Origin of the sequence: Streptomyces hilarionis (assembly GCF_024539675.1) — a bacterium.
GTDB classification, from domain to species: Bacteria; Actinomycetota; Actinomycetes; order Streptomycetales; family Streptomycetaceae; genus Streptomyces; species Streptomyces hilarionis.
Map to the genome: position 1 here is coordinate 1 of NZ_JAHHIT010000045.1, position 43,363 is coordinate 43,363.

Sequence of the window (43,363 nt, forward strand, 5' to 3'; positions counted from 1 at the left end):
CCGCTCCCCCGGCCCCGCCCGCCGCCGCGCCGGGCGCCGGGAAGATCAACCTGGACAAGGGCCGGGTGAGCCTCCAGAAGAACCAGACCGTCTCCCTGATGAAGGGCGGCCGTCCGCTGCTCTCCCAGGTCAAGATGGGGCTCGGCTGGGAGCCCGCGTTCCGCGGCAAGGACATCGACCTGGACGCCTCGGTCATCGCGTTCGGCCCCCAGCGCAACCACATCGACAGCTGCTACTTCGGCAAGCTCTCCATCGTGAACGGCGCGATCAAGCACTCCGGCGACAACCTCACCGGCGAGGGCGGCGGGGACGACGAGGTGATCGTCGTCGACCTCGGCCGGCTCCCGCAGGACGTGACCGGGCTGGTGTTCACCGTGAACTCCTTCTCCGGCCAGAAGTTCACCGAGGTCGCCAAGGCCTACTGCCGGCTGCTGGACGCCGCCACCGGGGAGGAGCTGGTCCGCTTCGACCTGACCGGCGCCGAAGCGCAGACGGGCGTGCTGATGGCCAAGCTGATCCGCCAGTACTCCGGCGAGTGGGAGATGACGGCGATCGGCTCCTTCGTGAAGGCGCGCACGGTGCGCAACATGGTGAAGCCCGGCGCCGAGGCCCTCTAGGGCGTGTTGGTCGCGGGCGCCCGCCGTCACGCCGGGGCGCCCGCGGTCGCCGGCCGGGCTTCGCTCGCCGTCACCGCGCCGGGCGCAGCCCCTCCGTCAGCAGCGTCACGTACCGGTGGATGACCTCGCCGTCGCCCCTGGCCAGCTCCGACGCCGTCGCCACCCCGTGGGCGAGACGCAGCAGGTCGATCGGATCGACGTCCTCGCGCAGGGTCCCCTCGCGCCGCGCCGCCTCCACCAGCCCGGTCGCCGCCGCCTTCATGCGCGTGCCGCATCCGGTGACCGCCTCCGCCGCGCCGTCCGTGACGGCGGAGCCCAGCAGGGCCTTCATGCCGCGGACCTGGAGCGTGCCGACGCACAGCTCCTCGAGCCACGCCGTCACCGCCTCGCCGGGCGGCAGCTCCCCGCCCAGTTCGTCGGCCCGCGCCGCGAGCGCCTCGATCCGGTCGAGGTAGGCCGCCTCCAGCAGCGCCTGCCGGGTCGGGAAATGGCGGTACAGCGTGCCGGAGCCGACCCCCGCCCGCTTGGCGATGTCATCGAGGGACGCGCCCTCCCCGTGCTCGGCGAAGGCTTCCGCCGCCGCCTCCAGCAGGCGCGCGTAGTTGCGGCGGGCGTCCGCGCGCATGGGTCTGGCCTGCGTCATGCACTCACTCCTCGCGCACGGTCTCCGCGCGCCGGCGACGGCCGCCACGGGGACCGTCCCCGCTCGCGCCCCGGGCGGCGCGACCGGGGCGGTCGCGCTGCCCGCACCGGGTCGCCACGGCCGTATGCTCCACCACGGCCCGCACGCTCCGCCACTGCCCGCCCGGCCGTCCGCCGCGTCCCGCCCCCGACGGTGGCGAGGCGGGAGCGGGGCGAGGCGGAAGCGGGGACGGGAACGGGGACCGGCGGTGGACGGGACGCCCGCGCGTTCGTGGCTCCGCGTGCGCGAGGGCGTCAGAACAGCGCGCTGTACGCGTTCAAGGCGGGCTGTCCGCCCAGGTGCGCGTAGAGGACGGTCGCCCCGCGGTCGATCTCGCCGCGGGCGACCAGGTCGACGAGCCCCGCCATGGACTTCCCCTCGTAGACCGGGTCGGTGACCATGCCCTCGGTCCGCGCCGCGAGCCGCATCGCCTCCAGGGTGGTCGCGTCCGGGACGCCGTAGACGCCCGCGTGGTAGCGCTCGTCGAGTTCGACGTCGTCCACGGTCAGCTCACGGCGCACGCCGATCAGGCGGCCCGTGCCCTGGGCGATGCGGGCGATCTGCTCGCGGGTGCGGGCCGGCTCGGCCGAGGCGTCGATCCCGAGGACGCGGCGGGGACGGCCGCCCGCCTCCTCCAGCGCGGCGAACCCGGCGACCATCCCGGCCTGGGTCGAACCCGTCACGGAGCAGACGACCACGGTGTCGAAGAACACGCCCGCCTGCCGTTCCTGCTCGGCGACCTCGTACGCCCATCCGGCGAATCCCAGCCCGCCCAGCGGATGATCGGAGGCCCCGGCCGGGATCGCGTAGGGCTTGCCGCCCGCCTCCTCGACCTCCCTGAGCGCCAGCTCCCAGCTCTCCTTGAAGCCGATCCCGAACCCGGCCCGGACGAGCCGGACGTCGGCCCCGGCCAGCCGGCTGATCAGGATGTTGCCGACCTTGTCGTACACCGCGTCGGGCCAGTCCACCCAGCTCTCCTGCACCAGGACGCACGCGAGTCCGGCGCGGGCGGCGCAGGCGGCGACCTGGCGGGTGTGGTTGGACTGCACCCCGCCGATCGACACCAGGGTGTCGCAGCCCTGGGCGAGCGCGTCGGCGATCAGGTACTCCAGCTTGCGGGTCTTGTTTCCGCCGTAGGCGATCCCCGAGTTGCAGTCCTCGCGCTTGGCCCACAGGGCGGCTCCGCCGAGGCGGGCGGTGAGCCGTTCCAGCGGGTGGACGGGCGAGGGGCCGAAGAGAAGGGGATAGCGCTCGTGGGAGGAGAGGGCGGGGGACGTCGCGGCCATGGGGGCCTCCTGGGATCAGTCGGTGTCCGCCGGGTCGGCCGGGCCCGGCGGGTCCGGCAGGTCGGCCGTGTCGGCCAAGGTGCGCCAGATCTCCGCCGTGACCCGGACGGCCTCGTCCACGTCGGCCACCGCGCAGGCCTCGATCAGGCGTCCGTGCAGTCCGGCCGAGCGGCAGGCGCCGCCCTCGCCGAAGCGCCGTCGCTCCAGACGCCGGATGAGCGGCGTGTAGCGGGCGACGGTGGCGGCGGCCGCGCGGTTGCCCGCGGCGCGGACGAGGACGTCGTGCAGCTCGTCGTCGGCGCGCAGGGCGGCGTCCACGTCGCCCGCGTCCACCGCGGCGGCGAACCGCTCGTTGGCCGCGCGCATCCCCTCGACGTCCGCCGCGAACAGCCTGGGCACCGCCACCCGGGTGACCAGCTCGTGCATCGCGCCGACCACGGCCGCCGCGTCGCGCACCTCGGCCGCCACCACGGGGGTCACCCGCGTGTAACTCTGCGGCTTGCTCTCCAGCAGTCCCTCGTCGACCAGCCGCGCGAACGCCTCGCGCACCGGCGCCCGGGACAGCCCCAGCCGCTCCGCGAGGTCCACGTCGCGCACCACCGCGCCGGGGGCGATGACCCCGGCCACGATGGCGTCACGGATCGACGCGTAGGCACGGTCCCTGAGCAGGGTGCGCGGCACAGGCTCCATGAACTGAAATGTTAGATATCAGTCGGGCGCGAAACAAGGGCGCGGGCCGAGGACTCCGTCGTCCCCGGCCCGCGCCCGTGCGGTGGGCCCCGCTCTGCCCTTCGAGCAGCGGCGGCCCTCAGGCCGCCCGGCCCTCAGGCCGCCCGGTCCTCGGGCAGCCACGGCCACTTGGTGTCGTCGGCCGCCTCCAGCAGCGGCACCATCCGGAAGGCCGCGTCGGACAGGCCGCCGAAGGTGTGCCGGTTCGCCGTGCCGGACGGGCCGTGCGCCGCACGGTGTCCGGCCAGGTTCCAGGTGTAGACCGGCACGTCGGCCGGTACCTGCTCGGTCGGGCCGCCGTGGCGGCTCGGGGCGAACTGCTCGTCGGTGACGATCAGCACCCGGTCGTGCCCGCGGTAGTGCCGGCGCACGGCCTCGGTGGTGTCGGTGCCGCCGAGGTCACCGAAACGCTCCAGAATCTTCAGCACAGACTCCCCCTTACGGAACGTGATCGCATGGCTTGTGGTGCCGAACTCGACGAGGTCCGCGTCCGCCGCCCGCAGTGCGAGCGCCGTCCCGAAGATCGCCGCGGCGTCGGCGCGGTTGAGGTCGGACCGGTCCGACAGCCGCGCGTAGAACATCGAGCCCGAGCGGTCGACGAGCACCAGCGTGCGTCCCGGCAGCGCGGGCACCCGGGCCAGCGAGTGGCCGAGCGCCTGCTCCAGCGGGTAGGCCCAGCGCAGCGAGGGCGCGTGCCGGTACGCGGCGAGGTAGCGGAACGGGAACTGCCGCGAGCGCGCGACCTCCGCGGGGTCGCCGATCCGCGCCGCCACCCGCGCGGCGGTCTCGTCGCCGACGCCGGCCTCGTCGAAGTTGCGCAGGTTGCGCACCAGCGCCATGGTTCCCATGGACGGGACGACCGCCTCCCAGGCGGCCCGGTCCATCGGTCCCTGGAGCCAGCCCGCCAGCGCCTCCCAGGTCATGCCCGCCTCGGCCAGGCGCCGTGCGCCGTCGGCTCCGGTGACGACCGCGCGCCGCTCGGCGGGCGGCAGCGCCATCAGCTCGCGGTGCGCCACGAGCACGGGCAGCGACGCGGGCGGCTCGGCCGTCTCCGGGTGGTGCCGGCGGTCGAGGGCGTACCGGAACAGGTCGCCCTGCCACGGCTTGGCCGGATCCGGCGAGGCGTGCACCAGGTTGAGGATGTCGCCGAAGCGGTACCCCTTGGCCGCGGTGTCGTACTTGAGCAGCGAGCGGGCGGTGTAGAGCCGGCGCACCGCGTCGGCGACGCCCCGCTTGACGGGCTTGGGGAGGGTGCGTCCGTACGTCGCCGTCCAGTATCCGAGCAGCTCGCCGGGCTCGTCGGGCCGCTGAAGGACGCTGTCCACGACCTGCCGGTTGGAGGGGCCGCCGGTGGCGCCCGCCGCCAGACGCGCGTGGACGTACTCGGCGGCGCCGACGATCGCGGCCGTGCGGAGGTTTCCCTCGCCGCGCAGCCAGCCCAGCAGGCCGGCCGTCCAGGTCGGGTCGCCGACGGCGAGCTCGCGCACCAGTGCGGCGAAGCGGTCGTCGCGGGCGGCGCCGGTCTCGTAGAAGGTCTGCTGGGAGACGAAGTTCGCCACCGCCAGCAGGAAGAGCTCGGAGCGGGCGTCCCGCTCGTGTCCGCGGCCGCCCTGGTGGGTGCGCAGCGCGCGGCCCGTGGTCGTCACGGGCGAGACGGGCGGCGCCTTGCGGGCACGGATATTGAAACGCGCCATGGTGAATTCCCCCGAATTCATGAGATGTCGAGTCCGTCGATCGACGAATCGCTTTTTCGGGGAGGCGCGACAAAGGGAGGGTGCCCGAGATCAGGGGTCGGCGACGGACTTTGCCAGATGCTCTACCCGACTGAGCTACATCGACCCGGGGTCGATGACGGGACTCGAACCCGCGACCGTCCGATCCAATGAAGTAACCGTTGCCTGCGCACCGGGCACCCACCTCATGTTGCGCCTCCCGAGATCAGTTCGGCGGCGGCATGGTTTTCTGTGGAAAGAAGGAGCCGCAGCCCGCGCACCGGAAGGTGCTGTGAAGTTGTGGTGTCCAGAGATCGAGGCCGGCGGAACCGACAAGGTGCTCTGCCCCTGAGCTACATCGGCGCGTGGTGCCGATGGCGGGATTCGAACCCGCGGCCGCCCCATTATCAGTGGAAGTAGGTCCTGCCTTCGCACCTGGACAGGCATTACTTTAGGAGGGCGGCCGCGGACGGGGCGAGTGAATTAATCCCGGTCGTCGTTCACCGCTTCTGCCGCTTCCAGGGACCGGTGATCGCCAGCATGATTCCGGGCGTCTGGATGTTGGCGTACAGGGTGTGGCCGTCGGGCGAGAAGGTGACGCCGGTGAACTCGCTGTATTCGGGCTTGTCCGCGGTGCCGATGTTGAGCTCGTTGCGGGCGATGGGGTACGTGCGGCCGCTGTCGGTCGCGCCGAAGAGGTGCTGGACGCCCTCGCCGTCCTCGGCGATGACGAGGCCCCCGTAGGGGGAGACGGTGATGTTGTCGGGGCCGTCGAAGGCACCGTCGGCCGACGGGTCGGGGTTCACCCCGAGCAGCACCTTCAGGGTCAGCGTGCGGCGCTTGGGGTCGTAGAACCAGACGGCGCCGTCGTGCTGGACGGGGCTCTCGTCACGGGCGTAGGAGGAGACGACGTAGGCGCCGCCGTCGCCCCACCACATGCCCTCCAGCTTGCGGGCGCGGGTGACCTGGCCGGCGGCGAACTGCTTGCGCACGGACACGGACTTCGCGTCGCGGTCGGGGACGTCGACCCAGTCGACGCCGTACACGGTGCCGATCTTCGTGGCGCGCGAGAGGTCGTCGACGAACCTGCCCGCGGAGTCGAAGCACTTGAAGGCCTGAAGGACGCCGGCGTCGTCGGCGAGGGTGCGCAGCTTGCCGCGGCCGTGGCGGAAGCCGGCCGGCGGGGTCCACCGGTAGAGCAGGCCGTTGGGGCCCGAGGCGTCCTCGGTGAGGTAGGCGTGGCCGTGCCCGGGGTCGATGACGACGGCCTCGTGGGCGTACCGGCCGAACGCCTTGACGGGCCGCGGGTCGCGGTTGGCGCGGCGGTCGGCGGGGTCGACCTCGAAGATGTAGCCGTGGTCCTTGGTCATGCCGTTCTGGCCGGCCTTGTCCTCGGTCTCCTCACCGGACAGCCAGGTGCCCCACGGGGTGGCGCCGCCCGCGCAGTTGGTGGAGGTGCCGGCGATGCCGACCCACTCGGCGACATGGCCGCCGGGACGCACCTCGACGACCGTGCAGCCGCCGGCGGCGGCCGGGTCGTAGACATGGCCCTCGGTGAGGGGCACCGGGTACTGCCAGCCGGCGCGCGGGCCCTTGAGCTCGTGGTTGTTGACGAGCAGGGTCGCGCCGCGCGGGCCGCAGAAGGCGGCGGTGCCGTCGTGGTTGGACGGGGTGATCTCGCCGGACTCCAGCTTGGTGCGGCCGCTGTAGGTGACGACGCGGTACCTGAAGCCGGCGGGCAGCGCGAGGATGCCGGCCGGGTCGGGCAGCAGCGGGCCGTAGCCGACCCCGTGGTGTCCGGCGGCCGCCGGCTCGCGCGACGCGTCCGCGGTGTCCTCGGCGTCCGTGGCGGCGAGGGCGTTCGGCGCGCTGGCGAGGGCGCCGACGCTGCCCGCCAGCGCGATCCCGGCGCCGGCGGCCGCGGATTGCCGGGTGAAGTCCCTGCGGGTGAGCGACATGGTGTCTCCTGAGACGGTGGAAGTGCCGTGGAGGGTGGCGGACTCCGGTTCGGCGACACCGTCCCGTCCATGCCTGAACGGGAGTTGAACGGGGGGCGGCTTCGGGGGACCTGGTTCCATGAATCCGTACAGATCCCGTCAGCGCGCCCCCAAGGGGCGGCTCCTATCCGCCCTGCTGCGAGCGCGCCTTGAAGGCGGCCTTGCGGGCCTCCTTGGCGATGCGCTTGTCGGGGTGCAGGCGGCCCATCGCCTCCAGGACGTCCGCGGTGGCCGGGTGGTCGACGCGCCAGGCGGCCGCGAAGAAGCCGCCGTGCTGCTGGGCCAGGCCCTCGACGAGGGCCTGGAGCTCCTCGGAGTTGCCCTCGGCGGCAAGCTGGGCGGCGAGGGTGTCGACGGTGAGCCAGAAGACGAGGTCCTCGGAGGGCGCGGGCACGTCGCTCGCGCCGAGTTCGCTCAGCCAGACCCGGGCGAGCCCGCCGAGTTCGGGGTCGTCGAGCACCTCGCGCACGGCGGGTTCGGCCTGCCCGCCGACGAGGGAGAGGGCCTGCTGGCAGCGCAGCCGGCGCAGCGGCGCGCCGGGGTCGGAGCCGCGCGCCGCGGCCAGCAGTTCCTGTGCGGCGGCGAGGGGTTCGCGGCGGGCGAGCCAGAGCTCGGTCTCGGCGAGCGCGGCGCGCGAGCCGTAGCCGGCGCTGCCGTCGAGGAGGGCGTCGGCGCCCTTGTCGGCGAGGTCGCCGACGGCCGGGGCGTCGAAGCCGGCCTCCTGGAGGCGGGCGCGCAGTCCGTACAGGCCGAGCGGGGTGAGGCGGACCATGCCGTAGCGGGAGACGTCGGTGTCGTCGAGGGGGGCGGTGGGCTCCTCGTCGGGGTCGGCCATGAGGGCCTCGTCGACGGGCCGGTAGGCGACGATGCCGATGGGTTCCAGCAGCCGGAACTGGTCGTCGAGGCGCATCATCGCGTCGGAGACCTGCTCCAGGACGTCGTTGGTGGGCTCGTCCATGTCACCGGGGACGATCATGGAGGCGGCGAGCGCGGGGAGCGGGACGGTGCCGTCGCCGGGGCCGTCCTCGCTGGCGGTGAGCAGGTAGAGGTTGCCGAGCACGCCGTCGAGGAACTCGGCCTCGGCCTCGGGGTTCCAGTCCAGCTTGGAGAAGTCGACCTGGCCGCCCTCGTCCATGGCCTCCATCAGGTCGTCCAGGTCGGGGACGGCGGCCTCGGCGAGCACGGCCTCCAGCGCCGCGAGCCAGACGGCGAGGACGTCGTGGGGGGCGCCCGCGGTCAGCAGGGCCAGGTCCTCGCCGGCGGTGACCGTGCCGGCCTCCTCGTCGACGACCTCAACGAGCCCGGCGTCCACGGCGACCCGCCAGGCCTCGCTCGCGTAGGCCGCGGCGTCCTCGCCGGTCAGGCCGAGCGCTTCGGCGGCGGCCGGGAGCTGCTCCTCGACGAGCGCGCCCCCGGCGTCGACGCGGGTGTCGGGGCCGGCCCGGCGGGCGAGCAGGGCGGCCCGGGAGAGCAACGGCGTGGACAGGGCGTCGCGCGCCAGCTCCGCTTCGGGGTGCAGCCGTACGGGCGGCAGGGGGGAGCTGTCTGACATCGGCTGGTTCTCCTAGGCGCGTGGTGCCGCCGGCCCGCTGGGGCCACTTGGGCCACTCAGCCTAGACGGATATGGGCCCATGCCGCCCGGTTCATCTCCCCGTCGGCCCGCGTACATGGCCGAAACCTTGACAAGTGGCCTGAGCAGGCAGGAGATTGACGCGCGTAGAAATTCACTGCACAGCTGTTCACCGTGTTTTCTACGCGCGTCGCGCACCGCTTCGCCGGTCGCGGCCCCTCGTTCCGTGCTCCACCCTCGTCCCGGCGCTCACGTACGTCCCCGGAGGGATTCAGTTGCCGAGCAAGAAGTCCGCGCGTCTCGCCGCGCTCACCGTCGCCGCCGCCTGTTCCGCGGCCTCCACCGTCGCCCTCGGCGCACCCGCGCAGGCGGACACGGTGGCCGTCCACGACATCCAGGGCACGACCCGGATATCGCCCTACGCCGGCAAGGCGGTCACGGGTGTGGCCGGAATCGTCACCGGCGTGCGCACCTACGGCTCGTCCAAGGGGTTCTGGATCCAGGATCCGAACCCGGACGCCGACCCCGCCACCAGTGAGGGCGTCTTCGTCTTCACCAGTTCCGCCCCGAAGGCCGCCGTCGGCGACTCCGTCACGGTCACGGGCACGGTCTCCGAGTACGTGCCCGGCGGCGCGTCGAGCGGCAACCAGTCCGTCACGGAGATCGTCAAGCCCACGGTGACGGTCCTGTCCGGCGGCAACGCGGTCCCGGCCGCGACGGTCGTGGACGCGACGTCGGTGCCGGCCGCGTACACCCCGGCCGGCGACGCCGCCGCCGCGGGCTCCGTCAACGGCCTGACCCTCCAGCCCGGCCGGTACGCCCTGGACTACTACGAGTCCCTCGAGGGCATGAACGTGCGGGTCGCCGACGCCCGCGTGGTGACGGCCACGGACCCGTACAGCGAGCTGTGGGTCACGGTGAAGCCGCGCGAGAACGCCACCCGCCGCGGCGGCGCGCTCTACGGCTCCTACACGTCGCAGAACACCGGCCGGCTCCAGGTCCAGTCGCTGGGCGCGACGGCCGACTTCCCCGTCGCGAACGTCGGCGACACCCTCACCGGCGTCACCGAAGGCCCCCTGGACTACAACCAGTTCGGCGGCTACACCCTCGTCGCCGGCCGGCTCGGCACGCTGAAGAGCGGCGGTCTCGAGCGGGAGACGACGCAGAAGCAGAAGCGCGGCGAGCTCGCGGTCGCCACCTACAACGTCGAGAACCTCGACCCGTCGGACGCCACGTTCGACCGCCACGCCGCCGCGATCGTGAACAACCTGAAGTCGCCCGACATCGTGTCCCTGGAGGAGATCCAGGACGACAACGGCGCCAAGGACGACGGCACGGTCACCGCCGGCGCGACGGTGACCAAGCTGATCGCCGCGATCGTCGCGGCCGGCGGCCCGACGTACGACTGGCGCTCCATCGACCCGGTCAACGACCAGGACGGCGGCGAGCCGGGCGGCAACATCCGCCAGGTGTTCCTGTTCAACCCGCAGCGGGTGTCGTTCACCGACCGCGCGGGCGGCGACTCCACGACCGCGGTCGGCGTCGCCAAGGTGCACGGCAAGGCGCAGCTGACGGCCTCGCCCGGCCGCGTCGCCCCGGGCGACGACGCCTGGAAGTCCAGCCGCAAGCCGCTCGCGGGCGAGTTCGTCTTCCGCGGCCGCACGGTCTTCGTGATCGCCAACCACCTCAACTCCAAGGGCGGCGACCAGGGGCTGACCTCGCAGTTCCAGCCGGTGGCGCGCAGCTCCGAGGTGCAGCGCCACGCCCAGGCGACGCTGGTCAACGCGTTCGTCAAGAGCATCCTGGACGTCCAGAAGAACGCGGACGTCATCGCGCTCGGCGACATGAACGACTTCGAGTTCTCCGGCACCGCCCAGATCCTCGAGGGCGACGGCGAGCTGTGGTCGGCGATCAAGTCGCTGCCGAAGCGGGAGCGTTACACCTACGACTACCAGGGCAACCAGCAGGTCCTTGACCAGATCCTGGTGAGCCCGTCGATCCGGCGCGGCTGCGACCTCGCGTACGACAGCGTGCACATCAACTCGGAGTTCCACGACCAGGTCAGCGACCACGACCCGCAGGTGCTGCGCTTCGAGCCGTGACCTGGAGCGGGGTCCGGGCCCCGGGCGGGTCCGGGCCCCGCGGGATCAGGGCCGGTCGAACAGGCCGTTCAGCCAGCCCTGCCAGGCGGCTTCGCACTCCTTGACGTCCGCGCCCGGCGTGAAGTCGTGCAGGGAGACGCCGACCGGGTGACCCCAGTGGTTGCGCCCGAAGAAGCGGGTGAGGCCCCGGTCCGTGCGCAGTCCGATGAAGTACCGGTCGCGGTGGTCGACGACGGCCTCGAAGGCGTCGGGCCCGCGGACGGTCAGCGTGGCGCCGGGCGTCACGTCCTCGCCGACCCCGAGCGCCCGCCCGACGACCGCGAGGGCGTCGGGCGCCCGGGACGCCTCGGGCCCGTCGAAGGTGGCGAAGGCGACCGGCCGGGGCGCGAAGTGCACCAGGTACTCGCGCAGGGTGTGCAGGTAGAAGTCGGTGTGCTTGGCGGCGCCGTCGTACTGGTTGTCCCAGTCGTCGACGAAGATGCCGCTGTGCACGTAGCGCACCCAGGCCCGCCGTCCGCCGTCACGGGGCTCCACGGTGTAGTCGAGCTGGTTGAGCGTCTGCTCGGAGATGCCCTCGACGTTCTGGACCCGGTTGGTGTAGCGGTGCGGCGGGTCCCAGGCGGTGACCTCGGACCCGAAGGGGCCCGCGCCGCCGACCCGGGGCTCGGGCGGCTCCATCGGCCACAGGTACCCGCCGGTCCCGGTGGTGATCGCCTCCCACACCTGCTCCGGCGTGGCGTCGACCTCGAACTCGCGGGCGATCTCGAATTCCTTGGACATGGTGGGCTCCTGCGTCCTATCGGTTCGGTTCGGGGGGCTGCCGGTCGCCGACGGCGGGATGCACGGCGACGACGATCCGGTGATCGCGGCCGCCCGGCGCGCCGGGCGCGTCGTACTTGCTGATCAGCGCGCCGACTCCGGCCGTCAACTCCTGGATGAAGGCGGCCCGGTCGGCTGCGGAGGCGAAGCGGACCTCGCCGTCCAGCGCGTAGGTCGCGAGCCCCTTGCGGGCCTTCGCGGCGCCGGTGATCAGCGAGCCGACGTCCCTGACCAGCCGGGCCCCGAGCGCGAGCAGCCAGCGCGCGGAGAGCTGGTCGCGGAAGCGGTCCGGGTCGGGCTGCACCGGGGCGAGCGCGAGCGGCGAGATCACGTACGACGCGGCGGTCGCGCGCATCAGCCGTTCGGTGACGTTGCCCTTGCGGCGCTCACCGGCCAGCTCGACCAGGCCGTGCCGTTCCAGTGCCTTGAGGTGGTAGTTCACCTTCTGCCGCGGCAGGCCGACCTTCCCGGCCAGCATCGCGGCGGAGGCGGGTCCGGCCCCGAGCTCGGCGAGCAGCCTGGCCCGCACGGGGTCCAGGGAGACGGCCGCGGCCTCGGGGTCCTCGATCACGGTGACATCCAGCATGCGTCCACCGTCTCACCGAACACTTTTTTTGTCCAGACGAGCAGAGTTTTCGGTGAAGGGGCGGCAAGAAGGCCCGGCGCCCGCGCTGGTCGCGGACGCCGGGCCTGATCCCTGCGCCGATTCACCTGTGGGCCCGCGGCCCCGCCCGACGGGTGCGCTCGGCGGGGCCGCCGACGGCCGTTGCGCGGGGGCGAGCCCGACGACGCGAGGCGGGCGGCGGCTCGCCGACGGCGGACGGCGGGCGCTCCCGCGTCAGCACGTCCGGCGCCGCGCCCCGCCCGCGCCCCGCGACCGGCTCGCGCCCCGCGTCCCGGCCAGCAGGACGGCCGCAGCCGCGGCCCCGGCGATCACCACCAGCCACGGATGGCGCCGTACGAACCCGACCGGCGCCCGCAGCACGCCCGGGACGGAGTCCCCGGTGGCACGACCCGCCCGCGACGTCCTGCCCCGCAGATCGTGGCGGGCCTGCACGGCCCGCTCCTGGACGGTGTGCCCGGCCCGGGTCGCCGTCTCCTGCGTGACATGACCGGCACGGCCGGCCCGCTCCTGGACGGCGTGACCGGTGCGGTTCGCGCGTTCCTGGAGATGGCGTCCCGCCTCGGCGGCCGAGCTGCGCAACTGCACGCCCATCGCGCCCGCGCGGTCCCGGAGGTCGGCGGCACGCGCCCGGGCCCGTCCGCGCACGTCGGCCCTGGCCGCCAACTCCTCGACGGTCTCACCCAGTTGATGCCTGGTCTGCTCGATCTGCCGACGCAGGTCCGCCGCAGCCTCGTTCTTCATCGGTGGGCCCTTTCCTTGATCTCCTCGACGTCGGCCTTCACGCTGCCGAGGGCCTCCTCGGGCGCCGGGGGCGCCGCCCGGCGCAACTGGGCGCGGCCGGCCATGCCCAGCACGGCGGCGATCACGAACAGCACCGCCGTCACCACGAGCGCCGCCGCCCAGACGGGCAGCACCAGCGAGAGCGCGGCCACGGCCGTGCCGGAGAGGGCGAGCAGACCGGCGTAGCCGAACGCGCCCGCGGCGCCGAGCAGACCGCCGCCGCGACCGGCGCGCCGCCCCTTCTCGGCCAGCTCCGCCTTGGCCAGTGCCAGTTCCTGCCGTACGAGTCGGGAGAGCTGCTCGGTGGCCCGGCCGACGAGTTCGCCGACCGGTCGATGCCCGTCCTGCACGGGCCGCAAGTCCGTCGTGCCGGTCACGGCTCCGCCTCCTCTCGGTTCCCGGAGCCGTCCGGGTACCCCGCCCGCCCGGCACTAAGCCGAGCCCCGAGCTCGCAGCAGACCTTACCCATACCTCGTAGAAGAATTAAGTAGAGCTTCACAGTCGTGGGGCCGAGACTGCTCCCATGACGAGAGCCTCCTCCCCCGGCGCCACGACGCCCGGCCCCACGCCCGCCCCGGCCCGCCCGGCGGTCTTCGGCCGGACGCTCTGCGCGATGGTCACGCCCTTCACCGGCTCCGGCGCGCTCGATCACGACGGCGCCCGGCGACTGGCCGACCGGCTGGTGACCGCGGGCTGCGACGGCCTGGTCCTCTCGGGCACCACGGGCGAGTCGCCGACCACGTCGGACGCCGAGAAGGCGGAGCTGGTGGCGGCGGTGCGCGAGGCGGTCGGCGACCGGGCGTCGATCGTCACCGGCGTGGGCACCTCCGACACCCGCCACACCGTCGACCTCGCACGGGACGCCGAGAAGGCGGGGGCGGACGGGGTGCTCGTCGTCACCCCGTACTACAGCAGGCCCCCGCAATCGGCCGTCGAAGCCCACTTCCGGGAGGTCGCGGACGCGTCCGCCCTGCCGGTGATGCTGTACGACATCCCCGGGCGCACCGGCACCCGCATCGAGCCGGACACCCTGCTCAGGCTCGCCGAGCACCCCCGGATCGTCGCGGTGAAGGACTGCTCCCACGACTTCCTCGGGGTCCAGAAGGTGCTCGCGCGCACCGGGCTGGCGTACTACGCGGGCTGCGACGAGCACAACCTCGCCCTGTACGCCGTCGGCGCGGCGGGTTACGTCAGCACGGTCGCGAACGTGGTCCCCGGCCGGCTGCGGGCCGTCCTGGACGCCTTCGACGCCGGGGACACCGCCGCAGCCGCCCGGCTCCAGCAGGAGGTCACCGAACTGGTGGAGGCGATGATGGCGTCCGGCCTGCCCGGAACCGTCACCGCCAAGGCCCTCCTGAGCGACCTCGGTCTCCCCTCCGGCCCGCCGCGCCCACCGCTGCGCCCGGCCCCGCGGGAGACCGTCGACGAGCTGCGCGCGGTCCACGAGCGTCTGACGGCCTGAGCCCGGCGGCCCGGCCGGCCCGGCGGGCCCCGAAAGCGCGGCGGGGCCGGAAGAGCGGGGCGGGGCCGGAGGCGGGGCGGGGCCGGACACCGGGCGAGGGCCAGTCCACGCGGCCTGCGGGGTCAGCGGTCCGCAAAGACCGGCTCCCAGCGTCCGAGGGTGTCGTCCTGGGTGGCCCGGAAGCCGCTGAGCGGGACGACCTCGTCGCTGCCGACGGTGACCAGCACCAGCCGCTGGTGGTACTCGTCGCCGTCCGGACCGATGTCCCAGGCGACGAGCGAGGACTCGTCCGCCCAGGAGAGCAGTTGCTGGCCGCGCGTCTCGACGCGCTCGCGCCCGGTGCGGGGGTCCAGGATCCAGGAGGACGTCTTGTGCTTCTCGCCCGCGAAGCCGCCGGCGAGGCTGCTGCCGTCGGGGGAGAGTCCCGCCTCGACGTACCAGGTCCAGTGTTCCTCGCCGGCCGGCGCGGCGACCCTGCGCCCCCGCCGGTCGAAGAACTGGTACCCGGGCTCCGCGGGCAGGCCGGACACGACGAGGCTGCCGTCGTGGCTGAAGGCGAAGTCCTGGCGGCTGTTCAGGAAGACGCCGGAGCCCTCGCCCCCGCCGCGCCCGGTCTCGCGCCAGGCCCCCGCCCCCGAGGCGACGTCGATGACGTAGAAGCCCGTGCGGTGCGACTCCCCCATCGGGGGATCCCAGCCCCCGGTGCCGTCCTCGCGCCTGACCCGCAGATCCGGGTTCGCGTCGTACGCGGTCGCGACCAGCTCGCGGCCGTCGCGGGAGAAGGCGAGGCCGCCCACGGTGTGGTCGACGGGGATCCACCGCTTGACCTCGCCGTCGGCCAGGTCGAGCAGACCGATCCGCCCGGCGGGCAGGTTCTGCTCCAGGACGGCCGCGGTCCGCAGCCCCGGAGCGACGGCGACCCAGGACCACCGGGTGGTCTTCGCATAGGTCTTCGTCGCCGGGTCCAGCAGCCAGTAGGTGCGCGTCGAGACACCCCGCCCGGCGGTCCGCGGGACGACCGTCGTCGCGTAGTAGGCGGCCAGCGCCGTGCGTCCGGCGGCGATCAGGTCGCGCGGCGGCGCCTGGTCGGGGTGGGCGGCGACGCGGTGCGGCTCCATGACGTCGGCGGGGCGCACGTCGGTCGGTCCGGCGTCCGCGAGGCGCGGTGCCAGCAGGGCCACGACCGCCACGGCGACGGCCGCGGCCGCCGCCGACACCCACCGCCGGGTGCGTCGGCGTCTGCGCAGGGCGAGGACCCGGTCGGCGAACCCGGTGCCGGCCGGCTGCTGCTCCTCGGCCTGCTCGCGCAGGCAGGCCCGGACGAGTTCGTCGACGTTCACGGACGCACCTCCACGGGCGAGAAGTCGGACGCCGGCTCCTGCTCGGCGTCCGCGGGGCCGAGGGCGGCCAGTTCCGGCGCCAGGGCGCGCAGCCGGGCGAGGGAGCGGTGGGTGGTGGAGCGCACGGTCCCCACCGAGCAGCCGAGGAGTGCGGCCACCTCGGCCTCCGGAAGGTCCTCGAAGTAGCGCAGCACCAGGACGGAGCGCTGGCGCGCGGTGAGCCGGGACAGGGCGGCGCGCATCACCACGCGCAGCTCGGCGGCCGAGGCGGCGTCCGGGCCGACCGTGCGGTCGGGGGGTTCCGCGACGCTGACCTCGCGCCGGGGCCACTTCAGGCGCCAGCGGCCGATCTGTTGCCGGTAGAGGACCTGACGGACGTAGGCCTCGGGTTCGTCGATGTGGCGCCAGCGGCCCGCGGTCCTGGCCAGGGCGTTCTGGAGCAGATCCTCGCCCGCGTGCCGGTCGCCGCCGCTGAGCAGGACGGCCGTCCTCAACAGCGCCGACGATCTGCTCTCCACGAACAGGCGGAAGCTCTCCAGCCCCTCGGCATCCACGCGACACCTTCTCTTCCCCCGGGAGCGGACCCGTCGTCCGGCCCCTGCACCCCTTGGGACGCGCGCGGACCGCCGCCGCTATGCATGCGATCTGAACCGATTCACGACCGGCCCGGGCGGCGGGGACGCCGAGGCGGGGTCCCGGGAGAGACCGCGGAGGGCCGGCAGGGGCCGGGGCGACCGGGGAGGAGCCGGGAAGAGCCCCCGGGAGGAAGAGACCCGGAAGGGCGAAACGACGAAGGCAAGGAGGTCACACGCTCCTTGCCGCTTTCAACGTATAGCGCACAGGGGGGCTTGCGGCAAGGCCCCCGTCGTGACGCAGAATCTCCGACCTGGGCCGATGTGCGCAGGGACGGACCGGCCCGTCGCCGACCGCCGCCCGCGGGCCGGGACGACGGGACGACGAGTCGAGCACGCGTGACCCGCGAGAATGGGCGTACCCGGCGGCACGGACCGACCGCGGTCGCAAGCGATCTCATACCGGAGCTGATGACGTGACCCCCCTGACCACCGGGGCCTTCGACCTTCCCGAGCGCCTGTCCCACAAGGCCGACCCGAAGCTGATCGCCGGCGACGAGCGGCACTTCGCGGCTCTCGCCGAGTGTCTGGAGCAGTCGATCGCGGAGGTGTCGGGCCGCCTCGACGCCGAGCGCCGGGCGCCCGGCGGGCTCGGCCGGGGGGCGATGGACCGCGACACCGAGATCCACCGGCTGACCGCACGGCTGCGCACGCTGCGCCGCTTCGGGCTCGACCTGTGCCTGGGCCACATGGTCGGCGCCGACGACGGCGAGCCCGTGTACGTCGGGCGCCTCGGACTCACCGACGCGACCGGGCGCCGGCTGCTGCTCGACTGGCGCTCCCCCGCGGCCGAGCCGTTCTTCGGGGCCACCCACGCCAACCCGATGGGCCTGGCGAGCCGGCGCCGGTACCGCTGGACCCGCGGCCGGATCAGCGACTACTGGGACGAGGTGTTCTCGCCGGACGGGTTCGCCGGCCACGCGGCGGCGCTCGACGACCAGTCCGCGTTCATCGCCAGCCTGGGCGGCGACCGCTCGGCCCGGATGCGGGACGTCCTCGGCACCATCCAGGCCGACCAGGACGCGGTGATCCGGGCGGGCTCACGCGGCGCCCTGGTGGTCGACGGGGGCCCGGGCACCGGCAAGACCGTCGTCGCGCTGCACCGTTCCGCCTACCTCCTCCACTCCGACCCCCGTCTGGGCCACCGCCGGGGAGGCGTGCTGTTCGTCGGCCCGCACCGGCCGTACCTGGCCTATGTCGCCGACGTGCTGCCGAGCCTCGGCGAGGAGGGGGTGCAGACGTGCACGCTGCGCGACCTCGTCGCCGAGGGCGCCGAAGCGGGGGCCGAGACCGACCCGGAGACGGCCCGTCTGAAGTCGTCCGCGCAACTGGTGCGCGCGATCGAGAGGGCCGTCGCGTTCTACGAGGAACCGCCGGCCACCGGGATGACGGTCACCACGCACTGGTCCGACATCGCCCTCACGGCGGACGACTGGGCCGTCGCCTTCGACGCGGCGGACCCGGGCACGCCCCACAACGAGGCGCGGGAACAGGTCTGGGAGGAACTGCTCACGATCCTCACGGACAAGCACGAGGGCGACGCCCCGCCCGCGCTGCTGCGCAAGTCCCTGCTCCAGAACCGGGAGCTGGCGACGGCCTTCAACCGGGCGTGGCCGCTGCTCGAGGCCGCCGATCTCGTGGGCGACCTGTGGACGGTGCCCGCCTATCTGCGGATGTGCGCCCCCTGGCTGAAGCCCGACGAGGTGAGGCTGCTCCAGCGTCCGCAGGCCCGCGCCCAGGCCTGGACGGTGTCCGACCTGCCGTTGCTGGACGCGGCGCGTCATCGCGTCGGCGATCCGCAGGCGGCCCTGCGCGCCCGCCGGCACAAGGCCGTCCTCGCCGCCCAGCGCGAGCGCATGGACCTCGTCGTGGACAACCTGATCCGGGCCGTGGCCGACTCGGGGGCCGACGGGGACGACGGCGAGGGGCTGGTGAGGATGCTGCGGGGCGAGGACGCGCAGGTCAGCCTGGTCGACGATGCCGAACTGCCGGTCGCCGACCCGGATCTGCTGGCCGGCCCGTTCGCGCACATCGTCGTCGACGAGGCGCAGGAACTGACCGACGCGGAGTGGCAGATGCTGCTGGCGCGCTGCCCCTCGCGCAGTTTCACGATCGTCGGCGACCGCGCCCAGGCCCGGCACGGCTTCACCGAGACGTGGCAGGAGCGGCTGGGCCGGATCGGGTTCGACCGGATCGCCCTGGCCTCCCTGAGCATCAACTACCGCACGCCGCAGGAGATCATGACCGAGGCCGAGCCGGTCATCCGGGCGGTGCTCCCGGACGCCAACGTGCCGACCTCGATCCGCAGCGGCGGCGCCGCGGTCGTCCACGGCTCCGTCACCGAGCTGCACGCGCTCCTCGACGCCTGGCTCGCCGACCACGCGGCCGGGACCGCCTGCGTGATCGGCGACCCCGCGTTCCGCGCCACGCCGCGCGTGCGCTCCCTGACCCCCGAACTGTCCAAGGGTCTCGAGTTCGACCTCGTCGTGCTCGTCGACCCGGAGAAGTACGGGGAGGGCGTCCAGGGAGCGGTGGACCACTACGTCGCGATGACCCGGGCCACCCGACAGCTGGTCGTCCTGACGACCCCCTGACCCGCCGGGCGGCCCGACCGGGTCAGTTGTGGCTGTGCAGGATCTCGTTCAGGCCGCCCCAGACCGCGTTGTTGGGGCGGGCCTCGACGGCGCCGGAGACCGAGTTGCGGCGGAAGAGGATGTTCGAGGCGCCGGAGAGTTCGCGGGCCTTGACGATCTGGCCGTCGGGCATGGTGATCCGGGTGCCCGCGGTGACGTACAGGCCGGCCTCGACGACGCACTCGTCGCCCAGGGCGATGCCGACGCCCGCCTCGGCGCCGACGAGGCAGCGCTCGCCGATGGAGATGACGACGCTGCCGCCGCCGGACAGCGTGCCCATCGTGGAGGCGCCGCCGCCGATGTCCGAGCCGTCGCCGACGACGACGCCCGCGGAGATGCGGCCCTCGACCATCGAGGTGCCCAGCGTGCCGGCGTTGAAGTTGACGAAGCCCTCGTGCATGACCGTCGTGCCCTCGGCGAGGTGCGCGCCGAGGCGGACCCGGTCGGCGTCGGCGATGCGGACGCCCTTGGGGGCGACGTAGTCGGTCATGCGGGGGAACTTGTCGATGGAGGTGACCTGGAGGTGCAGGCCCTCGGCGCGGGCGTTCAGCCGGACCTTCTCGACGTCGTCCACGGCGACCGGGCCGAGCGAGGTCCAGGCGACGTTGGCGAGGTGGCCGAACATGCCGTCCAGGCTCTGGCCGTGCGGCTTGACGAGGCGGTGGGAGAGAAGGTGGAGGCGCAGGTAGACGTCGTGCGCGTCGAGGGGCTTGTCGTCCAGCGAGGCGATGACCGTGCGGACCGCGACGACCTCGACGCCGCGGCGGGCGTCCGGGCCGACGGCCTTGGCCGCGCCCGCGCCGAGCAGTTCGACGGCCCGCTCGGCGGACAGGCGCTCGGTGCCGGAGGGGCCGGGCTCCGCGACCAGCGCGGGCGCGGGGAACCAGGTGTCGAGAACGGTGCCGTCGGCGGCGATCGTGGCGAGGCCGCCGGCCACGGCGCCGGTGGTGCGAGGAGCAGTCGTGTCGGTCATGAGGGCAACCTAACCGGCGGGAGCCCACCGAGGCCAACCCGCGCAGCGGTGTCTCAGGTGGCGGTCCCGCAGGCGGGGAGGGCCTCGCCCGTCACGCCCCCGCGCCCCTGGCCCGGGCCCCTCGCCCGGGCCCGTCGGCGTCCCTCGCGCCGCGGCCGTCGGAAGCCGGGCCGACGCCGTTGCCGGCTGCGGGACTTGCCCCCTCTCGCGTGGCCGCCGTGCCGCCCGCTCCCCCAGGGTTCCGCTCCCCCCGGCAGCGGTACGGCACTCAGCGGCGTCCGGAGCCTCGGCGTGGCGGCCGGGCGGGCGCGCCCGGGCGGGGGCGGGGCATGAGGCGGGAGAGCGCTTCCCTGGCGTACTCCTCGTCGTAGGGCACGCCCGTCAGCAGGACCTGAAGGCAGATGCCGTCCATCAGCGCCACCAGGGCGCGCGCGGTGAGCGGGTCGGTGCGGCGGGCGAGCAGGGCGGCGACGTCCTCGGCCCACTCGGCGGCGACGGGACGCAGGGCCGGGCGGCGCAGGGCGGCGAGGTAGAGCTCGTACTCCAGCTCGACGCCGGTGCGGTCGCCGGCGAGCCACTCGCCGAGCAGTCCGGCCAGTTCGGCGGGCAGGTCGGCGTCCGCGTCGGTCAGTCCGCCGCGCGCGGCGACGACCTTGGCGAAGCCCTCGTTGGCCTGCCGCAGGGCGGCCGTCATCAACTCGTCGAGCGTGGCGAAGTGGTAGGTGGTGGAGCCGAGCGGCACGTCCGCCTCGGCGGCGACGGTGCGATGGCTCAGCCCGGCCAGCCCCCTGGCGCCGACGACGCGGATCGCCGCGTCGATGATCCGCTGTCGCCGTTCGGGGTCGTGACGGCGGGGCATCAGTGCGCGCCCCCCAGGTTCAGCACGACGACTCCCGCGACGATCAGGAGGATGCCGGCGGCCTTGGCGGGGTTCAGGGTCTCCCCGAACAGGGCCGGTCCGATGAGGGCGATGGCGGCGGTGCCGGTCCCGGCCCAGATGGCGTACGCCGTGCCGATGCCGATGGTCCTCAGCGCCTGGGCCAGGAGGAAGAAGGAGACGACGTAGCCGACGACCGTCAGCAGCGAGGGCCACAGCCTGCTGAAGCCGTCGCTGTACTTCATGACCGTGGTCGCGGTCACCTCGGCGGCGATGGCGCCGGCGAGCGTCAGGTATCCCATGTGTACGAGCGTACACAGTGATGCGTACACCCGTACACATCAAGCGCGGATTCAAAAGCGTTATGGAAAGCGCTCGCTCAAACGGATGAACGCGAGCCACCGGTTCCACTACTGTTTCACCGTTCACACACCGGGCCATCGCAGCCGCGGCCGCCGCCATGGGCGCCCCTGGAGGACCAGCGCATGCCAATAAACAAGTCCCGGCCGTCCCAGGAAGAACCCTGGGAGAACGGCTGGGCCCCGGACAGTTCCCGGGCCCCCGGAACACGACGCCTGTGGTTGGCCGGCGGTCTCGCCGTGGCCACCATCGTGGCCTGCGTGACCACCATCGCCCTCAACGACCGTCCTGGGAACGAGAAGACGGCCGCCCGGCAGGGACAGACCCTGTCGGACGACGAGACGGAGGGCGGCGGACTGATCTCCTTCGCCACGCCTTCCGCTAGCACGTCGTCGACGCCCAAGGGGCAGCAGAGCGGGAAGAGTTCGGTCTCGCCGTCGCCCTCGGCGTCGCCGTCCCCCTCGTCCTCGCCCGGGCCGCAGGGCAGTTCGTCGCCGGGCGCGTCCACCGGGCCCGCGCCGAAGCCGACGAAGAAGCCGGCCGACCCCGGGACGGGCGTCGCACGGCGGTCCGTGCAGGCGGTCAACTACCCCGACCGCTACTGGCATGTGAGCCAGGGTCTGGTGAGGCTCGACGCGCCGGGCGGCTCGCAGTCCCGCGCCGACTCCACCTTCGAGGTCGTCAGGGGCCTGTCCAACGGCTCCTGTCTCTCCTTCAGGACGGACGACGGGGCCTATCTGCGCCACCGCAGCTTCGTCCTGCGCGCCGAACGCAACGACGGCTCGGCCCTGTTCTCGCAGGACGCGACCTTCTGCGTGTCGCGCTCCTCGTACGGCGACACGGTGATGTTCCAGTCGGTGAACTACCCCGACCGCATGCTGCGTCACCAGAACTTCGGGCTGCGCCTGGATCCGTACGGCTACAACACGACCAACCGTCAGGACTTCATGTTCCGCCTCGTCGGCGGACTCGGCTGAGGACGGTCGGCGCTGCGTCCGGGCCGCCTCGACGGGCGGCCCGGGCGCGGGGGACGACAGACGGGTGTGGCCCCCGGCAGCTCTGCCGGGGGCCACACCTGTCAGGTCTCGGGGCGTGCGTCAGACGTTGAAGCCGAGCGCGCGCAGCTGCTCGCGACCGTCGTCCGTGATCTTGTCCGGGCCCCACGGCGGCATCCAGACCCAGTTGATGCGCAGCTCGTTGACCAGACCGTCCGTGGCGGACTTCGCCTGGTCCTCGATGACGTCCGTCAGCGGACAGGCCGCCGACGTCAGGGTCATGTCGATCGTCGCGATGTTCGCGTCGTCGATGTGGATGCCGTAGATCAGCCCGAGGTTGACCACGTCGATGCCCAGTTCGGGGTCGACGACGTCGTACAACGCCTCGCGGACCTCCTCCTCCGAGGCGGGCTTCATCTCAAGGGTCTCGCTCATGCCGTGTTCCTTTCGGCGTCGGCTCCGCCCAGGGCCTGGGCCGTCGCGTCCTTCCACGCCATCCAGCTGAGGAGGGCGCACTTGACCCGGGCCGGGTACTTGGAGACGCCGGCGAACGCGATCGCGTCCTCCAGCACCTCCTCCATCGCGTCGTCGGGCTCGATCCGGCCCTTGGACTGCATCAGCTCCAGGAAGGTCTCCTGGATCTTCTGCGCGTCCGCCAGGTCCTTGCCGACCAGCAGGTCGTTCAGGACGGAGGCGCTGGCCTGGCTGATGGAACAGCCCTGGCCCTCGTAACTGACGTCCTCGATCGTCGTGCCGTCGTACTTCACCCGCAGGGTGATCTCGTCGCCGCACGTCGGATTGACGTGGTGCACCTCGGCGTCGCCATCGCGCAGACCACGCCCGTGCGGGTGCTTGTAGTGGTCCAGGATGACTTCCTGGTACATCGAGTCCAGCTTCATCCGCTCGCTCGCCAACCCCTCAGCCGAAGAAGTTCCGTACGTGCTCCAGACCGTCGACCAGGGCGTCGATCTCGGCCGGCGTGGAGTACAGATAGAACGACGCCCGGGTGGTCGCGGGAATTCCGTAGCGCAGGCAGACGGGGCGGGCGCAGTGGTGTCCCACCCGGACCGCGATGCCCTCCTCGTCGAGCACCTGGCCCACGTCGTGCGGGTGGATGTCGCCGAGCGTGAAGGAGATCGCGGCGCCCCGGTCCTCGGCCGTGGTGGGGCCGATGATGCGCAGGTCGGGGACCTCGCCGAGCTTCTTCACCGCGTACTCGGTGAGCGCGTGCTCGTGGGCGAGGATCTTGTCCATGCCGATCGAGGACAGGTAGTCGATCGCCGCGCCGAGGCCCACGGCCTGGGCGATCGGCGGGGTGCCCGCCTCGAACTTGTGGGGAGCCGGGGCGTAGGTCGAGGAGTGCATCGACACGGTCTCGATCATCTCGCCGCCGCCGAGGAACGGCGGCAGGTCCTCGAGCAGCTCCTGGCGGCCCCACAGCACGCCGATGCCGGTCGGGCCGCACATCTTGTGGCCGGTGAAGGCCACGAAGTCGGCCTGAAGCGCCTGCACGTCCAGCGGCATGTGCGGCGCGGCCTGCGAGGCGTCGACGCACACGAGGGCGCCGACCTCCTGCGCGCGGCGCACTATCGCCTCGACGGGGTTGACCGTGCCGAGGATGTTCGACACCAGCACGAAGGAGACGATCTTCGTCTTCTCCGTGATGATCTCGTCGATGTTGGACAGGTCCAGCCGGCCGTCGTCGGTGAGGCCGAACCACTTCAGCTTCGCGCCCGTGCGCTGCGCCAGCAGCTGCCACGGCACGATGTTGGAGTGGTGCTCCATCTCCGTGATGACGATCTCGGTCTCGGAGTCCACGCGGTAGGGCTCGTCGGCCCAGCCCAGCATGTTCGCCACGAGGTTGAGCGACTCCGAGGCGTTCTTGGTGAAGATCACCTCGTCGCGCGAGGGCGCGTTGACGAACTCCGCGACCTTGTCGCGCGCGCCCTCGTACAGCGCCGTGGCCTCTTCGGCGAGCACATGCACACCGCGGTGGACGTTGGCGTTGTAGCGCTCGTAGTACTCGTTGAGGGCGTCCAGCACCTGGCGCGGCTTCTGCGACGTCGCCGCGTTGTCCAGGTACACGAGCTTCTTACCGTCGTGGACCTGACGGTCCAGGATGGGGAAGTCCTTGCGGATCGCCTCGACGTCGAGGAGGCCCGGCAGCTGCGTCACGCGGATACGCCACCCTTCGTGTAAACCTCGTAGCCCTCGTTCTCCAGCTTGTCGGCGAGCTCGGCGCCGCCGGACTCGACGATGCGGCCGCCCGAGAAGACGTGGACGAAGTCGGGCTTGATGTAGCGCAGGATGCGCGTGTAGTGCGTGATCAGCAGGGTGCCGACCTCGCCGGTCTCGCGGACGCGGTTGACGCCCTCGGAGACGATGCGCAGGGCGTCGACGTCGAGGCCGGAGTCGGTCTCGTCGAGGATCGCGACCTTCGGGCGCAGCAGCTCCAGCTGGAGGATCTCGTGGCGCTTCTTCTCGCCGCCGGAGAAGCCCTCGTTGACGTTGCGCTCGGCGAAGGAGGTGTCCATGTTGAGGCGCTCCATGGCCTCCTTGACCTCCTTGACCCAGGTCCGCAGCTTGGGGGCCTCGCCGCGGACGGCGGTGGCGGAGGTGCGCAGGAAGTTCGACACGGAGACGCCGGGGACCTCGACCGGGTACTGCATCGCGAGGAACAGGCCGGCGCGGGCGCGCTCGTCGACGGACATCTCCAGGACGTCCTCGCCGTCGAGGGTGACGGTGCCGCCGGTGACCGTGTACTTCGGGTGACCCGCGAGCGAGTAGGCGAGGGTCGACTTGCCGGAGCCGTTGGGGCCCATGATGGCGTGCGTCTCGCCCTGCTTCACGGTGAGGTCGACGCCCTTGAGGATCTCCTTCGTGGCGTTGTCGGCCTCGACGGTGACGTGCAGGTCTCGGATTTCAAGCGTTGCCATGGGTGCCTCAGGACTCCTGGGAAAGGGAGACGAGCACGTCGTCCCCTTCGATCTTTACGGGGTATACGGGGACGGGGCGCGTCGCGGGAAGGCCGGACGGCTTGCCGGTGCGCAGGTCGAACGAGGAACCGTGCAGCCAGCACTCGATCTGGCAGTCCTCCACCTCGCCCTCCGAGAGGGAGACGTTCGCGTGCGAGCAGATGTCGTTGACGGCGAACACCTCCCCCGCGGTGCGGACGACCGAGACCGGCGTGCCGTCGAGTTCCACCCGCTTGGGGGTGTCCTCCGCCAGCTCGCTCAGCGCGCACGCCCGGACGAATCCAGCACGGTCGTCGGCCATCAGACGGTGGCCTTCAGCTCGGTCTCGATCCGGGCGATGAGGCGCTCCTCGATGTCCTCGACGCCGATCTGCTGGACCAGCTCGGCGAAGAAGCCGCGGACCACCAGGCGACGGGCCTCGTCGGCCGGGATGCCGCGGGCCATCAGGTAGAAGAGCTGCTCGTCGTCGAAGCGGCCGGTGGCGCTGGCGTGGCCGGCGCCGACGATCTCGCCGGTCTCGATCTCCAGGTTCGGCACCGAGTCGACCCGCGCGCCGTCCGTGAGGACGAGGTTGCGGTTCATCTCGTAGGTGTCGGTGCCCTCGGCCTTGGCCTCGATGAGCACGTCGCCGATCCAGACGGCGTGCGCGGCCTCGCCCTGGAGCGCGCCCTTGTAGACGACGTTGGACTTGCAGTGCGGGACGTTGTGGTCGACCAGGAGGCGGTGCTCCTGGTGCTGACCGGCGTCCGTGAAGTACAGGCCGAACAGCTCGGCCTCGGCGCCGGGGCCGGCGTACGCCACGCGCGGGTTCAGCCGGACGAGGTCGCCGCCGAAGGTCACCACGACCGACTTGAAGGTCGCGTCCCGGCCGACGAGCGCGTTGTGCTGCGCCACGTGCACGGCCTTGTCGTCCCAGTCCTGGACGGAGACGACGGTCAGCTTCGCGCCGTCCCCGAGGACGTAGTCGACGTTGGCGGCGAGCACGGCGTCACCGGTGTGGTCGATGACGACGACGGCCTCGGCGAAGGCGCCCAGCTCGACGACCTGGTGGCCGTAGGAGACCCCGCCCTCGCCGTGCACCGTGATGCGGATCGGCTCGGTGAGCACCGTCTCCTTGGGGACGGTGATCACGCCGGCCTTCTCGAACGCCGAGTAGGCCTGGGCGGCGACCCGGTCCACCGGGGTACCCGCCCGGCCGAGGCGCGCGTCGTCGCGGTCGACGAGTTCGACGACGACGCCCTCGGGGGCCTCGACGGCGACCTTGACGCCCTCGCCGGTGGCGACGGCGGTGCCGTCGTGCAGGCCGCGCAGGCGCTCCAGCGGCGTGAACCGCCACTCCTCCTCGCGACCGTGCGGGACCGGGAAGTCCGCGACGTCGAAGGACGGGGGCGCGCTCATGCGCGTGGCGACGGTCGACTCGGCGGCCACCGCGATCTGGCCGGCGGTGGTGGACCCGACCGGGATGTTCTGAGCCTCAGCCATGGCTGTCGGTCTGCTCTCTTCCTACGTCAGAAAATTGCTGCTGCTGTCGGGGGGCGGTACTAGCCGACCGCGCCTTCCATCTGCAGCTCGATCAGCCGGTTGAGCTCCAGGGCGTACTCCATGGGCAGCTCCTTCGCGATGGGCTCGACGAAGCCGCGCACGATCATCGCCATCGCCTCGAACTCGGTCATGCCACGGCTCATCAGGTAGAAGAGCTGGTCGTCGCTGACCTTGGAGACGGTGGCCTCGTGGCCCATGGACACGTCGTCCTCGCGGACGTCCACGTAGGGGTACGTGTCGGAGCGGGAGATGGTGTCGACGAGCAGCGCGTCGCACAGCACGTTGGACTTCGAGCCGTGCGCGCCCTCGCCGATCTCGACCAGACCGCGGTAGGAGGTGCGGCCGCCGCCGCGCGCCACCGACTTGGAGACGATGTTCGACGACGTGTTCGGCGCCATGTGGACCATCTTGGAGCCGGCGTCCTGGTGCTGGCCCTCGCCCGCGAAGGCGATGGAGAGGGTCTCGCCCTTGGCGTGCTCGCCCATCAGGTAGACGGCCGGGTACTTCATCGTCACCTTGGAGCCGATGTTGCCGTCGATCCACTCCATGGTCGCGCCCTCGTACGCCACGGCGCGCTTGGTGACCAGGTTGTAGACGTTGTTCGACCAGTTCTGGATGGTCGTGTAGCGGCAGCGGGCGTTCTTCTTGACGATGATCTCGACCACGGCGCTGTGCAGCGAGTCCGACTTGTAGATCGGCGCGGTGCAGCCCTCGACGTAGTGCACGTAGGCGCCCTCGTCGACGATGATCAGGGTCCGCTCGAACTGGCCCATGTTCTCGGTGTTGATCCGGAAGTAGGCCTGGAGCGGGATCTCGACGTGCACGCCCTTCGGCACGTAGATGAAGGAGCCGCCGGACCACACCGCGGTGTTCAGCGACGCGAACTTGTTGTCGCCGACCGGGATGACGGTGCCGAAGTACTCCTTGAAGAGCTCGGGGTGCTCCTTCAGCGCGGTGTCGGTGTCGAGGAAGATGACGCCCTGCTCCTCCAGGTCCTCGCGGATCTGGTGGTAGACGACCTCGGACTCGTACTGGGCCGCGACACCGGCCACGAGGCGCTGCTTCTCCGCCTCGGGGATGCCGAGCTTGTCGTACGTGTTCTTGATGTCCTCGGGCAGGTCCTCCCAGGACTCCGCCTGCTTCTCGGTGGAGCGCACGAAGTACTTGATGTTGTCGAAGTCGATCCCCGACAGGTCCGAGCCCCAGTTCGGCATGGGCTTCTTCTCGAAGAGCCGGAGGCCCTTGAGACGGAGCTTCGTCATCCACTCCGGCTCGGACTTCTTCGCGGAGATGTCCCGGACGACGTCCTCGTTGATGCCGCGCTTCGCAGAGGCGCCGGCAGTGTCGGAGTCGGCCCAGCCGTATTCGTACTTACCCAGACCCTCGAGTTCGGGGTGGGCAGTCTCCGTGGGGAGAGTCATGCGGGGTTCCTCCCGGCCGTGCTTGCGGATGCGTTGTCGGTGGCTGTGGAAACTCTGGGGATGAACGTCGTGCAGACGCCGTCGCCGTGCGCGATGGTCGCCAGCCGCTGGACGTGCGTTCCGAGCAGCTGGGAGAAGAACTCGGTCTCCGCCTCGCAGAGCTGCGGGAACTTCTCCGCGACATGGGCGACGGGGCAGTGGTGCTGGCACAGCTGCTCGCCGACCGGTGCGCTGCGCGCCGTAGCAGCGTACCCGTCCGCGGTCAGGGCCCTGGCCAGCGCTTCGGTGCGGTCCTCGGGGGCGGCCGCCTCGACGGCCTCGCGGTAGGCGGCGGCCTGCGCGGCGATCCTGGCGCGCGCGAAGGCGACGACGGCCTCGTCCCCGCCGAACCGCTCCTGGATGAAGCGCAGGGCGTCCGCGGCGAGGGTGTCGTAGGACTGGTCGAAGGCGTCGCGGCCGCAGTCGGTGAGCGCGAAGACCTTGGCGGGGCGCCCGCGCGTGCGCGCGCCGTAGACCCGCTGCTCGCGGGCCTGCACGACGTCGTCGGCGACCAGGGCGTCGAGGTGACGGCGCACGGCGGCGGGGGTCAGACCCAGCCGGCCGGCCAGCTCGGTGACGGTCGACGGCCCGTGGTCCAGGATGGATCGCGCGACACGGTTGCGGGTGGACCGCTCCCGGGTCGCGAGCTCCTCCTGGGGGGTCCCCGCGGGGGCCTCCCGAACCTCGCCGACGTTTTTCACAACGCCATTGTTGCGTAATTCCTCGGGCACAGGCAAGCGGGGTCCCGCGGACCGGGCGGTGCCCTGCGTCACTTAGGTCAACCTAATCTGACCTGGGAAAACGGCCCCCGCCGAGCCGGGCGGGCCGGGGCCGGCGGACAAAGCACTGGCCCGTGCGCCGCCGGTCGGGGACACTGCCGGACCATGCCCACACCCCCTCCCACCGGCCCACTCGTCACCCGCGCCTCCCTCGCGACGGAGCTGCGCGCACTCGGCGTCGCACCCGGAGAGATCCTGCTCGTGCACTCCTCGCTGCGCTCGCTCGGCTGGGTGTGCGGAGGCCCCGTGGCGGTCGTGCGGGCGCTGCTGGACGCCCTCGGCCCGGACGGCACCCTCGTGGTCCCGACGCAGACCGGCGACCTGTCCGACCCGGCGCTGTGGCGCGCTCCGCCGGTGCCCGAGGCCTGGTGGGAGACGATCCGGGCGACGATGCCCGCCTACGACCCGCTCCTCACCCCCTCCCGGGGCGTCGGCGTGATCCCCGAGACGGTCCGCACCTGGCCCGGCGCCCTGCGCAGCGCCCACCCGCAGACCTCCTTCGCGGCGCTCGGGGCGCGGGCGGCCGAGGTCGTGGCGGGGCACGCGCCGCACTGCCGGCTGGGCGAGGACAGCCCGCTCGCCCGGCTCGAGGAGCGCGGCGCGCGGGTGCTGCTGCTCGGCGCGGGCTACGACGCCTGCACCAGCTTCCACCTCGCCGAGTACCGCGTTCCCGCGCCCCTGGTGCGCGTCGGACGGCCCGGACCGGACGGCTGGGAGGAGGTGACCGAGGTGTCCGTCGACTCCGACCGCTTCGACGAGCTCGGCCACGACTTCGAGCGCGACCGGACCGTCGTGCGCGGCAGGGCCGGGGCCGCCGACGCCCGGCTGTTCGCGGTCGCCGACGCGGTGGCCTACGCCGAGCGGTGGCTGCCGCTGCACCGCCCCCGCGAGGACGGGTTCTGACCGTGCCCGCCGGGGGCCGTCCCCCGTGCGGGGCCGGTTCGCGCACCCCCCGGTCCGGGCCGCGGTGCGCGAACCTAGACTCTGGGGTCATGCGAAGCGAGCCTGTCGTCCGGGTCCAGGCCCTGGTGAAGCGGTACGGGGCGAAGACCGCGGTGAACGGCCTCGACCTGACGGCCGGGGCGGGCGTCACCGCCGTCCTCGGACCCAACGGCGCCGGCAAGACGACCACGGTCGAGACCTGCGAGGGATACCGCAGACCCGACTCCGGCACGGTCCGCGTCCTCGGCCTCGACCCGGTCCGGCAGGCCGCCGACCTGCGCCCCCGGATCGGCGTGATGCTTCAGTCCGGCGGGGTCTACTCCGGAGCGCGGGCCGAGGAGATGCTCCGGCACGTGGCCCGGCTGCACGCGCATCCGCTGGACGTCGACGCGCTCGTCGAGCGCCTCGGGCTCGGCTCCTGCGGCCGCACGGCCTACCGCCGGCTCTCCGGCGGCCAGCAGCAGCGCCTCGCGCTCGCGATGGCCGTCGTGGGGCGGCCGGAGCTGGTGTTCCTGGACGAGCCGACGGCCGGTCTCGACCCGCAGGCCCGCCGCGCCGCCTGGGACCTCGTGCGCGACCTGCGCGCCGACGGTGTGTCGGTCATCCTCACCACCCACTACATGGACGAGGCCGAACAGCTCGCCGACGACGTCGCCATCATCGACGCGGGCGGGGTCATCGCCCAGGGGTCCCCCGAGCAGCTGTGCCGGGGCGGCGCCGAGAACACCCTGCGCTTCACCGGCCGTCCCGGCCTCGACGTCGGCTCGCTGCTCAAGGCGCTGCCCGCCGACAGCTCCGCCGCCGAGCTGACCCCGGGCTCCTACCGGGTCATGGGCAAGGTGGATCCGCAGCTGCTCGCCACGGTCACCTCGTGGTGCGCACAGCACGGGGTGATGCCGGAGCGGATCTCGGTGGAGCGCCACACCCTGGAGGACGTCTTTCTTGAGCTGACCGGCAAGGAGCTGCGCTCGTGACCGCCACCGGCACCTACACGCCGAACCCCGGGGCCGCCCCCCTCCCCCGCATGATCGGGGCCCAGGCGGCGCTGGAGACCAGGATGCTGCTGCGCAACGGCGAACAGCTGCTGCTCACCGTCGTGATCCCGACCCTGCTGCTGGTCCTGTTCAGCGGCGTGGACATCGTCGACACCGGCGCGGGCAAGGCGGTGGACTTCCTCGCCCCCGGCATCCTCGCGCTCGCCGTGATGTCGACGGCCTTCACCGGACAGGCCATCGCGACCGGCTTCGAACGGCGCTACGGCGTGCTCAAGCGGCTCGCCTGCTCGCCGCTGCCGCGCTGGGGGCTGATGACGGCGAAGACCGCGTCGGTGCTGGTCACGGAGGTCCTCCAGGTGATCCTGCTCACCTCGATCGCCTTCGCGCTCGGCTGGGACCCGCACGGCAACCCCGCGGCCGTCCTGCTGCTCCTGGTCCTCGGCACGGCCGCGTTCTCCGGGCTCGGCCTGCTGATGGCGGGCACCCTGAAGGCCGAGGCGACGCTCGCCGCGGCCAACCTGGTCTTCCTGCTGCTGCTCGTGGGCGGCGGGGTGATCGTGCCGCTCGACAAGTTCCCGCCGGCCGCGCAGGACGTGCTGTCCCTGCTGCCCATCACGGCCCTCTCCGACGGTCTGCGCGACGTGCTCCAGCACGGCGCCGGCATGCCCTGGGGAGACCTGGGGATCCTCGCCGTGTGGGCGGTCGCCGGGCTCGCGGCGGCCGGCCGCTTCTTCCGCTGGGAGTAGCGGACCTGCTCGGGGGACCCTCGTGAAAGCGTGCACAAGCGGCGCGCTTACGATGGTGGCGTGCTGAACGTGACCCGTGCCGACGCCGTAGCCGCCGTGCGCAACCCCCTCGCCTTCATCGCCGCACGCTGGACCCCGGCCCCCCGGACGGTACGGCGCGCGGCCCTGTTCGCGCTCGTGATGTCGGTGGTCATCGTGGTCACCGGCGGCGCGGTCCGCCTCACCGGCTCCGGCCTGGGCTGCCCGACCTGGCCCAAGTGCACCGAGGACTCGCTCACCACGACCGGCGAGATGGGCTTCCACGGCGCCATCGAGTTCGGCAACCGCATGCTCACCTACGTGCTGTGCGCGGCCATCGGCTGGGCGATCGTCGCCGCGCGCTGCGAGAAGCCGCGCCGCCGGAGCCTGACGCGGCTGGGCTGGGCGCAGTTCTGGCTGGTGATGAGCAACGCCGTGCTCGGCGGGATCGTCGTGCTCGTCGGCCTGAACCCCTACACCGTCGCGGCGCACTTCCTGGCCGCCTCCGCGCTGATCGCGGTCGCCGCGGTGATGTGGCAGCGCTCCCAGGAAGGGGACGGCGAGCCCCGTCCGCTCGTCGGCAAGCCCGTGCGGCAGCTGGTGTGGTTCCTGGTGCTGGCCTGCGGGCTGCTGATCGCCGTCGGCACGGTGGTGACCGGCGCGGGCCCGCACGCCGGCGACTCCAGCAAGGTCGACCGCATGCCGCTCGACTGGGAGACGGTGGCCAAGCTGCACGCCGTCCTCGCCTGGATCGTGGTGACGCTGACGTTCGCCCTGTGGTTCATCCTCAAGGCGGTGGACGCTCCGAAGGCCCCGCTGGACCGCACCCGCGACCTCTTCCTGGTGCTGCTCTCCCAGGGCGTCATCGGCTACGTCCAGTACTTCACCGACCTGCCCGAGATCCTCGTCGGCCTGCACATGCTCGGCTCGGCCCTGGTGTGGATCGCGGTCCTGCGCGTCCCGCTGGCGCTGCGGGAACGGTCCGCGACGCCGGTCGACCTGCCGGGCCCCGCCGCCGAAGCGACGGTCGGCACCCGCGCCTGACCCGCCGCGCGCGGACCAGGCACAACCCCTCACACGCGCTCCTCGGCCACGCGCCCCACGGTCACGCGCACACGGGTCACACACGGGTCACGGGCACAGGTCCCGCCGTTCGGGGTGACCCGTTCCGCGGGCGGCGTCAGGCGTGCGCGGCGACCAGATCGTCGATCGCGGGCGCCAGGTAGGCCCGCGTCAGCTCGGCCCGGCGGGCCGGCCAGTCCGCGCCGCCCGCGCCCTCCCCGCCCTCTCCCGCTTCCCCGCCCTCTGCCGCTCCTGCCGCGTCTCCCGCGTCTCCTTCCTCTCCCGCGCCCGCCGCGCCCGCGCCGCCCGGGTACCGGCGCCGGGCGACGTCCGCGACGACCTCGGGCGGCGCGCCCAGCGCGGGCAGGTCGTCGAGAGCCTGACGCTTGGTGATCAGCCGCCCGTCCCGCAGTGTCGCCGTGGCCCGGGCGAAGGTCAGCAGCCCGAGGTCGACCCAGACGTCCCGGCGCCACAGGTGCGCCACGTCGACCGCGGGCCGCCAGGTGTCCCGCTGGTCGCGGACGACGAAGTCGCGCAGCGCGCCGTCCGACACCGGGGGCAGCAGCGCGCGCGGCGGTTCCCCGTGCAGCACCCTGCCGAAGTCGAGCAGTTCCCGCCGGGTCACCGGGGTGACCGGCCGCCGGAACAGCTCGCCGTGCGCCCAGGTGAGGTGGCGCCGTTCGGGGCCGGCCGTGCCGCGCGGGGTGAGGTAGCTACAGTGCAGCAGCGGGGCGAGCGGCTCCCCACGCAGGCGGGCGTGCAGCCGGGCCAGGGCCCACACCGTGCCCGGGGCGAGCGGGCCCGGCAGGACCGCGATGAGGTCGAGGTCGCTGCGGCCCTCCTGGTAGTCGCCCCCGGCGAGGGAGCCGTGGGCCCAGACGGCGACCGGCTCCACCGCCGCCAGTCCGGCGAGGAAGCGGTCCAGTAACGCGTCCGTACGGCTGGTCATGCGCCGAGTCTTCCCGGTTCAGCCCAGCCGGTACACCCGGTGCGCGTTGCCGGCCGCGATCAGGCCCGCGACCCGCCGGGCGTCACCGGGCGACCACGCGCCCTCGGCGACCCAGTCCCCCAGCACCCGGGACAGGGCCTCGCGGAACAGCATCGCCCCGACCACGTGCAGCTCGGGCAGGCCCCGGGCTCCGCTGGAGAAGAGGATCTTGCCGAAGGGGGCCAGCTCCAGGATCTCCGCGAGGATCGTCGCCGCGCGGGCCCCGGTGCGCACGAGCGCCGCGCCGGAGTCGGCGTACACGTGCGGGAAGACCCCGGCGAGGTGGGCGGCGTGCCGGTGGTAGGGGTAGCCGTGCAGCAGGACGAGGTCGGTGCCCAGCCCGGCGGTCGCCCGGACGAAGTCGGTGAGCAGGGCGGGGTCGGTGCGGTCGATGCGCGCCCCGGGCTCCCCGAGTCCGGCGTGCAGCTGAAGGGGCAGCCCCGAGGCGACGGCGATCCACAGCAGGTGGCGCAGCAGCACCGGGTCGCTCAGCTCGCCGCCGACCGGGCGGGCGGCCAGCCAGCGGCCGGCGGCGCCCCGCACCTCTCCCGGACCGGGCGGCTCGGGCGCGAGCGCGAGGCCGTGGCGGACCCCCGCCACGGAGGTGAAGGCCACCGCGCCGGCGGCCGCCGCGTGGACCGCCTCGGCGAGGTTGGCGAGGAACGACTCGACGGTCCCGGAGGTGTCGGCGACCTGCTCGGCGAGGAGCTCCAGCCGCACGATCTCGCGGGCCTCGGCCCCTCCCGCGCCGGCCAGCTCGCCGGGCCCGGTGAGGTCCCCGGGCAGCCCCGTGTCGACCAGGTAGGTGGTGATGCCGCTGCCCCGCAGCAGCCGGCGACCCGCCTCCAGTACGCCGAGTTCACGACGCCGGGCGAGATAACGGGCGGGCGGGGCGTGCGGTTCCAGGCCGAGCAGCGGGGGGCACCAGCGGCGTACCGCGAAGCCGGTCTGCGTGTCGAAGAGCGTCGTGCCCGGCGCGGGCGGCCCCTCGGTGCGGGCCAGCTGGGCCTCGAACGTGCCGAGGCCCAGCTCCGTTCTCAGGACGCCGTGGCAGTACTGGTCCACCAAGGACGGCGTTTCGAGCATCCGGACTCCCCGGGAGATGGACCACGTCGCTTCCACGGGTCCTAACGGGTGAACCGGGTGTCAGGTGTTGCGTGCGGGAGGATCAGCCGTTCTTCGGTCCGCCGACCTGGATGCCCGCCATCCGCGACCACTCGTACGGGCCCGTGCGCACCTTCGCCGCGAACTCGCCGTCGAAGGACTCGTGGGCGGTGACCCCGGCCTTGCGCACGGCCTCTTCGGCCACCGCGACCGAGGGGGCCACCAGGTCGCCCCAGCCGCCGTCCTCACCGACGAGCACGATGCGGGCGCCGCGCTCGCCGATGTAGGCGATCTGGCTCTCGGCCCCGCCGTGCGCCTTGGAGAACGCGCTGATCCGCTTGGCGAGCCGCGCGGCCCTGCGCTCGGCCCTGGCGGCCTGCTTGGCGTCGGCCGCCTCGTCAACCTGCTTGGTGTCTGCCATGGTCAGGATGCTACCGACGGGTAGCGGCAACGGCGACGGCCGGGGTGCGTGGCCTTGACCACGCGCCCCGGCCGTCGGGCCGTACGGGAGGCGTCAGCGCAGGAAGGGGTCCACCGCGACCGCCACGAACAGCAGCGACACATAGGTGATGGACCAGTGGAACAGCCGCATCTCCTTGAGCTTGCCGCCCGTGACCTCGGCCTTCGCCCGGTTCTGGAGGCCGTGCGCCTCCCACAGCCACCAGCCGCCCGCCGCCAGCGCCACCGCGGTGTAGAACCAGCCGGTGTAGCCGAGCGGCTGGAGGAGGAGCGAGACGCCGACCATCACCCAGCTGTAGAGGACGATCTGCTTGGCGACGGTCTTGTTGGAGGCGACGACCGGCAGCATCGGCACGCCCACGCGCGCGTAGTCGTCCTTGACCTTCATCGACAGCGGCCAGTAGTGCGGCGGCGTCCAGAAGAACATCACCAGGAAGAGGACGACCGGGGCCCAGGAGAGCGAGTTCGTGACCGAGGACCAGCCGATCAGCACCGGCATGCAGCCGGCGATGCCGCCCCACACGATGTTCTGCGAGGTGCGGCGCTTGAGGATCATCGTGTAGACGACGACGTAGAAGAGGAGCGCGCCGAGGGCGAGCCAGGCCGACAGCCAGTTGACGGTCAGCCCGAACAGCAGGGTGGAACCCACCGCGAGGGTGATGCCGAAGGCGAGGCATTCACGCGGGCTGACCATCCCGGTGACCAGCGGCCGCTGCGAGGTGCGGTCCATCAGCGCGTCGATGTCGCGGTCGATGTACATGTTGAGGGCGTTCGCGCCGCCCGCGGACAGGTAGCCGCCGAGGCAGGTCAGAAGGACGAGCCCGAGGTCCGGTACGCCCTGCTGCGCCAAGAACATCACCGGGACGGTGGTGATGAGCAGCAGTTCGATGATCCGCGGCTTCGTCAGCGCCACGAACGCCTTGACCCGGGCCCCGACCGGCCGCCGGCTCGGGCTCTGGCTCGCCCCGACGATCCCCACTGGACGGGATTCAACGGCCGTCACGCACACCCCTGACAGAGACTCCCAGCAAGCCCCGGGTGTGAACTCCCCGTAAAGGCTCGCGCGTACCACGCCACTGTAGACGTTGCCCATACCCCGATATTCGCGGGGGTGGGGTCGTGTTGGACGACGCCCGCGGAAGAGCCGGGAGGCACTCTGTTGAGCACTCGTACGAGCGGCTCCGTATTCACTTGCTGAACAGGGAACACACCGGTCGGGAGGCGGATCGCGAAGCTACCCGGCAGTCTGTAATGACTCGAAAAAATGCACGTTCGCACGGGGGTAGGCTCGACAACGGCCGGTGGGCGCCGCGTGCACCGGCATTCGACATGCGTGACATGTGGAGAGGAGCCCTGACCCAGGGTGAGCACCAAGCCGACCACCACAGACCTCGAGTGGACCGAACTGGACCAGCGGGCCGTGGACACCGCCCGCGTCCTGGCCGCCGACGCCGTACAGAAGGTCGGCAACGGCCATCCCGGTACGGCGATGAGCCTCGCGCCTGCCGCGTACACCCTCTTCCAGAAGGTGATGCGGCACGACCCGGCGGACGCCGACTGGGTCGGCCGCGACCGCTTCGTGCTGTCCGCGGGACACTCGTCCCTGACCCTCTACACCCAGCTGTACCTGGCCGGCTTCGGCCTGGAGCTGGATGACCTGAAGGCGTTCCGCACCTGGGGCTCGAAGACCCCGGGGCACCCGGAGTACGGCCACACCACGGGCGTGGAGACGACCACCGGACCGCTGGGGCAGGGCGTCGCCAACGCCGTGGGCATGGCCATGGCCGCCCGCTACGAGCGCGGTCTGTTCGACCCGGACGCCCCGCAGGGCGAGTCCCCGTTCGACCACTTCGTCTTCGCGATCGCCGGCGACGGCTGCCTCCAGGAGGGCATCTCCGCCGAGGCGTCCTCGATGGCCGGCCACCAAAAGCTCGGCAACCTGATCCTGCTGTGGGACGACAACCACATCTCGATCGAGGGCGACACCGAGACGGCCGTGTCCGAGGACACCGTCAAGCGGTACGAGGCGTACGGCTGGCACGTGCAGCGCGTGGCCCCGAAGCCGGACGGCGACCTGGACCCGCACGCCCTGTACGACGCCATCGAGGCGGCGAAGGCGGTGACGGACCGGCCGTCCTTCATCGCGATGCGCTCGATCATCGCCTGGCCCGCGCCGAACGCGCAGAACACCGAGGCCGCCCACGGCTCGGCGCTCGGCGACGACGAGGTCGCGGCCACCAAGCGCGTCCTGGGCTTCGACCCGGACAAGACCTTCGACGTCGCGGGCGACGTCATCGCGCACACCCGCGGCGCCCTCGAGCGCGGCCAGGCGGCCCGCGCCGTGTGGGAGAAGTCCTTCCAGCAGTGGCGCGACAACAACCCCGACCGCGCCGCCGAGTACGACCGCATCGCCGCGGGCGAGCTGCCGGCCGGCTGGGAGGAGAAGCTCCCGGTCTTCGAGCCGGGCAAGTCCGTCGCCACGCGTGCCGCGTCCGGCAAGGTGCTCCAGGCGCTCGGCGGGGTCATCCCCGAGCTGTGGGGCGGCTCCGCCGACCTCGCCGGGTCCAACAACACGACGATCGACAAGACGTCGTCGTTCCTGCCCGAGGGCAACCCGCTGCCCGAGGCGAGCCCGTACGGCCGCACCGTGCACTTCGGCATCCGCGAGCACTCCATGGCCGCGGAGATGAACGGCATCGCCCTGCACGGCAACACCCGCATCTACGGCGGCACCTTCCTGGTGTTCTCCGACTACATGCGCAACGCCGTCCGGCTGTCGGCCCTGATGCACGTGCCGGTCACCTACGTGTGGACGCACGACTCCATCGGCCTCGGCGAGGACGGCCCCACCCACCAGCCGGTCGAGCACCTCGCGTCGCTGCGCGCGATCCCGGGCCTGAACGTGGTCCGCCCGGCCGACGCCAACGAGACCGCGATCGCCTGGCGCGAGATCCTCAAGCGCTGGACGAAGGTCTTCGGCAAGGGCGCCCCGCACGGCCTGGTCCTCACCCGTCAGGGCGTGCCCGCCTACGAGCCGAACGAGGGCGCCGCCAAGGGCGGGTACGTGCTGTTCGAGGCCTCCGGCGGAACGCCCGAGGTGATCCTCGTCGCGACGGGCTCCGAGGTGCACGTCGCCGTCGAGGCGCGCGAGCGTCTCGAGGCCGACGGGGTGCCCACGCGCGTGGTGTCCATGCCGTCCGTGGAGTGGTTCGAGGAGCAGGACCAGGGGTACCGGGACAGCGTCCTGCCGCCCTCTGTCAGGGCCCGTGTCGCGGTCGAGGCGGGTATCGGTCTGACCTGGCACAAGTACGTCGGTGACGCCGGTCGCATCGTTTCCCTGGAGCACTTCGGTGCTTCCGCCGACGGCAAGGTCCTCTTCCAGGAGTACGGCTTCACTGCCGAGAACGTGGCCGCGAAGGCCCGGGAATCCCTCGCCGCCGCCCAGCGCTGACGCTCACATACGACCCGTAGGAGATGTAATTCCATGACAGACGCACTCAAGCGCCTCTCCGAAGAAGGCGTCGCGATCTGGCTGGACGACCTGTCGCGCAAGCGGATCACGTCCGGCAACCTCGCCGAGCTGATCGACCAGCAGCACGTCGTGGGCGTCACCACCAACCCGTCGATCTTCCAGAAGGCGATCTCGCAGGGCGACGGCTACGACCAGCAGCTGTCGGACCTCGCCGCCCGCAAGGTGACGGTCGAAGAGGCGATCCGCATGATCACGACGGCGGACGTCCGTGACGCCGCCGACATCCTGCGCCCGGTCTTCGACGCCACCGGCGGCCAGGACGGCCGGGTGTCCATCGAGGTCGACCCGCGCCTGGCGCACCACACCAAGCCGACGGTCGCCGAGGCCAAGCAGCTCGCCTGGTTGGTCGACCGCCCCAACACGCTGATCAAGATCCCGGCCACGATGGGCGGCCTGCCGGCCATCACCGAGGTCATCGGCCTGGGCATCAGCGTCAACGTCACGCTGATCTTCTCGCTGGAGCGCTACCGCCAGGTCATGGACGCGTACCTGTCCGGCCTGGAGCAGGCCAAGGAGCGCGGCCTGGACCTGTCGAAGATCCACTCGGTGGCGTCCTTCTTCGTGTCCCGGGTGGACACCGAGATCGACAAGCGGCTCGACGCGCTCGGCACCGACGAGGCCAAGGCCGCCCGCGGCAAGGCGGGCCTCGCCAACGCGCGCCTCGCCTACCAGGCGTACGAGGAGGTCTTCGCCGGCGAGCGCTGGGCCGCGCTGGAGAAGGCGGGCGCCAACAAGCAGCGTCCGCTGTGGGCCTCCACCGGCGTGAAGGACCCCGCGTACAAGGACACCCTGTACGTGGACGACCTGGTGGCGCCGAACACGGTGAACACCATGCCGGAGGCGACCCTGTTCGCCGCCGAGGACCACGGCTCGATCACCGGCGACACGGTCACCGGCACGTACGAGCAGGCCCGCGCGGAGATCGACGCCGTCGAGAAGCTCGGCATCTCCTACGACGAGGTGGTCCAGCTCCTGGAGGACGAGGGCGTCGAGAAGTTCGAGGCGTCCTGGAACGACCTGCTCAAGTCGACCGAGGCGGAGCTGGAACGCCTCGCCCCCTCGGAGGGCTGAGAACTTGTCCCCCCTTTCCGGTTCCGGGGCCAACCCGCTCCGTGACCCCGCAGACCGACGGCTCCCGCGCATCGCGGGGCCGTCGGGCCTGGTCATCTTCGGCGTGACGGGCGATTTGTCCCGGAAGAAGCTCATGCCCGCCGTGTACGACCTCGCCAACCGGGGTCTGCTGCCGCCGGGCTTCTCGCTGGTCGGCTTCGCCCGCCGCGAGTGGGAGCACGAGGACTTCGCCCAGGAGGTCCACGACGCGGTCAAGGACCACGCCCGCACGCCCTTCCGCGAGGAGGTCTGGCAGCAGCTCGTCCAGGGCATGCGCTTCGTGCAGGGCACCTTCGACGACGACGACGCCTTCGAGCGCCTGCGCGCCACCATCGAGGAACTCGACAAGGCGCAGGGCACGGGCGGCAACTTCGCCTTCTACCTCTCGGTGCCGCCGCGCTCCTTCCCGGTGGTCATCCAGCAGCTGAAGAAGCACGGCCTGGCCGACCAGAAGAACGGCTCCTGGCGACGCGCCGTCATCGAGAAGCCCTTCGGCCACGACCTCGCCTCGGCCGAGGAGCTCAACAAGGTCGTCCACGAGGTCTTCGGCTCGGACCAGGTCTTCCGGATCGACCACTACCTCGGCAAGGAGACCGTCCAGAACATCCTGGCGCTCCGCTTCGCCAACACCATGTTCGAGCCGATCTGGAACCGGTCCTTCGTGGACCACGTGCAGATCACGATGGCCGAGGACATCGGCATCGGCGGCCGGGCCGGGTACTACGACGGCATCGGCGCCGCCCGTGACGTCATCCAGAACCACCTGCTCCAGCTCATGGCCCTGACGGCCATGGAGGAGCCGGCCTCCTTCGACGCGGACGCGCTGGCCGCCGAGAAGACCAAGGTGCTCGGCGCCGTCCGGCTGCCCAAGGACCTGGGCCGCGACACCGTGCGCGGTCAGTACGCGGCCGGCTGGCAGGGCGGCGAGAAGGCCGTCGGCTACCTCGAAGAGGACGGCATCGACCCCAAGTCGAAGACCGACACCTACGCGGCGATCAAGGTCGGCGTGGACAACCGCCGCTGGGCGGGCGTCCCGTTCTACCTGCGCACCGGCAAGCGGCTGGGCCGCCGGGTCACCGAGATCGCGGTGGTCTTCCAGCGGGCGCCGCACTCGCCCTTCGACTCCACCGCCACCGAGGAGCTCGGCGCCAACGCGATCGTCATCCGCGTCCAGCCGGACGAGGGCATCACGGTCCGCTTCGGCTCCAAGGTCCCCGGCACCTCCATGGAGATCCGGGACGTGTCGATGGACTTCGCCTACGGCGAGTCCTTCACGGAGTCCAGCCCCGAGGCCTACGAGCGGCTGATCCTCGACGTGCTGCTGGGCGACTCGAACCTCTTCCCCCGCACGGAAGAGGTGGAGCTGTCCTGGAAGATCCTCGACCCGATCGAGAAGTACTGGGACAAGAACGGCAAGCCCGCGCAGTACCCGTCGGGCACCTGGGGTCCCGTCGAGGCCGACGAGATGCTCGAGCGAGACGGACGGAGCTGGCGCCGGCCATGAAGACAGACCTCACGGACACCACCGCCAGCAAGATCAACAAGGCGTTGGTGCAGGGCCGCCGCGCGATAGGCACCCCCGCCGTCGGCATGGTGCTCACCCTCGTCGTCGTCACCGACGAGGAGAACGCCTACGACGCCCTCAAGGCCGCCGACGACGCGTCGCACGAGCACCCCTCGCGCACGCTGGTGGTCATCAAGCGCGTCTCGCGCTCCCCCCGGGGCCGCACCCAGTCCCGCCTCGACGCCGAGGTGCGGCTGGGCGCTGACGCCGGCAGCGGCGAGACCGTCGTCCTGCGGCTGTACGGCGAGGTGTCCGACCACGCCCAGTCGGTCGTCCTGCCGCTGCTGCTGCCGGACGCGCCGGTGGTGGTCTGGTGGTCGGTGGACGCCCCGCGCGACCCGGCGGGCGACCCGCTGGGCGCCCTGGGCCAGCGCCGGGTCACCGACAGCTACACGGCCGAGAAGCCCATCGAGGAGCTGCGGGCCCGGGCCGAGAGCTACGAGCCGGGCGACACCGACCTGGCGTGGGCCCGGATCACCCCGTGGCGCTCGATGCTGGCGGCCGCTCTCGACCAGGTCAGCTGCGAGATCGTGTCCGCCGAAGTGGCGGGCGAGGAGTCCAACCCGAGCGTCGAGCTGCTCGCCATGTGGCTGGCCGACCGGCTCCACGTCCACGTCCGGCGCGCGGTGTCGGCCGGTCCCGGACTGACCCAGGTCCGGATGGAGACCACCGGCGGCCCGATCACGCTGCACCGGTCGGACGGGGCGATGGCCACCCTGGCGCTGCCGGGCCAGCCGGACCGGGCGGTGGCGCTCAAGCGGCGCGAGACGTCGGAGCTGCTCGCGGAGGAGCTGCGCCGGCTCGACCCGGACGACACCTACGCGTCCGCGCTGCGCTTCGGCGTGGACCGGCTCGGCGGCCAGTCGGCCGCGGAGCGCGAGGCGGAGCGGGCCGCGGCCGCCGCCCAGCCCACGCCGGCCCTGCCGGTGCGCACGGTGCCGGACCCGGCCGCCCCGGCGGACAGCGCCGACGACGCCGCGCCGGCCCGCCCGGCCGCAGCCCCGGCGAGCCCGGGCGACGCCGACCGGCCTTCGCCGGCGCAGATGCCCCCGGTCAGGAAAGCGGATCCGCAGTGAACACCCCCCAGCTGGTCGTGCACCACGACAAGGAGCTGATGGCGCAGGCCGCGGCGGCCCGGCTGATCACGAAGATCGTGGACGCCCAGGCCTCCCGGGGTGTGGCGTCCGTGGTCCTCACGGGCGGCCGCAACGGCAACGGGCTGCTCGCCGCGCTGGCGGCCGCGCCCGCCCGGGACGCCGTCGACTGGAGCCGTCTCGACCTGTGGTGGGGCGACGAGCGGTTCCTGCCCGAGGGCGACCCGGAGCGCAACGTCACGCAGGCCCGCGAGGCCCTGCTGGACTCGGTGCCCGTGGACCCGAAGCGCGTGCACGCCATGCCCGCGTCCGACGGTCCGCACGGCGCGGACGTGGAGGCGGCCGCGGTCGCCTACGCCGAGGAGCTGGCCCGCGCCGCGGGCCCGGAGAACCACGGCGCCGTGCCCGCGTTCGACGTCCTGATGCTGGGCGTCGGCCCGGACACCCATGTGGCCTCGCTCTTCCCGGAGCTGCCGGCCGTGCGGGAGACCGAGCGCACGGTGGTCGGCGTGCGCGGGGCGCCCAAGCCCCCGCCCAACCGGGTCACCCTCACCCTCCCCGCGATCCGGGCGGCCCGTGAGGTGTGGCTGCTCGCGGCCGGCGAGGACAAGGCGCAGGCGGCGGCGATCGCGCTGTCCGGCGCGGGCGAGATCCAGGCCCCGGCGGCGGGAGCGCGCGGCAGGTCCCGCACGCTGTGGCTGCTGGACTCCGCGGCGGCCTCCCGGCTGCCGCGGTCGCTGTACCCGCCGGCTTCGGCGTGAGCGAGGGGCGGCGGGTACAGCGACCGCGGCAGCCGGGAGGC

General features: G+C 72.6%; 41 protein-coding genes and 1 tRNA gene. 14 read left to right on the forward strand and 28 right to left on the reverse strand.

Annotated features, from left to right (window positions below; genetic code table 11):
* Nucleotides 1-617: TerD family protein (locus KMS84_RS10510; RefSeq protein WP_256915861.1), on the forward strand; the 617-nt coding region annotated here is incomplete at its 5' end.
* A gap of 70 nt (nt 618-687) precedes the next feature.
* On the opposite strand, the gene KMS84_RS10515 is transcribed toward KMS84_RS10510, so the two are convergent.
* The 7 genes from KMS84_RS10515 to KMS84_RS10545 all read right to left on the reverse strand — a co-directional run bounded on the left by KMS84_RS10515 (nt 688) and on the right by KMS84_RS10545 (nt 8,575).
* On the reverse strand, nt 688-1,260 hold the full coding sequence (locus KMS84_RS10515; RefSeq protein WP_256915862.1) for a TetR/AcrR family transcriptional regulator: 573 nt from the start codon (nt 1,258-1,260) through the stop codon (nt 688-690).
* A gap of 293 nt (nt 1,261-1,553) precedes the next feature.
* Complete coding sequence (locus tag KMS84_RS10520; protein ID WP_256915863.1) at nt 1,554-2,585, reverse strand: 1-aminocyclopropane-1-carboxylate deaminase; 1,032 nt, start codon at nt 2,583-2,585, stop codon at nt 1,554-1,556.
* 15 nt (nt 2,586-2,600) lie between these two features.
* Complete coding sequence (locus KMS84_RS10525) at nt 2,601-3,275, reverse strand: GntR family transcriptional regulator (protein WP_256915864.1); 675 nt, start codon at nt 3,273-3,275, stop codon at nt 2,601-2,603.
* 134 nt (nt 3,276-3,409) lie between these two features.
* A complete protein-coding gene (locus KMS84_RS10530; protein WP_256915865.1) occupies nt 3,410-5,008 on the reverse strand; it encodes a TROVE domain-containing protein in 1,599 nt (532 codons plus the stop codon).
* A 384-nt stretch (nt 5,009-5,392) separates the two neighbouring features.
* Nucleotides 5,393-5,471, reverse strand: a tRNA-Ile gene (locus KMS84_RS10535).
* A gap of 55 nt (nt 5,472-5,526) precedes the next feature.
* Nucleotides 5,527-6,984 (reverse strand): alkaline phosphatase PhoX, encoded by a 1,458-nt coding sequence (locus KMS84_RS10540; protein WP_256915866.1) that lies wholly within the window; start codon nt 6,982-6,984, stop codon nt 5,527-5,529.
* A gap of 163 nt (nt 6,985-7,147) precedes the next feature.
* Nucleotides 7,148-8,575: a hypothetical protein gene (locus tag KMS84_RS10545; protein WP_256915867.1), complete on the reverse strand. Its 1,428-nt coding sequence runs from the start codon at nt 8,573-8,575 to the stop codon at nt 7,148-7,150.
* 293 nt (nt 8,576-8,868) lie between these two features.
* Here KMS84_RS10545 and KMS84_RS10550 point away from each other — a divergent pair, with 293 nt between their 5' ends.
* Entirely contained in the window at nt 8,869-10,695 is a 1,827-nt protein-coding gene (locus KMS84_RS10550; protein WP_256915868.1) for a DUF8508 domain-containing protein, read from the forward strand.
* A 45-nt stretch (nt 10,696-10,740) separates the two neighbouring features.
* Here the strand turns inward: KMS84_RS10550 and KMS84_RS10555 are convergent, their stop codons facing one another.
* From KMS84_RS10555 to KMS84_RS10570, 4 genes are all read right to left on the reverse strand, one after another.
* Entirely contained in the window at nt 10,741-11,475 is a 735-nt protein-coding gene (locus KMS84_RS10555) for an SRPBCC family protein (protein ID WP_256915869.1), read from the reverse strand.
* Nucleotides 11,476-11,491: 16 nt separating this feature from the next.
* Nucleotides 11,492-12,100, reverse strand: a complete 609-nt coding sequence (locus KMS84_RS10560; RefSeq protein WP_256915870.1) for an ArsR/SmtB family transcription factor — start codon at nt 12,098-12,100, stop codon at nt 11,492-11,494.
* 252 nt (nt 12,101-12,352) lie between these two features.
* Entirely contained in the window at nt 12,353-12,880 is a 528-nt protein-coding gene (locus tag KMS84_RS10565) for a DUF3618 domain-containing protein (protein WP_256915871.1), read from the reverse strand.
* Nucleotides 12,877-13,296 carry a phage holin family protein gene (locus KMS84_RS10570; protein ID WP_256915872.1) on the reverse strand — a complete coding sequence of 140 codons (420 nt, stop codon included), beginning with the start codon at nt 13,294-13,296 and terminating at the stop codon, nt 12,877-12,879. Before KMS84_RS10570 ends, KMS84_RS10565 begins: the two co-directional genes overlap by 4 nt.
* Nucleotides 13,297-13,442: 146 nt before the next feature.
* On the opposite strand from KMS84_RS10570, the gene dapA reads away from it, so the two are divergent.
* On the forward strand, nt 13,443-14,381 hold the full coding sequence (gene dapA, locus KMS84_RS10575; RefSeq protein ID WP_256915873.1) for a 4-hydroxy-tetrahydrodipicolinate synthase: 939 nt from the start codon (nt 13,443-13,445) through the stop codon (nt 14,379-14,381).
* A gap of 122 nt (nt 14,382-14,503) precedes the next feature.
* On the opposite strand, the gene KMS84_RS10580 is transcribed toward dapA, so the two are convergent.
* Both KMS84_RS10580 and KMS84_RS10585 read right to left on the reverse strand, forming a co-directional pair.
* Nucleotides 14,504-15,721, reverse strand: coding sequence for a WD40 repeat domain-containing protein (locus tag KMS84_RS10580; protein ID WP_256915874.1), 1,218 nt, complete (start codon nt 15,719-15,721; stop codon nt 14,504-14,506).
* Complete coding sequence (locus tag KMS84_RS10585; protein ID WP_256915875.1) at nt 15,718-16,275, reverse strand: SigE family RNA polymerase sigma factor; 558 nt, start codon at nt 16,273-16,275, stop codon at nt 15,718-15,720. Before KMS84_RS10585 ends, KMS84_RS10580 begins: the two co-directional genes overlap by 4 nt.
* A gap of 494 nt (nt 16,276-16,769) precedes the next feature.
* On the opposite strand from KMS84_RS10585, the gene helR reads away from it, so the two are divergent.
* Nucleotides 16,770-18,947, forward strand: coding sequence for an RNA polymerase recycling motor ATPase HelR (gene helR, locus KMS84_RS10590; protein WP_256915876.1), 2,178 nt, complete (start codon nt 16,770-16,772; stop codon nt 18,945-18,947).
* A gap of 22 nt (nt 18,948-18,969) precedes the next feature.
* On the opposite strand, the gene dapD is transcribed toward helR, so the two are convergent.
* From dapD to KMS84_RS10605, 3 genes are all read right to left on the reverse strand, one after another.
* Nucleotides 18,970-19,959, reverse strand: coding sequence for a 2,3,4,5-tetrahydropyridine-2,6-dicarboxylate N-succinyltransferase (gene dapD / locus KMS84_RS10595; RefSeq protein ID WP_256915877.1), 990 nt, complete (start codon nt 19,957-19,959; stop codon nt 18,970-18,972).
* A gap of 268 nt (nt 19,960-20,227) precedes the next feature.
* Nucleotides 20,228-20,818: a TetR/AcrR family transcriptional regulator gene (locus tag KMS84_RS10600; protein WP_256915878.1), complete on the reverse strand. Its 591-nt coding sequence runs from the start codon at nt 20,816-20,818 to the stop codon at nt 20,228-20,230.
* Nucleotides 20,818-21,138 carry a DMT family transporter gene (locus KMS84_RS10605; protein ID WP_256915879.1) on the reverse strand — a complete coding sequence of 107 codons (321 nt, stop codon included), beginning with the start codon at nt 21,136-21,138 and terminating at the stop codon, nt 20,818-20,820. Before KMS84_RS10605 ends, KMS84_RS10600 begins: the two co-directional genes overlap by 1 nt.
* A gap of 183 nt (nt 21,139-21,321) precedes the next feature.
* Here KMS84_RS10605 and KMS84_RS10610 point away from each other — a divergent pair, with 183 nt between their 5' ends.
* Nucleotides 21,322-22,173 (forward strand): AbfB domain-containing protein, encoded by an 852-nt coding sequence (locus tag KMS84_RS10610; protein WP_256915880.1) that lies wholly within the window; start codon nt 21,322-21,324, stop codon nt 22,171-22,173.
* Nucleotides 22,174-22,293: 120 nt separating this feature from the next.
* Here the strand turns inward: KMS84_RS10610 and KMS84_RS10615 are convergent, their stop codons facing one another.
* The 8 genes from KMS84_RS10615 to KMS84_RS10650 are packed head-to-tail and all read right to left on the reverse strand — an operon-like array spanning nt 22,294 to nt 28,869.
* Nucleotides 22,294-22,626, reverse strand: coding sequence for a metal-sulfur cluster assembly factor (locus KMS84_RS10615; protein ID WP_020130530.1), 333 nt, complete (start codon nt 22,624-22,626; stop codon nt 22,294-22,296).
* Nucleotides 22,623-23,090, reverse strand: coding sequence for a Fe-S cluster assembly sulfur transfer protein SufU (sufU, locus tag KMS84_RS10620; protein WP_256915928.1), 468 nt, complete (start codon nt 23,088-23,090; stop codon nt 22,623-22,625). The genes KMS84_RS10615 and sufU overlap by 4 nt, the downstream gene beginning before the upstream one ends.
* Before the next feature lie 19 nt (nt 23,091-23,109).
* Nucleotides 23,110-24,366 (reverse strand): cysteine desulfurase, encoded by a 1,257-nt coding sequence (locus KMS84_RS10625; RefSeq protein ID WP_256915881.1) that lies wholly within the window; start codon nt 24,364-24,366, stop codon nt 23,110-23,112.
* Nucleotides 24,363-25,127: a Fe-S cluster assembly ATPase SufC gene (sufC, locus tag KMS84_RS10630; protein WP_069771125.1), complete on the reverse strand. Its 765-nt coding sequence runs from the start codon at nt 25,125-25,127 to the stop codon at nt 24,363-24,365. Before sufC ends, KMS84_RS10625 begins: the two co-directional genes overlap by 4 nt.
* A 7-nt stretch (nt 25,128-25,134) precedes the next feature.
* Nucleotides 25,135-25,467 (reverse strand): non-heme iron oxygenase ferredoxin subunit, encoded by a 333-nt coding sequence (locus KMS84_RS10635; protein ID WP_256915882.1) that lies wholly within the window; start codon nt 25,465-25,467, stop codon nt 25,135-25,137.
* Nucleotides 25,467-26,648 (reverse strand): Fe-S cluster assembly protein SufD, encoded by a 1,182-nt coding sequence (sufD, locus tag KMS84_RS10640; protein ID WP_256915883.1) that lies wholly within the window; start codon nt 26,646-26,648, stop codon nt 25,467-25,469. Before sufD ends, KMS84_RS10635 begins: the two co-directional genes overlap by 1 nt.
* 59 nt (nt 26,649-26,707) lie before the next feature.
* Nucleotides 26,708-28,129: a Fe-S cluster assembly protein SufB gene (sufB, locus tag KMS84_RS10645; RefSeq protein ID WP_057581212.1), complete on the reverse strand. Its 1,422-nt coding sequence runs from the start codon at nt 28,127-28,129 to the stop codon at nt 26,708-26,710.
* Entirely contained in the window at nt 28,126-28,869 is a 744-nt protein-coding gene (locus KMS84_RS10650; RefSeq protein WP_256915884.1) for a helix-turn-helix transcriptional regulator, read from the reverse strand. Before KMS84_RS10650 ends, sufB begins: the two co-directional genes overlap by 4 nt.
* Nucleotides 28,870-29,052: 183 nt before the next feature.
* Here KMS84_RS10650 and KMS84_RS10655 point away from each other — a divergent pair, with 183 nt between their 5' ends.
* From KMS84_RS10655 to KMS84_RS10670, 4 genes are all read left to right on the forward strand, one after another.
* A complete protein-coding gene (locus KMS84_RS10655) occupies nt 29,053-29,850 on the forward strand; it encodes an AAC(3) family N-acetyltransferase (protein WP_256915885.1) in 798 nt (265 codons plus the stop codon).
* Between the two features lie 89 nt (nt 29,851-29,939).
* Nucleotides 29,940-30,863 (forward strand): ABC transporter ATP-binding protein, encoded by a 924-nt coding sequence (locus KMS84_RS10660; protein WP_256915886.1) that lies wholly within the window; start codon nt 29,940-29,942, stop codon nt 30,861-30,863.
* A gap of 50 nt (nt 30,864-30,913) precedes the next feature.
* On the forward strand, nt 30,914-31,630 hold the full coding sequence (locus KMS84_RS10665) for an ABC transporter permease (RefSeq protein ID WP_256915929.1): 717 nt from the start codon (nt 30,914-30,916) through the stop codon (nt 31,628-31,630).
* 69 nt (nt 31,631-31,699) lie between these two features.
* The gene (locus KMS84_RS10670; protein WP_256915930.1) at nt 31,700-32,692 is read left to right on the forward strand and encodes a COX15/CtaA family protein; all 993 of its coding nucleotides are present in this window, start codon (nt 31,700-31,702) and stop codon (nt 32,690-32,692) included.
* A gap of 136 nt (nt 32,693-32,828) precedes the next feature.
* On the opposite strand, the gene KMS84_RS10675 is transcribed toward KMS84_RS10670, so the two are convergent.
* From KMS84_RS10675 to KMS84_RS10690, 4 genes are all read right to left on the reverse strand, one after another.
* On the reverse strand, nt 32,829-33,659 hold the full coding sequence (locus KMS84_RS10675; RefSeq protein WP_256915887.1) for a nucleotidyltransferase domain-containing protein: 831 nt from the start codon (nt 33,657-33,659) through the stop codon (nt 32,829-32,831).
* Nucleotides 33,660-33,677: 18 nt separating this feature from the next.
* The gene (locus KMS84_RS10680; protein ID WP_256915888.1) at nt 33,678-34,784 is read right to left on the reverse strand and encodes an amidohydrolase family protein; all 1,107 of its coding nucleotides are present in this window, start codon (nt 34,782-34,784) and stop codon (nt 33,678-33,680) included.
* Between the two features lie 82 nt (nt 34,785-34,866).
* A complete protein-coding gene (locus tag KMS84_RS10685; protein ID WP_256915889.1) occupies nt 34,867-35,223 on the reverse strand; it encodes a hypothetical protein in 357 nt (118 codons plus the stop codon).
* A gap of 93 nt (nt 35,224-35,316) precedes the next feature.
* On the reverse strand, nt 35,317-36,270 hold the full coding sequence (locus tag KMS84_RS10690; protein WP_256915890.1) for a heme o synthase: 954 nt from the start codon (nt 36,268-36,270) through the stop codon (nt 35,317-35,319).
* 354 nt (nt 36,271-36,624) lie between these two features.
* On the opposite strand from KMS84_RS10690, the gene tkt reads away from it, so the two are divergent.
* From tkt to pgl, 5 genes are read left to right on the forward strand one after another with little or no spacing between them, the layout of a single operon-like run.
* Nucleotides 36,625-38,712, forward strand: a complete 2,088-nt coding sequence (gene tkt, locus KMS84_RS10695) for a transketolase (RefSeq protein ID WP_256915891.1) — start codon at nt 36,625-36,627, stop codon at nt 38,710-38,712.
* 33 nt (nt 38,713-38,745) lie between these two features.
* A complete protein-coding gene (gene tal, locus KMS84_RS10700; RefSeq protein ID WP_256915892.1) occupies nt 38,746-39,864 on the forward strand; it encodes a transaldolase in 1,119 nt (372 codons plus the stop codon).
* A gap of 4 nt (nt 39,865-39,868) precedes the next feature.
* The gene (zwf, locus tag KMS84_RS10705) at nt 39,869-41,407 is read left to right on the forward strand and encodes a glucose-6-phosphate dehydrogenase (RefSeq protein ID WP_256915893.1); all 1,539 of its coding nucleotides are present in this window, start codon (nt 39,869-39,871) and stop codon (nt 41,405-41,407) included.
* Nucleotides 41,404-42,543, forward strand: coding sequence for a glucose-6-phosphate dehydrogenase assembly protein OpcA (opcA, locus tag KMS84_RS10710; RefSeq protein WP_256915894.1), 1,140 nt, complete (start codon nt 41,404-41,406; stop codon nt 42,541-42,543). The genes zwf and opcA overlap by 4 nt, the downstream gene beginning before the upstream one ends.
* Complete coding sequence (gene pgl, locus KMS84_RS10715) at nt 42,540-43,322, forward strand: 6-phosphogluconolactonase (protein ID WP_256915895.1); 783 nt, start codon at nt 42,540-42,542, stop codon at nt 43,320-43,322. Before opcA ends, pgl begins: the two co-directional genes overlap by 4 nt.
* Nucleotides 43,323-43,363: the final 41 nt, after the last annotated feature.

What these genes read in the sequence shown, in the direction of transcription:
- KMS84_RS10665 (WP_256915929.1), top strand. Translation starts at nt 30,914, where the DNA reads ATGATCGGGGCCCAGGCGGCGCTGGAGACCAGGATGCTGCTGCGCAAC.
- KMS84_RS10675 (WP_256915887.1), bottom strand. Translation starts at nt 33,659, where the DNA reads ATGACCAGCCGTACGGACGCGTTACTGGACCGCTTCCTCGCCGGACTG.
- sufC (WP_069771125.1), bottom strand. Translation starts at nt 25,127, where the DNA reads ATGGCAACGCTTGAAATCCGAGACCTGCACGTCACCGTCGAGGCCGAC.
- KMS84_RS10560 (WP_256915870.1), bottom strand. Translation starts at nt 12,100, where the DNA reads ATGCTGGATGTCACCGTGATCGAGGACCCCGAGGCCGCGGCCGTCTCC.
- KMS84_RS10685 (WP_256915889.1), bottom strand. Translation starts at nt 35,223, where the DNA reads ATGGCAGACACCAAGCAGGTTGACGAGGCGGCCGACGCCAAGCAGGCC.
- KMS84_RS10615 (WP_020130530.1), bottom strand. Translation starts at nt 22,626, where the DNA reads ATGAGCGAGACCCTTGAGATGAAGCCCGCCTCGGAGGAGGAGGTCCGC.
- sufD (WP_256915883.1), bottom strand. Translation starts at nt 26,648, where the DNA reads ATGGCTGAGGCTCAGAACATCCCGGTCGGGTCCACCACCGCCGGCCAG.
- KMS84_RS10540 (WP_256915866.1), bottom strand. Translation starts at nt 6,984, where the DNA reads ATGTCGCTCACCCGCAGGGACTTCACCCGGCAATCCGCGGCCGCCGGC.
- dapD (WP_256915877.1), bottom strand. Translation starts at nt 19,959, where the DNA reads ATGACCGACACGACTGCTCCTCGCACCACCGGCGCCGTGGCCGGCGGC.
- KMS84_RS10555 (WP_256915869.1), bottom strand. Translation starts at nt 11,475, where the DNA reads ATGTCCAAGGAATTCGAGATCGCCCGCGAGTTCGAGGTCGACGCCACG.
- KMS84_RS10515 (WP_256915862.1), bottom strand. Translation starts at nt 1,260, where the DNA reads ATGACGCAGGCCAGACCCATGCGCGCGGACGCCCGCCGCAACTACGCG.
- KMS84_RS10605 (WP_256915879.1), bottom strand. Translation starts at nt 21,138, where the DNA reads ATGGGATACCTGACGCTCGCCGGCGCCATCGCCGCCGAGGTGACCGCG.
- KMS84_RS10635 (WP_256915882.1), bottom strand. Translation starts at nt 25,467, where the DNA reads ATGGCCGACGACCGTGCTGGATTCGTCCGGGCGTGCGCGCTGAGCGAG.
- KMS84_RS10680 (WP_256915888.1), bottom strand. Translation starts at nt 34,784, where the DNA reads ATGCTCGAAACGCCGTCCTTGGTGGACCAGTACTGCCACGGCGTCCTG.
- KMS84_RS10610 (WP_256915880.1), top strand. Translation starts at nt 21,322, where the DNA reads ATGCCAATAAACAAGTCCCGGCCGTCCCAGGAAGAACCCTGGGAGAAC.
- KMS84_RS10600 (WP_256915878.1), bottom strand. Translation starts at nt 20,818, where the DNA reads ATGCCCCGCCGTCACGACCCCGAACGGCGACAGCGGATCATCGACGCG.
- tal (WP_256915892.1), top strand. Translation starts at nt 38,746, where the DNA reads ATGACAGACGCACTCAAGCGCCTCTCCGAAGAAGGCGTCGCGATCTGG.
- KMS84_RS10520 (WP_256915863.1), bottom strand. Translation starts at nt 2,585, where the DNA reads ATGGCCGCGACGTCCCCCGCCCTCTCCTCCCACGAGCGCTATCCCCTT.
- opcA (WP_256915894.1), top strand. Translation starts at nt 41,404, where the DNA reads ATGAAGACAGACCTCACGGACACCACCGCCAGCAAGATCAACAAGGCG.
- dapA (WP_256915873.1), top strand. Translation starts at nt 13,443, where the DNA reads ATGACGAGAGCCTCCTCCCCCGGCGCCACGACGCCCGGCCCCACGCCC.
- KMS84_RS10525 (WP_256915864.1), bottom strand. Translation starts at nt 3,275, where the DNA reads ATGGAGCCTGTGCCGCGCACCCTGCTCAGGGACCGTGCCTACGCGTCG.
- KMS84_RS10530 (WP_256915865.1), bottom strand. Translation starts at nt 5,008, where the DNA reads ATGGCGCGTTTCAATATCCGTGCCCGCAAGGCGCCGCCCGTCTCGCCC.
- KMS84_RS10655 (WP_256915885.1), top strand. Translation starts at nt 29,053, where the DNA reads ATGCCCACACCCCCTCCCACCGGCCCACTCGTCACCCGCGCCTCCCTC.
- KMS84_RS10565 (WP_256915871.1), bottom strand. Translation starts at nt 12,880, where the DNA reads ATGAAGAACGAGGCTGCGGCGGACCTGCGTCGGCAGATCGAGCAGACC.
- KMS84_RS10660 (WP_256915886.1), top strand. Translation starts at nt 29,940, where the DNA reads ATGCGAAGCGAGCCTGTCGTCCGGGTCCAGGCCCTGGTGAAGCGGTAC.
- sufB (WP_057581212.1), bottom strand. Translation starts at nt 28,129, where the DNA reads ATGACTCTCCCCACGGAGACTGCCCACCCCGAACTCGAGGGTCTGGGT.
- sufU (WP_256915928.1), bottom strand. Translation starts at nt 23,090, where the DNA reads ATGAAGCTGGACTCGATGTACCAGGAAGTCATCCTGGACCACTACAAG.
- KMS84_RS10545 (WP_256915867.1), bottom strand. Translation starts at nt 8,575, where the DNA reads ATGTCAGACAGCTCCCCCCTGCCGCCCGTACGGCTGCACCCCGAAGCG.